Here is a 57,671-nt window from a genome sequence, read left to right on the forward strand (position 1 = left end):
CGCAACCAGCGTCAGAAAACCCCAACACAGCCCATTCAGACTACAATTGATCCACCGGATCAATTGCTTAACGTCTTCACCTCGTCAGGCTCATAACCTGAAGGTCAGAGGTTCAAATCCTACTCCCGCAACCAAACTTCTCGGCTAGATAACAAACACTTGGCGCCACAAGAGGCGCTTTCTGCGTTCCAGGCCTTTTTATCGTGTCGCGACCTTGAAAACTCCTGCAACCAAGCAATCTGAGGTGAAGCAAAACCCACCGTCATCAGGACGTTTCTTCCGGCGAAAACTCAATCATGGGCTCCAACGCATTTTCCAGAGCGACCTGCAAATTAATCGCCAACCTGTTGAAACTGGTATTTTCAATCAACGAAATTGTGGTTGGCAAATATTAGAAGCCGGCATTCCCACAAGCACAGGGTAGTTTCGCCAACTCCGCATGCCGGACCAGGCGGATGTGTCAATACGTCCGAAGGAATAGAAGAACCACAAAAGCGTCTAACTGATCAGGTTGGGCGCTTGCACCCTGCGCCGAGCCAAACCCTTTGATCAGGAAAAATTCTGGCTGACTTCTGTCAGCTCGAAAAGAGGTTCCATGAAACCAGCCTCAAGTCAGTGGCGGCGTATCAGAACGGCTGACGAAAAAGTTGCCTCAAACAGAGGTTTCGGCGATAGTTTCAGAATTAGTTGAAAATTGTTGGGGGCTTTCCGGTGTTAAAAAATCTCCATTCTGCGCTTGCAATTCTATGTGTTGGTTTTTCTGGGGCTGCGAATGCTCAGATCTATGGCCATGAGTTTGAGGGCACTCAGTCTCCTATTCGAGAGGGGGAACAACCCGTTATTCCTCTGGATACTGAGGATCCAACTTACAATGCTTGGCGCACGCCTCTGCCAAGTTTTGAAGGAGAGCGTGAAGGACGAGAGCCAGGACTTGTTGATCCTCAGCGTTTCTATGGTCAGGGCTACATGCAACTTCCGACGTTCCTGCACCAACCATTGGCTTTCACGCCCGGCGATCTTGCTGCCGCTGAAGTCGACGTTGCCATCATGGGTGCATTTACCGATATGGGCGGTGGCGCACGCGGTGCCTCACGCGGGCCAAACGCCGTGCGCAACTCGTCGATTTATCTAGGTTATGGGGCACGGCAACCGCACATGCATGTCATGGTCGACCCGCTGCAGGACATGACTGTTGTCGACTACGGAAATGCCCCGAACGATATGATGAGTACAGAGCGCACGATTCATGCCGTTCGGTCGTTCGTCGGTCAGGCCGCGTCGGTGCAACACGCCGACGGTAGCCATGTGATCCCCTTTATCGTCGGTGGCGATCATTCATTGATGTACCCGAACGTCGCTGCGATGACAGACGTTTACGGAAAGGGCAATGTGGGTGTTGTTCATTTTGATGCGCATTACGATGCCGGAAAATATGGTCTAGGTCACCTGATAAACCATGGCATGCCTGTTTACAGATTGATCGAAGAAGACTTGGTCGAAGGCAAGAACTTCATTCAAGTCGCTTTGCGGGGATACTACCCGGACGAAAAAGCGTTTGAATGGATGCGGATGAACGGATTTCGTTATCATACCATGGCTGAAATCGAACATCGCGGCTGGGATGCCGTTATGGAAGACGTCATTGCCGAGGCGAATGAAGGGCCGGAATACATGTATATTTCGTTCGACATCGATACGTTTGACCCGGCGTTTGTTCCCGGAACGGGGACGCCCGAACCCGGTGGGCTGATGCCGCGCGAGATTTTTCCAATTATTCGCCGTCTCTGCGCTGAATCAAATGTGATCGGGTTTGAAATCGTCGAGCTTGCTCCGTTAATGGACCCAACTTACGTTTCCGCGTTGAATGCCAATCGGACAATAAGAGAATGCTTGACGGGCATCGCGATGCGCAAACAGGGGCTAACTGAACCGGATTACAAGAGCCCGCTTACTGTTTCGCACGGTCAAAATGAAAACTAGACTTCTGGGCTGCTCAGTTGTTCTGGTGTCTTTGATCGGATTGGCGGCACATTCTGAGCCACAGAAAATCTCTTGGTCGGATCTAAAAATAGGTCGCCTTGCCGAGTGCTCTGAGTTCTTAGACGACTACCTGTCCAATCCAAGTTGCCAACCGCGGGACTTGAATGATCGCATGTTGTCGATGCAGATCGCCGAGTGCGTCCCAGGAAACTCAAGTTTGGAGGGTAATCTTGTCCTCATTGCTGGTTATGCTCATCCTGTTGAATTCGAGTTCAAAGATGTAGAAAACTTTCTGTTGGTTCCTCCGTTGTCTCAGACGTGCCGACATCCAACGGCTCCACTTCCGGATCAAGTTATTTCCGTTAAGTATCCGGACGGCATCGACATAACGGCGGATCCGGTTTGGGTTACGGGACAAATATTTATTCGCCAAAACCAAAGCGAACTCGCACCTTCGATCTACAGGATTGAAGCTTTGGATATCGTCGCGGCAACAATTCCTGACGTCTCGCCTGCCGAGTGAATCGGTCTACCTAGAGATAAGTTGCCGTAGTGGGGGCAAGTGCTAAGGTTGCTGCAAAACGGATCGAATTTTCACAAGTGAGTTGGAAGGATAAGATGAGACCAACATTGATAGCGGTGTTTGCGATCCTGTTTTCAAGCTCGGGACTACTGGCCCAAGAGGAGAGAAAAGCACAATACAGCGAAGCTGCGAAGTGCCTAATCGAGGCGGAATGGCCCTTGATTGAAGAACTGAGCATCAAAACAAGGTTGTCACAATCGTATCTGTTGGAAGTGGTCGGCGTCATTCTGCGAGATGTCGAGAACCCGGAAGAAATGATCAAAGCATATACAAAAATTGCAGAAGACTTTGGTGATGACCCTTCAGGCCTGAGCGCGTCCCGAAGGATAAAATGTCTGGAACCATTGTTGGCAGAGTGACAATTCCTCGGTCGGGTCAGTTCTGCCGTGCGTTCATTGAAAGAATACGCAAAGACAGAGACGCGCCCGAAATCAGAACGGCTCATTGATGTCTGAACTTATTCTGTCGACGGTACGAACACCTGGCGGCCGATCTCCGAAATCACAATCAGGACTTCTACCCGGGCAAATTTTGAATTTAGACTTTTGTTCAGCGACGTTGACAGTTTGTCCATGCCGCTTCCTGAAATCTGCTTTTTGGGATCCACGAAGACAACCACGGACAGTGTCCGACCTGCTTTCAGGACAACGACGTCGACCAGATCCAGGTCTTCGTTGGCAAGATGCTCTTCTGCGGCAACTCTCACGTCTTTGACGATTTCTTTTCCCGCTGAGATACCGACCAACTCGCCCAGGCTGTTTTTAAAATCAGACCAATAGGTGCCGGACGCGACGCAGCACAGACAAACGACGATAATCGAGTCTCCGATCGGAGCAATTATCGCGAGAGGACCATTTTGAAACAAATACACCAAGCCAAAACCGATGCCGGCCGTGCCGGTAATAACCCCATCAAAGGCTGCGGCCCGAGATTCCAACTTCAAAATATCGCTCTGTTTTCCCGTTTTTCGCCAGCACCGTAAGTGGTTTGCCCAAAGCGCTGCGCATATGAGGCAAATCGCGATGGTGTAGATGCCAATGACTTCAAACTTCACCGGCGCGGGCGTTGTGCCGCCAATATACGACGCAATTTTGGCGATGGCGTTGGTAAAAGCAAACGCGACCAAACCCAAAAGTGACAGGGCACGAAACGTGGTGAAAACGGCTTCATCGGCGGCGTAGCCAAACGGTCTGACATCATCAGGTCGGGCCGATGACTGTTTTCCGACGCGAACAGCTATAATTGCAGCAAAAAACCCCACAAGAGAGAATAGACCATCAACAAGAAGGGCTTGAGAGTTCGATAGAATAGAAGCCAAGACACCGGCAAACCCCATAGCAAGGTTGCCTATCATTCCAACCCTCAGGGCTGAGCTTTCGACGTTCTGCGCCGTAGCCGACATACTACCTTGCTTCCACTCGCTTTGGTTGCCTTGCGTCTTCCTGTTTTTACAAAGACTTGCTTTTTCATACAGTCTCTGAGGGTCCGGCAGGATTTATTCTGTCATCCCCCAACGCAGTTATACTGATTGAACCAATCGTTGGATAGATGTTCGTTCACAGCCTGTTCCCACGATGTGTAAAGCCTCAGTTCAGACCAGCAGCGCATCCGTACCGGTGAAGGGGCACCTTTGACCCCGGATAAAAACCCTCTGGGTCTGCCCGGTAGTTGAAACTGTTGTCGCCGGTGCAGGATCTTCTTTACGGTTCGCCAGAGATGCGCGGGTGGATATAGTCCGGTTCGATCCCGTCCTTTTTCATCGCGATACCAGTTAGAAACTGAAACATCGTTCGCCGAACAAGTCGCGCGGTCTGCTGGCCACGGTTATCGTAGAAGGGGTTGAACTCTACAAAATCAACGCCAACGATTGTCTTGGTAGCCGCAAACTGGCGCAGCATCGGGAAAAGGTCTTCTGGGTGTGAACCAATGGGCGACGAGGAGCCAGTGCCCGGAGCGTAGCTCATGTCAAAAGTGTCGATGTCAAAACTCACATAGACCAAATCGATGTCCGCGAGGTCTTCGTAGATTTTGTTGAATGTTTCCTCGACCCCGTCGCGGCGGATTTCGTGGATGTGATAAACTTTGCCACCTTCCGAGGCCACCTGATCCCATTCTTCGGGGCCAAAGACTGGTGTGGACATACCGTATTGAATGACATGTCGTCCTTCGACCATTCCTTCCTGAACCGCACGATTCATAAAGCTGCCTGAATGGTAATAGGCACCAAATTTACCCATGCCGGCGTCTCGGTCGAGGTGGACATCGAAATGTACGAAAGCAACGTTGTTCTTTCCGTAGACGTCGACGATACCGCGGAAAGTACCGTTTGGAACCGAGTGGTCCCCACCAACGATGAAGGGAATTGCGCCGACGGAGGCAACCTCCCGTGTCATACGACGGATTTCCTCTAGCGTGGCCGACTGATTATAGGCGTTCAGGCCAGCATCGCCGTAGTCAACGGCGTTCAAGATTGTGAATGGAGCGAGAAGGGTTTCGTATTCTACCCAGCTTAGTGGGAACTTGGGGTCGCCGTAGCCGCCATAGTCACGGGTTGTCCGTACCTCCGCCGGTGCCCACATATTGCCGGCCGAATGCGGCAAGGCACCGGTAGGAGCGCCAAATATCGCGACATCAATTTCACCGGCTTGCAGGTCTTCGGGGGTAAGAGCGACGGGCAGCTTAAAGAACGTCTGAATTCCCACGGGTTCCATCTGGAGTTGGTATCGCTGTACGTCCATCGGTCCGGCTGGACGTCCAGACGGCTCACGTTCTGCCCGCCAGATATCCGTGGACTTGTCTTGTTTGATATTCATCTTTGTCGGGTCGTCAGGGACCTCGTGGGGCATCGGCCCGATGTTTTCATTTGGCGAGGACGTGGCGATATCCTTCAACATTTGCGCCGAAGTTTCTAAAGGAATGGCACCAAGTGCGGCGGTGAACACAGCGGTGGACAACAACTTGCAGTAATTCATCGTCTGTCCTTTCAAATTCAAGGCAATCCGGTTTTGTCATTAGATTGCGTGTGATTTTGTCGGACAGGTAGCAAGGGTGCTACGTAATAAGTGCATTTGGAACCTATCTTTGCAGAATTAATTCTTGCCGAATGCCGTGCCGCGCATACAGACTAAGGGCATGGGTACACAGCGTATTCTTCTGCACGAAGCCGAAGATATTTCGGAGTTTCTGTTCCGGGCCACTGGGATGATGCCCGGCTATACCCAATTTTCAGCGGGCCCGGCCAAACTTGAATACAAGGTTGTGGATCTAGATGGCGTTACGTTGTTGTGGGCTTCGGGAATTGCTCATTGCAGGTGGCAAGACCAGATGTCTGATGACGGTCGCGTGCATTTCGGGATTGTCCTGAACGCACGGAACGGCGTCAGATCGCTTGGCCACGAACTTGGTCCTGAAGATGCGATGTTGTTTCGCCCGGGTCAGGAGATGGACTATGTTTTTCTGGGGCCGGTTGAAACGCTGGAAATCGGCGTATCCAAGGAAATTGCAGACAGTCTTGGGTGGACCTTTTCAGGAGCGCCTTTGGCACGCATCCACGGAACGCCGTTGAAGCGGCTTGAATCTGCGTGCCGCCAAGCAAGTAAAATCGCTGGGTTCAAAGGCAAAGGGACAGGGGTTGCATCAACGGCGGCGGCGCAGGGGATGGTTCTGGACGCCTTGGAATGTGCGTTAGCTCCATGGTTGCCCCACGGTGCCGGATCGCATCCGGAACTTAGCGAATGCACGAGCCGGTATTCAGTGCTTAAAAACTTTGATCACCTCCTTTCCGAACTGGGCGACGCTATGCCTGATCTCGGGTCCATTTCCAAAGAACTCGGAGTGGGGCGTCGCACGCTGTTTTATTCACTGCGCCAGTCGCTTGGAATTACACCGAGGCGGTATGTAGAAATCCGTCGCCTTGCAGAACTGCGAAACCGGCTGAAAAACACTAGCCCTGATGAAACTACAGTAACGGAATTGGCAATCGAATTCGGGTTTGGTGATCTCGGTCGGATGGCCGGAAAGTACCGTCAACAGTTTGGAGAGTACCCCAGCCAAACGCTACGCCATTAGTTCAACAGCCTCTGCCTTGGACGTCTGAGAGTTTCGCTTGGAAGTTCTCCGAACAGAGACCGGTACTTTCCGGCCATGCGTCCCAGCTCTGAGAAACCGTGGTCATTCGCCAGCAAAGTTACTGACGAGGCATCCGGTTCGCTACGATAGAGGCTAGCGCGAAGCGCGTTCAAACGCACGATTTCTCGAAATCTTCGGGGGCCAATCCCATATTCTCTTTTGAAGGCTTGAAAGATGCTGCGCTTTGAGACGCCAACTTCCTGAGCCAAATCCTCAACACTGAAACACAAGTTATTGTCGTTGTCCTGTAGCAGTCTGCGGGCCTTGCGCAGCAAATCGACCTGTGCCTCACGCGAAAGAACATTGCCGCGATGGTTTTCGGGCGGAGCCCAAGGTTGCAGAGCAATATCAAGCGCATCGATCAGTTCAGACCGAATATCTGAGAGAGCGGCCGAGTTGCAATCGCCGGAACCGGACTTGAAAGCCGCGCAAAAACCGGCCTTCGCTATTGCGGTCAAGGTTCTAACGGTGCCTTCAAAAACATCCGCAGTTTGGCCGCCACGACAACCCCACCCCAGTTTTTCGGCAAGTTCTTCCGAGAAGGTAAATTCGAGGGTCGTGTAACTGCCGCTGGTAAACAGTTCGGCCGTTTCACCCGGTCTCAGAAGATGCGCGGTGGTGCGAGAAATGCCAGACCGTCCAATTCGCGGGCTGCCATTGGCTGAAACCATGATCGCAAAACGCCATTCACGTGCGAGCATGGTGTCTGTCCACAGATGCCTGCCTTCACCGGACACCTGCAAAAGCCTGATGTCGCCAAAATCGATACTGTGGGCGCTTAGGATTGCGGGGCCAGAAGTGAATTGCATGAAGTTGGTGTCAGTATTGGTTTGCTCAAGATAAAAATTTTCGAGCGTGTCTTCATCTGCAAGATCAATGGAAAAACGATCGAAAGCCAAAGCCGTTCCCTCACCATCACTACAGTCTCGGGGACTTGGTATCCCGTTCGAGTGCCGACACCGGATCAGGCAATGTATGTCGGCTGATTGCAAAGATGCGTGCCAATTGCACTTTTTGCACAGTCATAGATAGCCTGAGAAATTATCCTCTCCGTAGTCAAGTTAAATTTAGTCTTAAAATGAGAGGATTAGAAAGTGGCGCGTCGCTTATCTCTATTGTCCAAATGGTCCGCTCTGTTCGTAGCTACCGTAGCTGGAGCGGTCTATGCAGAGGACAATCCAGCACCGGATTTTTCATCTGATCCGGTGGTCGATGGGTTCCCGTCTTCCATGCAGCCGTGGAGGGATCCAAGCAACCCGAATGTTCAGATCCTCGATCCCGGTTGGAACAAATACTATCTGCGCAAGGATATGGTGGGTGACAACCCTCCGCGGGAACCAGGCCCAATTGACTTGCAGCGCTATTATGTTGTGCCTACCAAGCACGCTTTCCCAACGTATTTTGGTCTTCCGGTCGCGCTGACAACAGAAGACCTGATTGCCGGAGAGGTCGACGTGGCCATCGTTGGCGCGCCAAGTCAGTTTAACCCCGCAGACGGCAATGGCTGGGCCGCGAACTATATGCGCGTCAACCACAACTACGATTTTGCCCAGTCGGGGCATGATATGTGGTTCAACAACCAGTATTTCGACATTTTAAACGTTGTGGACTATGGAAACGCCAACGCCCACCCGTCTTTGATGATGCAGAACTTTGCTGACCAGGCTGGCGTGTTCAAGGAAATCCTGGATGGCGGTGCGATACCCTTCGTCATAGGGGGCGACCACGGTACTCAGGTCGCTTCGCTCATGGCGCTGATTGACCACTACGGTCCGCAGAGTTTCACAACAGTTCACTTTGATGCCCACACCGACCTTGCACCGCCAGACGGACGCCTTGGCATGTTTACCCACGGCGGAGCGGCGCTCCGCTTTGCGCATGAACAGGGGTGGACGACAGGAGATCAGATTTTTCACATCGGCCTGCGCGGTGCGTATGAAAGCGTCGAGAGAATGGATTGGATGTTCAACAATCAGACCAACTACTACTTTATGCCGAAGTTTGAAAAAAACGGATTTGACGCAACGGTTGACGAGCTGATCGCGGAACTTGAAGGTCGCCGACTGTATATCTCAATCGATATGGACGTTTTGGACGGCTCTTTGGCTCCGGGTGTGTCGAACCCTGAAATTGGTGGTTTCACTACGCTACAGTTCATGCAGATCCTCCGAAAGCTGGCGCTGCAGAATGAGATACTGCTGATCGATTGGGTCGAATACTCTCCGCTTCTGGATGACCGCCGTCGTTCTACAGGTAACGTCATCAGCCGTTTGCAGAGACATACCCTCGCCGCTATGGCCGCTCGGAAAGAGGGCATAACTGACCCGAATTATGTTCACCCTGCAATGCTTCAGGATAACAGTAAGTAGTATTGCAAGCCGCGTAATCGGTGCGTTGCACTCCTTACGCTTGCCTTTGTCGGGAAAGGCGCCTTGAATTGAGGCGTCTTTTTCGGGTGACGTAAAACAGGTTCAAGAATGTCCATTAGCACTTCAAGCAATCGAACGGAAAATCCAGCCGGTACCGACAGAGGTGACCCGAACTCATTCCTTTCCAATATCGTCAGAGAACCCTTGTTTCAGTTTCTCGTCCTCGCGGGGCTTCTGTTTATCGGACAGGCGTTGTTTGCAAAGGACGACCGAGATCTGATCGTGGTGGACGCAGCGACACAGGAATATCTATTTGATCGAGAGGCGGAGTTGCTTTTGCGCCCCCTGAGTGAAGATGAAAAACAAGAGCTGGTCAGAAACTTCGTTGAGGAGGAGATTCTGGTCCGCGAAGCAGTGAAGCGAGGTTTTTCTGACGGTTCTCGTATTCGCGCGTTACTTCTTCAGAATATGCGGTTTTTCATAGCTGGAGATTTGGCAGAGCCGACCGAGGCGGAACTCAAAGAATACTTTGACAGCAACCCGGAAAATTTTCGGAGTCCGCCCAGCTATGACCTTGATCATGTGATGTTTAACTCGGTCAACGAAGTTTCTCCCAAAATTCTGGACGCGTTGAATGAAGGCGCTGATCCCAAGACGCTTGGCGATGCTGACATCACCTTTGGAAGCACCTTGAGATACATGGATCAAAAGCGCCTGGTGCAGGCGTTCGGCGGTGAAACGGCAAATGAAGTTTTGACAGCCATTGCCCAAAACGACGAATGGCACGGGCCGTTTCAATCTCAGACAGGGTCAATCCACTTTCTGAGGGTTATCAGGGAAAACCCTGCTCAGTTGCCTGAGTTTGCGCAGGCCAAGGATTGGGTGGCGACCCGGTGGATGACAGACAAGTCACGTGAGTTGCTAGAGCAAGAACTGCGATCCGTTGAAATTGACTACAAGGTCGAAATTGCGCCGCTGCAAGGGGACAGGGAAGGTGAGTAAGCTATTCCCGATCGTTTTGTGGGCGGCGGCATTGATTGCAATTCAGGGGATTTGTGCCCACGCGCATACGCTTGGCTTGGATCGCGCGGAACTGAATGAAACGGCACCTGGCCAGTATCGGCTGATTTCTAAAGTGCCCAGTCGCATATCCGCAGCGATATTGTCTCCGCATTTGCCTGATCATTGTGAGTTTGTGGGAAACCCGAATGGTGAAAGGGGTTCCTATTCCGTAACTTTCAACTTTGCATGTTCGGCCTCTCTTACATCCGATGATCGGCTGTCGCTTCCCTGGAATCGCGAAGGCGCTTTGCTGACAGTTCGTTGGTATGGGCAAGAACCGGTTACGCGATTGGTAAAACGAGAAGGGACGACCATCGAAGTCAATCTGGAGGAATGGCTGGCTGGTTCGGGGTCGGCGGTGCGCGCCGCCCAACGTTACACGGTTCTGGGCGTAGAACACATTCTTGAGGGATTGGATCACCTGCTGTTCGTTTTGGCCTTGCTCTTTCTTGTGGAAGGCTGGTGGATGCTGGTTAAGACAATAACTGCGTTTACGGTTGCCCACTCGATCACTTTGGGTTTGGCAACGTTAGGGTTTGTTTCGCTACCTTCAGCGCCGGTAGAGGCGGCAATCGCTTTGTCGATCGTGTTTCTTGCGTCCGAGATTGTCTGGAAATCACGTGGTCGTTTGTCTCTGGCAATAAGGGCACCGTGGGTCGTCGCGTTTGCTTTCGGGCTCTTGCACGGGCTTGGATTTGCCGGTGCGTTGGCTGAAATCGGACTACCCCCGTCTGAAATCCCGATCGCGCTTTTGTTTTTCAACATCGGTGTGGAGCTTGGGCAGCTGCTTTTTGTCGGGGCGGCCCTCATTGTCGGGTGGTTGTTTTTGCGTATTCCTGCCGCAAGACGTTTGGAGAACTACGCTCAAATGATGCTCGTCTACGGAATTGGAACTGTTGCAACCTACTGGATGATCGAGCGGACATACTCAATTTTTGCTTAGAAACTCTGCAAGTGGCCTTGAAGGATACAAACGCAGCGCGAGGTTATTGTCTCGGGGCGGTTAACCCAAGTAACCACCAAAGAATGCCAGGAACGCCAGCAGCACGCCGACTAGGATTGCGACCACCATCAAAGCTCCGTTGCCCTTGGCGAAGTACCCGAGCATGAGAAGGCCAACGACGAAGATACCGACCAGAAAGAAAAGAACCGTATTGTCCAACGTAGCCCCCGTTTATTGGTTTAGCAGTTTATGTGTTTCCGCCTGTGCCTTGTTTTATGATCGGCGTCCTTTTTGAAAGACGTACTACACATTGGGCGCAGTGGCTTTGATGCCGTTCAGGGTTGCGAACAATACTGGAACCAGAATCATTGTCAGCATCGTGCCGACCGTCAATCCGCCCATGATTGTGATGGCCAAGCCCACCCAGAACACGTCCGGCAGAAGTGGAATAACACCCAAGACAGTTGTTGCAGCGGCCAACACGACCGGCCGAAGCCTTGAGGCACCGGCATTCAATATAGCGTCATAGCCCGGTTGACCCTCGGCCAGATTGTCGTTGATCTGATCAATAAGAACGATTGCGTTCTTTATCATCATTCCCGCCAAGCTCATCCCTCCAAGCAGTGCGACGAACCCGAACGGAGTGTTCGTAAGTAGCAAGCTGGGGACGATCCCAATGATAACGAACGGCACAGTCAGGAAAATGACCAGCGGCCTGCGGTATGAATTGAATAGCCCGACCACTATAAGCGCCATGATCGAAAAAGCGGGTATCATGCCAGGGATCAGGGACGCTTGTGCAGATACCGTATCCTCATATTCTCCGCCCCATTCCAAGCTGTAGCCGGGCGGAAACTCGGCTGCCAAAGCGTCATAGTCGGCAAGAACGGCTGCCCGGTAGCTTGGCAGGGTCACGCTGTCGATCGGGTTCGCCTGAACGGTCAGCACCCGCCGCCTGTCGCGGCGATTGATTGTGGGATCCTCGGGTTGGACATTGACGCCCCGAACGACCTGGGCCAGGGGCACAGGTTCGACTGAAAACGGAGATTGCAGTTGCAGCAGCTCAAAATTGTCAACGGCAGCGACATCATCAGCGCCGGGGCGAACGATGATCGGCAGAAGTTCGTCGCCCTCGCGATAGAGGCCAACTGATCGCCCATCAAATGCGCGTTTCGTTGTATTCCCGAGATCCTCGTAGGTAATGCCTGTCCACCGGGCGCGATCCTGATCGTAGTCGGGCACGGTTTTCAGAACGCGGTTGCGCCAATCGGTGCGCGCAACCTTGGTCCATTGATGATTGTCCAAAATTGCGACGGCCCTGTCGCCAAGGTCTCGCAGAGTTTCCGGATCCGCATCCGCAGGTCCGATAATCCGCGTTTCAAAGGCCCAGGTGTTGCTGGGTCCAACGCCGAACTGACGTGTGAACGCGGTCGCTTCGGGCATATTGGCCGAAATCCAAAGCGAGATATTCTTGGTCATTTCAGGGATATCGCGATAGTCATCGACGTTTACGATGATTTGCGCATAGGACGGGTTGGTGCCTTCCGGGTCGACTGGAAGATAGAAGCGAGGAGGCCCGGCTCCGATGAAACTGGCGATTCCGGTGACACGTTCGTCCTGCTCCACCTGTTCTTCAATGCGCGTGATGGCTTCGGATACGGCTTCGATCCGCGTTCCTTCGGGGGCATAATAGTCAATCATGAACTTCGTCATGGATGAGGTTGGGAAGAACAACTGAGTGACAGACCCAAAGCCGACCCCCGCCACAACCAAAGCGGCCAAAGCGACGCCGATTGTCAGGAACCGAACCCGGATCGCAGCGGCCAGGAAACGACGGTAAACGGCATAAAGACCGGTGTCGAAATTCTCACTGTTTTCTCCTTTGGGCTCTGGCAGCATGGCGACGCATTGCAGGGGTGTTACCGTCATTGACAGAAGCCAGCTAACCAAGAGTGCAATGCCGACGACCGAAAAGAGGGTCCGGCAGTATTCTCCAGCACTCTCGACCGATGCGAAAATCGGGTAGAAGGCCATAACCGCAACGAAAGTAGCGCCAAGCAGCGACATTGCGGGTCGCGTGGCTGCATCAATTGCGGCCTTTGCGCGGTCCATTCCCTGAGACATCCGAACCATCGCGCCATCCGCGACCACGATTGAGTTGTCGACCATCATGCCAAGGGCAATGATCAGCGCGCCCAGAGACATGCGCTGTAGATCAATGCCCAACATCGCCAAGGGAATAAAGGTTGCAAGGATCGTCAGGATCAGCCCGCTGCCGATGATGATACCCATCCGAACGCCCATCGCCAAAGTCAGAACGACCAGAACGATTGCCACGGCCTGGCCAAGACTCACCAGAAAACTGCTGACAGCAAGATTTACGTCATCAGATTGCCAATGCACACGCTCGACTTCGATACCCACGGGGAGGCGTTCGATAAGCTCGGATACCTTGGCGTCCACGGCCTGCCCCACGCTTACAACGTTGACCCCGGACTGGAAGGATATCGCCAACCCAATCGAGGGAAGCCCATTGAACCGCATCAGTGTTGTCGGTGGATCGGCATACCCTTCAACAACGTCAACAACTTCGCCCAGCCGCAATAACTCTGGACCCCGTCCTTGGCCGCTTTGAGCCTGATCTAAACCACTGGGCCGTACGACCAGGTCCGCGATGTCATCGGGGCTGCCGAACGTGCCGCTGGGCGCAATACGCATGCGGTAATCGCCGATGTTGACCCGACCGGCATCCACGATTGAATTTTGCGTTTGCAGTGTGCTGAGGAGGGTCTGTGCGGACACACCGAGTGCAGCCAGAACTTCCTCTCGGGTCTCAAGGTAAATGACCCTGTCGCGTTCACCCCAAAGATCAACCCTTCCGACACCGTCGATCAACGAAAGCTCGCGTTTGAAGTCATCTGCGAACGCGTCAAGCTCTTGATACGAAAACCCATCGGATGTCATCGCAAGCAGCAGACCGAACACGTCGCCGAAGTCATCGTTTATCGCGGGCCGACCTGCGCCGGGCGGGAGCTGGGTCTCAACGTCCCTGACCTTTCGCCGCAGCGTATCCCATATCTGGGGCAACTCCTCGGACCAATAGTTCGGCCGGATTTCTACCTTGATTGTCGACACCCCGGCCCGGCTTTCGCTTGAGATGTAGTCGATCTCCTTGATTTCCTGCAGCTTGATTTCGATCCGTTCGGTGACCTCTTGCTCAACTTCTTCCGGGCTTGCGCCGGGATAGAGTGTTGTCACCACCGCCGTCTTGATGGTGAATTCCGGGTCTTCCAATTGTCCGAGACTGAAAAAGGCGGATATGCCGCCCAATGTCAGCATCACGACGGCAAACCATACGAATTTGGAGTTACGAATCGAAAACGCAGCGAGCCCCATTACTCAGCGTCCTCAGACAAAAGCGAGACTTTCTGGCCTTCTCTCAGGGAATTCGCTCCGGCGGTGACGATCACGTCGCCGAAATCCAAGCCCTCGCTGACGGCAACGCCCTGCGATCGGGGCGTTCCCAATGTGATCTTTCGTGCGCCCACCGTTTCGGAACTGGTATCGAACACCCAGACATGCGGATCGGTCTCACCTTCGGGCACAAAAACTGCGCTGGCGGGAACCATTATGGAGTCAAACGGCTCGTACCCTTCTTTCGGCTTGCCGCGAACCCGCCCTGACATACCCGGAAGTACCGGCGAGCCTTCCGGTTGCTTCATTTTCAAGGTGACGGGAAAGGTCCGGGTCGTGGCCGAAGCCTCCGAGCCGATCTCGCTGATTTCGGCGGGCAGGGTGACGTCTCCCAGGGCGTCAAATGATACCGTGATATCCTCGATATGTGGGATCAGGGCGATATACCGCTCGGGGATGTCGATCACCACTTCGATATGCTCGGCATCCAGTATCCGAAGAACCGGAGTCTGCGCTGCCACTTCTTCAAAATCCTCAATGTACTTTGCGACCACCCGGCCATCGAAGGGTGCGACCAGGCTAGTATAGGTCAGGTCCAAGGTCGCACGGTCCAGCGCACCCTGCACAGAATTGATCGCGGCCCTAGCCGACGTCTCGCCCGCGACGAACCGGTCAAGCGTTGCCTGCGCCGCTACGTCCTTTTCCACCAAAGAGCGCTGCCGGTCAGTTTGCAGCTTCGCATTGTCAAACGTTGCCTGCGCGCTTTCCAATTCCGCGGTCAGCCTGTCCACCTCTGCTTGAAACGGGGCGGGATCCAAAGCTGCCACGACATCTCCGTTCGCGACCGGATCGCCAACCTGAACGTTCACGCCGACCACATTGCCCGGCACACGAAACGCCAGCGACACCTCGCGCGCGGCCCTTGCTGTGCCTACGAAATAACGATCATGGATGCTGGAGAGATCGGCAATCTCGGTTGTCCGGACGGGTCGGATGACTGTTTCGGCGGTTTCTTCTTCTTTTTCCCAGCACGCGGCCAGCACCAAAAAGACCGACAACCCGATAGAAAATCTCTTCACATTCCCCTCCCGTTTTGGCTGTTGCCCTTTCTCTGAACCCAAAGTGGCCAACCAAAATCGTGCTTAAGCGCTTGAACTTAGTCGCAAGTGTACGCCCTTACAGAACAAAGTCAAACATATGAATTCGTTTGAAATTCTCCGTCTATTGAACATCGGAAAGTTGCCAGTTGGCACAGACGCCGATCTGTTTGTGCGACCACATTAGTATGGGCGGAACATTTGCAAAAAAGACCGCCGAAGGCGCAAAACCAAAAGCCTTTTGTCGTCACATAGGGTGACGGGCTGCACTGAAATTTGGTCAAGACAATTGCGACTGGAAGCCCTTCCACTTGGATTTGGCGACTTTGCACATGATTGATCTTTTTGATTTCATTCGTCTATCCTTGGAGGGGTTCGTCAAGAAACAGGAGGTTCTTGTGAACAGCTCTATCTCTGACGAAGCGATGTCACGGCTTCCATTTTGGGTGACTGCGCCCGGCGAGACAGATGGGTTCCTGATCGTGGTAGGATTGTGTCTTGTTGTCGTTCTGCTGGGTTTTGGCGCGCTCTATTTCACTGTGCAGGCTATTCCGGATCGTATGGCGGCGGGTGCCCACAAGGTGCAAATGCAGCTTGTTGGGGTGCTTGGGTTGATCTCTCTTTTCACTTTGAACAACGCTTTTTGGATCGCGGCAATCTTGATAGCCGCCGTGCCCTTGCATGAAATCTTTCCCCTAAAGCCAGAGGTGAACGGCCCGGAGCGCACCGATGCTTGAACTGATATTTTCCGCCCTGATCACTATTGTTCCTGACTTTCTCTATCGCAGATACAAACAGGGTAAGCGGTGGGGTCATGAAATTACGCTTTTCAATGTCTGGTACGAGCTGCGCTGGGGGTTGACCGCCTGCGCAATTTTGGCCGTTACCTTAATCACCGTCATATTTTACTTTCATCCGTCGACGCGCAACGTTTCCGCAATTTTTCGCACCGTCACGATCCTGTCGGACAGGGGCGGCCGGGTCGCCGAAGTTTACGTCGCCAACAACGAAGCCGTGAAAGCGGGCGATGCTATTTTCAGGCTGGATACCACGCGGCAAGAAGCTGCTGTGGAAACCGCGCAGAGCCGCATCAACGAAATCGACGCCGCGCTGGGTCTGATCGTGACGGAAATTGCCGCCGCAGAAGCGAGGGTCGAGGCGGCCGAGGCCGATCTGAGTCAGGCTGCGAACGATCTGCAGAGACGACTGTCCCTTGCCGAGCGAAACGACACAGTCGTAAGCGAGCAGGAACTGGAGCGTCTGCAGACTGACGTATCCAGTGCAGAAAGCCAGCGTACTGCCGCGATTGCGGCCCTTGATGGTGCCAAGCTGCGGCAGACCACTCTGCTTCCCGCTCAGAAAGAAAGTGCCCTCGCCGTCGTGAGGGAGGCAGAGAATGAAATCGCGAAGTCTACAGTGTTCGCCGAAGTGGACGGAACAGTAACGCAATTTCTTTTGAAACCTGGCGACATCGTAAATCCGATCCTGCGCCCTGCGGGAATTCTGGTTCCCGACGTCACGGGGCAGGGACGGTTTGTTGCGGCTTTCGGGCAGATTTCGGTGAATGTTCTTAAACCCGGAATGCTTGTGGAAATCACCTGCGCGTCCAAGCCGCTGACTGTTGTGCCAATGTTCGTTGACGAGGTGCAGGACGCCATTGCCGCGGGCCAATTCCGGCCGGGGGATGCGCTTTTGGATCAGCAGGACCGTGCCCGACCGGGAACGGTGACTGTTTTCCTTGCGCCGATCTTCCCAAAGCACCTGGAAGGTATTCCGCCGGGCAGTGCGTGCGTTGGCGTCGCCTACACAAGTCGCGCCAAGGAAATCGATGCCGGTGAGATCACCGGGTTTTCAGCATTTATCGCACGGATTGTGGACGGCATGGGGATTGCCAACGCCATCGTGCTCCGAGCGCAAGCGATCTTGTTGCCAGTAAAGGTGCTGGTCTTTTCCTGATGTCTGTCTCTGGCGGAGAAGCACATGCTGACTGCGTTTATCAAAGCAATGCCAATCGCGGTGGGTATACTGCTTGCTTCGTTGCCACTGGTCAGCGTCTCTTTGTTATTAAGCCGACGGCCCGAGCAAAAAGCTTATACCGCGTTTCTTTGCGGTTGGATCGTCGGTGCACTCACCATCGGGATTGCCGCCATTGCAATGTCGGACCTGAGCACACCGGGTCAGCAGGCACCATCTGTTTGGGTCGTGTGGGTTCGTCTGTTTCTGGGGCTGGGTTTGGTTGCTTTGGCCCTGCGCAAACTGAGCCTAAAATATAATTCGGACGAAAACGCGCCTCCAAAATGGATGCGTGTTCTAGAGCGGATGCAACCAATCAGGACGTTTGGGCTTGGCGTTGCTCTGGCGGCCCTCAACCCCAAGAACGCAGCCTTGTTCATATCTGGTGCGCTGACCATAGCCGCAGCAACATACGCTCCGGTCGAGCAGATCGGGGCAGTGCTGGGATTTGTTGTCGTGTCCAGCATGGGTTTGGCTAGCCCTTGGATTTTGTCGCTATTTTTCGGCGTGCGGGCGGAACCTGCCCTGATCCGGTTAAACGACGCCATGGCAAAGTATAGCGGCTGGATTGTCATTGCGGTGCTGGTTGTCCTCGGCGGCGTCGTGTTCGCAAACGCGGTCGCGGACTTGCAGGCAGAATATTAAGTGACGCGTGTTTCAGTCTTTTGCCGGAGCGATACGGAACCATGCGGACAAAAGCGCCTTTAGGACGCACGCATTACAGCACAGGGGCAGGGCGGACCTGTCTTGTTGCGAACGGCGCGCCCGTACAAGCACGCTGTTTTGCACGAAAACAGGCCGCTTCCAGCCCTTTTATTAAGCACCGGTACAAAAAAACGGTGCATTTTTGGCTAAAGCGATGTGAGGACGGAAATGAAGCTGGCCTTAACTTGCCCTGTCACAACGCCTTGAGCTTTGCTGAAGGCGCAGGACGCTTAGGGTTCCGCCGCCATTTCAGCGGGTCAGGTCCGAGAAGCGTCACCTAGCCGGCAAACTCCGGCGAGGCACACGGCGGGGCAAAATCCCGGGAGATTACTGCGCAGGTTTGTTCGCGCCCGATCTCTTTGTTCCGCCAGCGGACCCAAAACCGAAGACCTCGGCGGGACGCAACAACGGGGAAAGACATGAATATCTCAAAACTAATGTCCGCAACCGCCCTTGCGCTGGGTGTATTGGCAGGAGCGTCCGCACCTGTGGCTGCTGCAGAAAAGACCGAATTCAAACTCGCCTGGTCGATCTACGTCGGCTGGATGCCGTGGGGTTATCTTGAAGACAGCGGGATCATGGACAAGTGGGCGGACAAATACGGCATTGATGTCGAGATCGTGCAGTTCAATGACTATTTCGAGTCCATCAACCAATACACTGCCGGGGCGTTTGACGGTGTATCCGCCACGAACATGGACACGCTTTCCATTCCCTCCGGCGGCGGTGTCGATACCACAGCATTGATCGTCGGTGATTATTCAAACGGCAACGATGCGGTCATTGGCAAAGGGGTCACTAGCCTGTCAGAGCTGAAGGGCAAGCCGGTCAACCTCGTTGAGTTGTCGGTGTCGCATTACCTGCTTGCGCGTGGCCTCGATAGCGTCGGGTTGGAGGAGTACGATCTGGATGCCGTGATCAACACCTCTGACGCCGACATGATCGCGGCCTATGCAACACCGGATGTTGAGGCAGTGGTCACGGAACCCGCTGGTGTCGGAAATCCTCGATACCAGTTCCGACGCTGTGAACCTTTTTGACAGTTCGATGATCCCCGGAGAAATCCTGGATCTGATGGTCGTGAACACTGAAACCCTGGCCGACAATCCGAATTTCGGCAAAGCGGTCGCCGGTGCCTGGTATGAGGTCATGGCGCTTATGGCCGCTGGCGACGAGGAAGCGCTGACCGCGATGGCCGAGGCGTCCGGTACGGATCTTGCTGGCTACAAGGCGCAGATGGCGTCAACCGAGTTGTTCTTTGACCCTGCTGACGCTGTAGCTCAGGCAAGCGCGGGCGATCTTCCGAAAACCATGACGAATGTGGCCGAGTTCCTTTTTGAGAAAGGCATTCTTGGCGAGGGCGCGCCAAGCGCTGATTTCGTCGGCATCGAGTATCCGGACGGCTCCGTCTCCGGCAGTTCGGAAAACGTCAAATTCCGGTTCGACACGACGTATATGCAGATGGCTGCGGATGGCGCCCTGTAAATGAACGGACAGGGTGAAGCCAGCGGGCTTCACCCCATGTTTTGGCAGTCAAGGAGCGGCACGCATGCGACTGATAAACACGATTCCCGGAAAGCCTGCGGGCATTTTCATCGCCGCCCTTCCTTTTGTCGCGGTTATCCTGAGCTACTACATCGCTTCGGACATTCGGTTGCAGGCCAACCCGCAGGATAAACTTCTTCCGGCCCTGACGACGATTGCGGAAACCGCGGAGCGACTCTTTACCGAACCGGATCGCCGGTCGCGAGAAATACTCTTGTGGAGCGACACGGCCGCAAGCCTTGCCCGTCTGCTTGGCGGCGTAGTCATCGCGGCCATGCTGTCCTTGGTTCTTGGTTTGGCCATTGGGCTTTTGCCGTATGCGCGGTCGTTTCTCTCAGGCTTCATTGCTGTGCTGTCCATGGTGCCGCCGCTTGCTCTTTTGCCGATTTTGTTCATCGTGTTCGGGTTGGGTGAAGTTTCCAAGGTCGCGTTGATCGTCATTGGCATTACGCCCTTTATGACCCGCGACCTGGCGCAGCGGGTCATGGAAATCCCGAAAGAGCAAATCGTCAAGGCGCAGACGCTGGGTGCCTCCAGCGGGGTGATTGCCCTGCGTGTGGCCTTGCCGCAAATACTGCCGAGGCTCATCTCAAACGTTCGGCTGTCGCTTGGGTCGGCATGGCTGTTCTTAATCGCGGCCGAGGCGGTTGCGTCCAATGTGGGCCTTGGCTACCGGATTTTCCTCGTCCGCCGGTACCTCGCGATGGATGTCATTCTGACCTACGTGATCTGGATCACGGTGCTGGCATTTACGATAGACTGGTTGCTCAAAACCCTGTCCCGCCGCGCATTTCCGTGGATGGAGGCAGGTCTGTGAGCTTTGTAAGTGTAAGAAATGTCTGGCAGAAATACGGTAGTCGCTCGATCTTGGAGCGTGTGAACGTCACGGTCGATGAAGGCGAATTCATCTCTATCGTCGGCGCGTCTGGCTGTGGGAAATCCACGTTTCTGCGCATGCTACTTGCAGAAGAACGCCCCTATCGTGGCGAGATAAGCATCGATGGCGGCCCAACCGCCAGAGAACCCAACCTTGAGCGCGGTGTGGTCTTTCAACGCTATTCCGTTTTTCCACATTTGTCGGTTCGCGAAAACCTGATCGCCGGTGAAGGGTTTCGTACCCGGTTTGGTCGTTTGGTCGGATCACACCGCAAGGAAGCCGAAAATCGCGCTGACGAGATGCTGGAGCGGATTGGGTTAAATCACGTGTCCCATCAATACCCGTCCTCTTTGTCGGGCGGTATGCAGCAACGGTTGGCGATTGGGCAGGCGATGGCCGCAAAACCACGCATTCTGTTGCTGGACGAACCATTCGGAGCGCTCGATCCGGGAACGCGGCTTCAAATGCATGAGTTCCTTTTGGAGCTGCGTGAGGAAACCAACATGACCGTTTTCATGGTCACCCACGATCTGGACGAAGGGTTCAAGCTGGGTGACCGCGTTCTGGTGTTCGATAAACCGCGCTGGGATCCACAGGACCCGGGTCTTTTCGGGGCAACGCTCACCTATGATTTCGATGCGCGCAACGGCGGAATGCCGTTTCAGGATCTGCTTGACCAATATCCGTCTTTGGCTGCCGCATGACCCCTTGCACGGCATGCGCTCCCGGGCTCCGCATGTTGTGTTCACCAAAGCTCGGAAGCGTCCCGGCCAAATTCGACGGGACATTGATTAGGAGACAACTACGTGTTTTCGGATCTCAAGCGCAGCCGGTCGCACCACCCGCGTGACCAGCGCGACCGCATTGCACTGCGTGAGCAGCGTCATCACCATCCAGACCTCAGCAAATTGGCGGGCTGGAAAGCGATGCATTTGGAGGCTGACCTGCCGGAAGGCCGAATGGAGGAAGAACGCCAATGGGCGCTGCGTATGGGTCTTACCGGAGCAGACAGCATCGAAGACAAGTCGATCCCGACATTTGCACGAGGTGAACTGCCTCACTTTGCAGGGATCAACACTTTTCTGAAAGCTCCGTATGCCGAGGATGTTCTGGAGGTCGCGGACTATGATGCCACGGTCCTTGGGATTCCGTTTGACGGCGGCACCACCTACCGCCCAGGAACCCGGTTCGGTCCTCAGGGGGTTCGCAAGATTTCCGCGCTGTACACGCCCTACAACTACGAAATTGGCGTCGACCTTCGCGAACAGATGACTCTCTGTGATGCCGGTGATGTTTTCACGATCCCTGCCAATATTGAAAAGAGTTTCGATCAGATAAGCCGGGCGGTCAGCCACGTGTTCAGCTCGGGCTCACTTCCGATCATGATCGGCGGCGACCATTCCATCGGCTTTCCTTGTGTGCGCGGCATCGCGGAATGCACGTCAAAAAAGATCGGAATCGTTCATTTTGACCGACATGCCGACATACAGGAAAAAGACCTGGATGAGCGGATGCACACAACGCCGTGGTTTCATTCGACCAACCTTCCCAACGTTCCGGCGACCAACCTCGTACAAATCGGGATCGGAGGCTGGCAAGTTCCACGCGAAGCCGTGAAGGTCGCGCGAGAGCGCAACACCAACATCATCACCATGGGCGATATGGAAAAAATGGGCGTCGACAAGACCATCGAAATGGCGCTTGAGATGGCCTGGAAAGACGTGGACATGGTTTATATGTCATTTGACATCGACAGCATCGACTGTGGTTTTGTCCCCGGAACAGGCTGGCCCGAACCTGGCGGTTTCCTACCGCGTGAAGCATTGGCGCTGGCTTCGGGTATTGCGGCCGAAGGAATCTGCGGTCTTGAGCTGGTTGAAGTGTCACCGCCCTATGACACGTCCGACATAACGGCACTGATGGGTACGCGGGTGATTGTCGACGTGCTTGGCGCGTTGGTGTCAAACGGCAAGTTGGGTGCCCACAAAAAGTTCATCGATAAACCTGTGAAAACGCCTCATGGCGAATTTGAAGGCAAACGATGGTCAAATGGCAAACCGCACAAGGTAGGTTCGTAATGCCGCACGATCATTCGCACCATCACCACCACGATCACGACCATGCCCACCACGGGCATGGTCATAACCACGCGCATGGGGACCACCTGCACAGCCATATGCATCACGAAGACGAAGCGGCCGACCTGCAGGTTCTGGCAACCCAGTTTATTGACGGGTTTTTGCAGGCCGCTGACAAGACAAGTTATCTGAAGCTGGCGGGCGTGCCGTTTGAGAGGCCGGGGGCAGGCGGGGCAACGGCGTTGAAGCTGATTGACGTCGAGCTGAAAACCGATTGGCAGGTGGGCACGGCCTCACCGTCATTTGGTTCCCGTGAACTCAGCTATCTGCCTTTCCCGGGTCAGATGGTTCAGGAACGCACCAATATGTCGCTTGTCTATGTCTCGATGGATGAAAAATCCGTTCTGGATATCCGCGACTTTCTTCATCAGCGAAAGCAGGAAATTGAAAGATGAAAGTGAAACTCTTGACGCTTGCGGTTTGGGGTGCAGCAACCCCGGCTTTTGCACATACTGACACGTCGTTTCACACACACGGCGCAGAATTTTTCGTAGCGGTTGCAGCAATCGGAGCCGCTGTTTTGCTCGCCGTTGGGTTCAAAAAATAGACCTGAGCCGTGGCGCAGAGTTTTGATGCTGCGCCACGGATCGAACTTCCGGCGTCCTGGCATTATTCGGTATCAGGCTGTAATCCTTTGCATTTTGGCGGCTTTTCGGTCATTATGATTGTTCATATGTAAGCCCAGTCAACGTGTTTGGATCTCAGTGCCGTCTTTGGTCGAGCAGAGCCATCCTTGGGTGGAAACAGGCAGATGTCACAGGGCGCTGCGTGTAATTGCGCAACGTCGTAGAAAGCCGAGCCTGGTCTTTTGAACAACGCCTCGCCTCCTGTGACTCGAGAAAATTTGGGATAAATGAACCTTAAATCGTTGATTTAAGGCATAAAATTGACACTGACAGCACGCAAGCAAGGCGTCGCGCCTTTCTAGTTCCGATCCATACCAATCTGGAACGGAGACATTGCGATGCTGAACCTGTGTGCGAAACCACCTGTTAATCCTGAGAGTAAACTCGGATCGTCTGTCCGGCGCGCAGTTCAAAATCTGGCGCTTCTTCCTGCTGTTTGTTTTCTTTTTCTTGGCTCAGCTTTTCAGGGGTTGGCCGATGTCCAGAAGCCCTATGTAGTCGGCAACGACCGAGGAGGGTACCTGCATGACCGGCTGATAGAATTGGAGAACCTGCAGCGAAACAGGGTATCGGTCGAAATTCGCGGACGCGTTTGCTTTTCTACGTGTACAATGTTTCTTGGTTTGCCCGACACATGTGTCGATCCTGAAACCACGTTTGGTTTCCACGGGCCATCGCAAAGCGGTCGCCGACTGTCGCAAGAGGATTTCGACTATTTCAGCAAGGTGATGGCTGACTTTTACCCCGAGCCGTTGAAGTCCTGGTTCATGAACAAAGGGCGCAATCGCATTTCGGGCGTGTATAAAATCAAGGGGGCCGAAATAATTCGTATGGGGATTGCGCCTTGCAGAACTGCGTGATTGGCGTTGACTTGCCCAGGCTGACGGACAGTTTTATCAAACTCCAATCCACATGCGATTGAACTGACCTTCAGTGTTTGCCCAAACTGTTCGAGACGGAGCTGTCCTATCATCTTTTCTTCCCTGATCCAGAGGTTCAGCCGGTCCGCGACCTTTTCAAACCCCGAACCCGAAAGTCCAATTTGTGTCATCGGAGACGTTCACGGCTGCGTTGTGCAGTTGGAAAAACTGCTGGACAAAATCCCGCAGGATCATCGGGTCGTTCTGGTCGGGGACTATGTCGATCGCGGAGAGAACAGTGCCGAAGTGCTGCAACTGATTAAGGGACGTCCTGATTTCACCTGCCTGATGGGAAATCACGAAGAAATGCTGCTGAAATTTCTGAAAGACCCTGAAAGTCACGGACCGCGCTGGCTGCGGTATGGTGGGTTGCAGACTTTGGCGTCATTCGGCGTGCGTGGCGTGCGAGCGGAAATGAACAAGGACGAACTGCAAGACTGTCGCGACAAGTTGCAGGATGTCATGGGCCAAGGCCTGTGTTCGTGGTTGAAAGGTCTGGTTAACTATAAACTGTCTGGCAATGTGCTTGTAACTCATGCAGGGGCCGACCCAAAGGAACTGCCCGATCAGCAATCTGCAGACACTTTGATTTGGGGGCATCCGTCATTCCCAACCACCGACCGAAATGACGGAGTATGGGTCGTTCATGGCCATACGATCGTGAAAGAACCAAGCGCTGTTCGTGGTCGTATTGCCATCGACACCGGCGCTTTCGCGACAGGTGTTCTGACTGCTGTATGCCTTGATGGGACAGAACCCAAGTTCATGTCTGCGCGTCCCTGAGCTCTGACATGGTCGCGCCGCGCGTTCGCAGGTCGTTTGGGAGGCCTTACCGGACTGCGCCATTGTACAAATCAGATTTTGCGCAAAAAAGGGGGTGTTCGACTTTGCTATGCGCAGCCTATAATTCTTTCTCGGAGCTGCCGGTCCAAACTCTTGTCAGCGTGAGGCTCCTTTTATAGGACCACGCTAAGTAGATCAGATTTCGGGCTTTTTATGTTGATATCACCTGTCCTTCTCTGTGGTGGTTCCGGTACGCGCCTCTGGCCCTTGTCCCGGAAAAGCTATCCAAAACAATTCGTTCCTCTTGTTGGTGAGGAAACCCTTTTTCAGGCGTCGGCGCGGCGTCTGTCCGGGAAAACCGCAAAATTGCAGTTTGCGGCGCCTGTTGTGCTTACCAATTCGGACTATCGATTCATCATTGCGGAACAACTGCAATCTATTGGCATAGATCCGGGAAAAATCCTGATCGAACCGGAAGGTCGCAATACTGCGCCTGCAGTTCTGGCCGCTGCGATTCAGGCATTTGGCGAAGACGAGAATGCGATCCTTCTGGTTGCTCCGTCCGATCATGTTGTGCCAGATTCCGACGCGTTTCAGGCCGCGGTTGCCCGTGGATTGGACGCGGTGGCAAACGGTCAGCTGGTGACGTTTGGCATTACTCCGACACACGCGGAGACTGCCTATGGGTATCTGGAACTGGCCTCGGCGCCGGATAGCGACGGATCACCGGTTCCGCTGAAACAGTTTGTGGAAAAACCGGACTTGGCCTGCGCGACCGAGATGCTTGCCGCCGGGAATTTCAAATGGAACGCCGGTATCTTCCTGTTCCGCGCCGCCGACATCATCGCGGCATTCCGACAGCATGCCCCTGAGTTGATTGAGCCTGTCCAGGCTTCGGTCGACACCGCAACGCCCGATCTGGGCTTTCTGCGTTTGAACCCGGATCATTGGCAAAAGGCCAAGGACATTTCGATCGACTACGCGGTGATGGAAAAAGCCGATAACCTATCCGTGGTTCCGTTTGACTCGGCCTGGTCCGACTTGGGCGGCTGGGACGCGGTCTGGCGCGAGAGCGGACCAGACGAGCAGGGCGTCGTCACAAGTGACGGTGCCACAGCGATTGATTGCCAGAATACGCTTTTGCGGTCGGACAGCGAACAGCTTGAAATCGTGGGTATCGGTCTGGACAATATCATTGCGGTTGCGATGAACGATGCGGTTCTGGTTGCGGACGCGTCGCGGGCTCAGGACGTTAAACAAGCCGTGTCTGCGCTGAAGAAGAAAGACGTTCCTCAGGCCACCGCATTTCCGAAAGATCACCGGCCTTGGGGATGGTTCGAGAGCCTTGTTGTTGGCGATCGCTTTCAGGTAAAGCGGATTTGCGTGCATCCGGGGGCGTCCCTCAGCCTGCAAAGCCATTTTCACCGGTCCGAACATTGGATCGTGGTCGAAGGCACGGCGCGCGTCATCATCGACGACACCGATCAGTTGGTGACGGAAAATCAGTCTGTCTATATCCCGTTAGGTGCCGTCCACCGCATGGAGAACCCGGGCAAAGTGCCGATGGTCCTGATCGAAGTGCAAACAGGCGTGTATGTAGGCGAGGACGACATCGTTCGGTACGAAGACAAATACGCGCGCGGCCAGGGCGCAAAGGGCTGAACCATGTGAAAATAGCGATTGTTCATTATTGGCTTGTCGGTGTGCGCCGCGATGAAAAGGTGCTTGAGGCGTTTTGGACATGCAGGAGTTCGATTTGACCGCGTCCAGAGACTCCGAACCTGCAAAGGGGATTATCCCGCGTCCTGATCTTCCCCGCTGAGGGGGCTTCAGGGATCATCCCCTGCGAAGCATTGAATGCCGCAATCGACAGGTTTGAAGCAGACCCGTCGCTGATTGGTTTGCCGCAGGACGTGCGCGTGCTTATGCAGGGCTTCGATACGCCCGCTTTCGAGGAAAAGATGTCGGGCTTGGCCGCCCCAACGCTACATTATGTCTGAACTAGCAACGCACGCAGTGCTTTAAGGTCGTTAATCGGTTTTTCCTAGTGTCCCGCTGATTGAATAGAACAGCGAGATCTGAACCATGACGAACCCCTTCTCCAGCCACGTATCCAGCCTGTCCGGTCCCGCGCGCGACATTGTACCGGTCACGCCATCCGACACCACAGACCTGCCGGACGCGGCCATCGGGCTGTATGTCGAAACGGGCGGCACCGTTGTGTTGACTAGCGTTCGCGGGCAGACGCGCACAGTCGATGTGGCGGATTTCTCGATCCTGCCCGTTGGTGTACTGCGCGTGCACACTACTGGCACGACAGCGGCAGGCATCCACGCAATGGTGCTCGCGCAAAGCTGATCGGGATGTTTCCATGACATCGCATCCTTCCCGTAGGAGACCCGCTGCGGCCCCTGTCGCTTGATTTCGAGCGGCAGGTCTACCGGTGGTCCGGCGCGTCTGTCGGGCTTGGTTCGCCCCTGAGCTTTGCGCGGCGATTTTCGGCGCTACGGATGAATGCGTCGCGAGCATTGGAGACCGTTGCCGCAGAATGCTGAGGTGCGACCACGCGTTTGGCACCGGTCTCGATGCGTTTTGGGCACGCAGACGAGACGACTAAGCCCAACACTACCACGATACTCAAGCGAAGGCTGCCGCCGCCGACTTAAACGGCGACAGCGTCAAAGCCAGCGGCAATGACAAAAACTAAATCAGCCTTCCACATATTTAGTGCCATTCTTCTATTCATTCCGTCCGTTCAAAATAGCCAACCGGTTGCGATCTGCTTGGGTCACCACGAAAGGGCCGCGCCAGAAGGAAGTGCGACAGGCGTAGAAACCGTTGGGTATGGGCGGCGTTGCGCCGCTTAGTTTATCGCTGCGACCAGAGGTGTGGTGATCAGCGAAGGCGTAATCTGGCTGATGGTACGGCCCCAACGCGTGACAGGGTTTTCTGCGATGAAGATGATGTCGTTGTTGCGCAGCTCAAACTGTGCCGCCATCGTCAGTTGCGCGGCGTTGCGGATATCAAGGTGCCAGGCGGTTACAGCGCCGAATTCGCGGGCATTCTGCGAGGCACGCAGGACATAGACCTCGGATGCGTCGCCGGTTTCTTTTGCGATCCCGCCGCCGGTATCAAACAAAGCATCCGCCAGTGTCGCGGTGTGGCCGAACGGCAGCGCGTACCGGCCCTGACTTCTCACCTCGCCGCTGAGATAGACATAGTCGCGATCCACGGCGTCCAGCTCAATCGATTGGATGAAGTTGTCACGGCGTTCGTCCAGATCGTCCCGGCGCAGATTGACGGCGGTCGACAGTTCCTGCAACGCGGTTTGACGCCCTTCCAAAACGGTTTCACGCAGTTGGATTTGCTGGGCAAAGTAGCGCTCGGCGCGGTCCAGGTCATAGTCGGTATCCACAAAAACCGAGTCATCTGCGATCAGGTTCAGGTTCTGCAGATCGGTGCGGGTGTACAGGTCCTCCATCGGGATCTGATACATGCGGCCATCGCGGTAAATCCGCACCGAGCTGTTGTCGATATCGCTGACCGAGACCGATCCGGCCGCAGACAGAGCCTCGTTCAGCGTCAGTTGCGTAAGGGTGATCGGTTGCACGCCCGGCTGACCGACCGCACCCCCGACCGAGACGCGGCGGGAATTGAACTCGGCAATCTCAAGGCTGAAAGTCGGGTCGATCTGGTTTTCGACCAGACGCTGGAACAGCAGCGCCTCTGCCTCATCCACGGTCAGGCCAACCAGCCTGACGCGGCCGACGTCGGGGATGTTGATCGACCCGTCGTCTTGCACGGTGTAACCGTTGCGGCTGTTCTGGGCGGCCAGCAGGTTCCAGATTTGCGGAAGCTCGTCGAGGCTGGTTTTCCTGAGCACGTCACCAAGGCGGTTGATGCGGGGATCATTTGTCAGCTTGTGGTCACGCGCCCACTCATCCGCGGCATCTGGATTGGCGTCGAGATAGGCTTGCAGTTTGTCCTCTGCATCGACAACCATGCTGCGAATCTTCCAACATTTGAAAGGTTTGCCATCTTTCCCGATACGAGTATGCCCAAAAAAGCCAGGGCCGCCGTCTCTGCGGACCAGGCACCACAATACAAAAATGACTGGCATGAGAACCGGCAGCAGAAGAAGGGCAAAACCCACGTCAAAAAGTCTTTTGCCTACGCCGGCATAGATACCTGTTGGGGTTGTGACAGTCTGAGAAGATGTTGTCGTGTGGACACGGGGGCGGAATGCATATGAAAAATCTAGCATACTGGAAAAACCTAAAACCCTTGGCTGCCGGTAATGCAGCATTAAGCAGAATGACTAGAGTCCTGTTAAACTTTGAATTTTAAAAATTTAAGATCAAAAGTGAATTTTCGGTGAATTTTTTTGGCACCTGTTCAATTGTTGGGCGAGGACCGTGAATTAGCGGCAAGAGGAAATGTTTACGCAAGGTAATATTACACTTTTAAGGAGATTCTCCGTTTATACAGATCGATATGACGCGACTTGCCGCTAGGTAAACTCAAAGCGGTTTGGCTTTCTGGCATGTGGGCTACGATTCCTGCGCAAAAAATGACCACAGTGCTGTCTTGTCCATCGCCGGATGGTCGAAAAAATTGACTGAACAGTAAAAAAATGCTGCCATCCCTCAAAACAGGAGAGTGTGATGGCCCAAAATAACATGACAAGAAGACTGTTGCTTGCCGCTGTTGCGGCGGCGTCAACGATATACTCTGTCGGCGTGGCTGCGGCTGAAACGGTCAAGGTTGCTGCGATTTATACGCTGCCCGTGGAACAGCAATGGATCAGCCGTATCCACAAGGCGCTCAATACGGCGGCTGAGAGGGGCGACATCGAATACGTCTTTTCCGAGAATGTGGCGAACACCGACTATGAGCGCGTGATGCGTGAATATGCCGAACAGGGATCGCAGTTGATCGTGGGCGAAGTGTTTGGGCTGGAGCGCGCCGCGCGCAAGGTGGCCAAGGATTACCCGGATACGGCGTTCCTGATGGGCTCGTCCTTTGGACCGGTTGGTCCGAACTTCTCGGTCTTTGACAACTGGATTCACGAACCGTCCTACCTGACCGGTATGGTCGCTGGTGCGGCGACGGAATCGAATGTCATTGGTATGGTCGGCGGCTACGCCATCCCCGAGGTGAACCGGTTGATGAATGCCTTCATGGATGGCGCGCGCGAGGTGAACCCGGATGTCAAATTCCTCGTGACCTTCATCGACAGCTGGTATGACCCGCCCAAGGCCAAGGAAAGCGCGATTGCAATGATGGATGCAGGTGCGGACATCATGTATGCTGAACGCTTTGGTGTATCGGACGCGGCAGTGGAGCGTGGCGTCAAAGCCGTGGGTAACGTGATCGACACGTCGGGTGACTATCCGGGTACGATCATGGCGTCGGCCCTGTGGCACATGGAGCCCACCATCGACAAGGCCATTGCCAATGTCGCCGGCGGGTCGTTCGAGGCCGCGGATTACGGCCAGTACAGCTTTATGGGATATGGCGGCGGTTCCATGGTTCTGGATGAAGAACTGGTGCCCGCCGAGGTGGTCGAAGCGGTAAACGCACGACAAGCCGAGATTATGGACGGGCTGTTCCGCGTCAACGTGAATGACGACCGGCCGGTTTCGGACAACTGATCGCGTTCGGGCCGGCCTCAAAACCGGCCCGTATCTCCAATGACGGATTCCACGGTTCTGAAACTCAACGGGTTGAGCAAGCATTTCGGCCCGGTCATCGCCAATGACAATGTCAGCCTGACCCTGAACAAAGGCGAGGTTCTGGCGTTGCTGGGCGAAAACGGCGCGGGCAAGACCACGCTGATGAATATGCTGTTCGGGCATTACCTGCCCGATTCAGGCTCGATCGAAGTCGCAGACGAAGGCGGGGTGTTGCATCCTCTGCCGCTGGGCCACCCGCAGGTGGCGCTGGCCTCGGGCGTGGGTATGGTGCACCAGCATTTTACACTGGCCGAGAATATCTCGGCCCTCGACAACATAACCTTGGGATCGGAACCCCTGCTTTCCCTGCGCCGCAACCGACGCGCAGCACGGCGAAGGATCGAAGGCATCATGGCGCAAAGCGGCCTGTCTGCCCCCCTTGATACGCCGGTTGGCCGTTTGTCGGTGGGCGAGAGGCAAAGGGTGGAAATCCTCAAGGCGCTGTACCGCAATGCCCGTATTCTGGTGCTGGATGAACCAACCGCCGTTCTGACCCCGCAAGAAGCAGACACATTGTTTGAAAACATCCGCCTGATGACCGCTGAAGGGTTGTCGGTCATCTTTATCAGTCACAAGTTGCGCGAAGTTCTGGCCTTTTCGGATCGCATTGCCGTTCTGCGGCATGGGCGGAAGGTCGGAGAGATGGCCACATCCGAAGCGGATGAAAAGTCGATCGCGCAGATGATGGTCGGTGCCGAAACGCCCGAGCTTGCCGGATCACACCTAACGCCCGGTGATCCGGTCCTGACCATGTCGGGCGTATCGGTCGCGGGGCGGTCCAAACGCGATACGCTGACAGAGGTGGACCTGACGGTACACGCGCATGAAATTCTGGGGATCGCCGGGGTTTCCGGCAACGGGCAGAGCGGACTGGCCAATGTCATCGCAGGTCTTGCGCGCCCGGAACAGGGTCTAATCAAGGTGGACGGGGTCGAAATCACCTCTCCCACTCCGGTCAAAATGGTGCGTGCAGGGGTTGGCCGTATCCCCGAAGACCGCCACCACGAGGGCATTGTCGGCGCCATGAGTGTGGCCGAAAACATGGTCATAGAACGGTTGAACGACCCCGAGGTTCAGTCATACGGTTTGTTGCGCCGCGAAGGCATCCAAGATAACGCCAAGCGTTTGTCCCAAGCCTATGACGTGCGCGGGCCGGGCGTGGATGCGCCTGCGCGCCTGCTGTCCGGGGGCAATATCCAGAAACTTATTCTGGCGCGTGTCTTCGACCTTTCCCCCCGCCTCATCCTGGCCAACCAGCCGACACGCGGTCTGGACATGGGTGCCGCAGCCGAAGTGGGCAAGCGCCTGCTGAACGCAAGGGCGCGCGGCGCGGGCGTGGTGCTGATTTCCGAGGATCTCGACGAATTGCTGAGCCTTGCGGACCGCATCGTCGTGATCCGCGACGGAGAACTGCACGAGGCACCGGGGCGCGACCGTGAACAGATCGGGCTGATGATGGCAGGAGAACCGGCATGATCCGCATTGAACCACGTCAGACTCAATCGCGGGCTTTTACGTTGGGCGTTCCCATCCTGTCGGCCGTGATCGCACTGGGCTTTGCCGCAATTCCGCTGCTGGCGGCCGGTGCGAACCCGATCGCCGCTTATGCCGAGATGTTCCGGGGCGTCTTCGGTTCGGTCTTTGCCTTTTCCGAGGTGCTGACACGCGCCACGCCGCTGATATTCACCGGCCTCGCCGCGGCTTTGGCCTTTCGCGCCAAGCTGTGGAATATCGGGGCCGAGGGTCAGTTGTATCTGGGCGCGATGGCTGCGGTGGCCATCGGGTCGGGGGTGCTGGATATCTCGGGCATCCTGCTGTTACCGCTGATCGTCGTGATGGGCGCAGCGGCAGGGGCGGCGGGGATGGTTGCACCGACCTATCTGAAAACCCGCTTTGGCGCGGATGAGGTGGTGACGACGCTATTGTTGAACTTCATCATCCTGATCTTCGTCCAGATGATGTTGGAAGGGCCGTTGCAGGATCCGATGGGGCTGGGCTGGCCGCAATCGGCACCGGTTCTGGATCAGGGAATGCTGCCACCTTTAATGGAGCGGATGCGGGTTCATTCGGGGCTTGTTCTGGCTCTAATACTGGCGGGTTTGGCCCAATTCATGCTGGCGCGTTCTGTCTGGGGCTTCAAACTGCGCGCTGTAGGAGAGAACGCCGCCGCCGCGCGTCATGCGGGGATCAACGTGAACCGGTCGCTGTTCGGCGTGGCCATCCTGTCGGGTGGACTGGCAGGGCTTGCAGGTGTGAGCGAGGTCGCGGGTCTGAAAGGATACCTGACCGCCGATCTGTCGCCCGGCTTTGGCTATACCGGCATTGTCGTGGCGATGCTGGCGGGGCTTTCGCCGATGGGCGTGGTGATTGCCGCGCTGTTCATCGCTTCGGTCTTTGTGGGCGCTGACAGCATGAGCCGCGCCATGGGCGTGTCGTCTTTTCTAGCTGATCTGGTTGTCTCGGTCTCGTTGCTCTGTGTGTTGGTCGGCGGGTTTGTCGCCCGCTATCGCATTGTCCGGGCCAGCACTGCGAGGGCCGCGTCATGATGGATATCCTCAACATTCTGCTGTCCGAAAGCTTCTGGGCCGCGTCCCTGCGCATCGCGACACCGCTGATCTTTGGCGTACTGGGCGCGCTGATCTGTGAGCGCGCGGGTGTGCTGAACCTCGGGATCGAGGGGATTTTCGTTGTCGGTGCCATGTGCGGCTGGATGGCCGTCTGGCTGGGCGCGGGTCTGTGGGGCGGCGTGTTGGTCGCGGCGCTGGCAGGGGCGTTCTTTGGCTTGCTCCATGCGATCCTCACAGTGCCGCTGGGATTGTCACAACACGTCTCGGGGCTGGGGATCACGTTGTTTGCGACCTCGGTCAGCTACTATACCTATCGCACGGCGCTGCCGAACGTGTCGTCACCGCCAAGGATAGAGCCATTTCAGCCGCTGGACCTTCCAGTTCTGTACGATTTGCCCTTTTTAGGCTCTGTTTTGTTTCAGCAAACGGCGCTGACATGGCTGGCGCTGCTGCTGGTTGCGGTGGTCTGGTATGCGCTGAACCGCACCGCGCTGGGCGTGGCGATCAAGGCCGTGGGCGACAATCCCGACAGCGTCGATGCGCAGGGTCTGTCGGTTTATGGGCTGAGGATCGGGGCCATTGTCGTTGGGTCTGCTCTGATGGCGCTGGGCGGAGCCTTCCTGACCATGAGCGCCTTTGACGCCTTTTTCTTTGGCATGGTCAATGGGCGCGGCTGGGTCTGTATCGCACTGGTCATTTTCGCCAGTTGGCGTCCGGGCAAGGCGCTGCTGGGCGCGCTGCTGTTCGGCGCGTTCGATGCGCTACAGGTTCGCTTGCAGACCGAGGTTGGCGCGCTGGTGCCCGGTCAGGTCTTCCTGATGGTGCCCTATGTCCTGTCGATCATCGCCCTTGTGATCGCCGCACGCTCGGCGGATTATCCAAGGGCATTGCTTACCCCATGGTTCAAAGGTCAACGCTGAAAATGGTCGATCTGCTTATCAAAAACGCCACACTGACCGACGGTCAGACCGGGATGGACATCGCCTGCACGGACGGCAAGATCACAGCGGTCGAGGCCGGGATCACCGCCGATGCCGCCGAGGTCATAGATGCCGAAGGCCAGTTGATCTCACCCCCCTTTGTCGATCCGCATTTTCACATGGATGCGACCCTATCACTGGGCAATCCGCGCATGAATGTCTCGGGCACTCTGCTTGAGGGGATCGCGCTGTGGGGAGAGTTGAAGCCGCTGCAATCGGTCGACGACATCGTCGCACGCGCCCTGCGGTATTGCGAATTGGCGGTGGCCAAGGGGATCGGTGCGATCCGCAGCCATGTGGACACCTGCGATGATGAGCTGAAGGGCGTGCAGGCGCTGTTGCAGGTGCGCGAACAGGTGAAGGATTACCTTGACCTGCAACTGGTGGCCTTCCCGCAGGACGGTGTGCTGCGCGACCCGACCGCGATGCAGAACACCATCCGCGCACTGGATATGGGCGTGGATGTGGTGGGCGGCATCCCGCATTTTGAACGCACCATGGCGGACGGGGCCGAATCCGTGCGTCTGCTGTGTGAAATCGCGGCCGAGCGCGGCTTGATGGTCGATATGCATTGCGACGAAAGCGACGATCCACACAGCCGCCATATCGAAACGCTGGCCTATGAAACCCAGCGTTTGGGTCTGAATGGCCGGGTTGCGGGCTCGCATCTGACCTCGATGCATTCGATGGACAATTACTATGTCTCGAAGCTGATCCCGCTGATGGTCGAGGCCGGGGTACATGCGATCCCGAACCCCTTGATCAACATCATGCTGCAAGGCCGCCACGACACCTATCCCAAGCGCCGGGGACAGACCCGAGTGCGTGAGTTGCGCGATGCGGGGATCACTGTGGGCTTTGGGTCGGATTGCGTGATGGACCCGTGGTATTCGCTGGGCAAGGCAGACATGTTGGATGTGGCCTTTATGGGCCTGCATGTTGGGCAACTGTCCAGTCGTGCCGATATGACATGGTGCTTTGACGCGGTGACACAGAACTCGGCCCGGATCATGGGGCTTGAGGGGTACGGCGTCGCCAAGGGCTGTGACGCGAACTTCGTGCTGTTGCAGGCCGCCGACCCGATCGAGGCGATCCGCCTGCGCGCCCATCGTCTGGCCGTGGTGCGCAAGGGGCGGGTGATCTCGCGCTCGGCCCCGGTCACGCACACGTTGAACCTGCCGTCCGTTCAAAGGACTTTGGACGAGGCACGTGTGCCGTTTGAAGAGTAAACGTCAGACCTTGGGCAACGGCAGGCAACCGGGCAGGCCCGCCGGCAGAACCAACCGCGCGCCGCTGGAATAGAGCGCCTTGGCAAAGCCGGGCGCATCGGAGGCGACTGTCACACTCAGCCTGGAGGCCGCCAGAACCGCCGTATCCTCGGGCAACCCGTCCAGCAACCTGTCCTGCGGTAACAGGACCACATAGGCTGGCGCTTCGTCCGTTAGCAAAGCCACGACCACGAGTGTCGATAGCCAGCCCAGCACCAAAAGGGGCAGGGCGATCAGAACGGACCTAATAGTCATGAATATGTTCCAGCGTCAGGCCAGAGCCGTCCAACTGACGCAGCTGTTCGGCAAGCTGTGGGACTTTGACCACGATCAGGTGGCGATAGTCGTCAAATCCCTGGCGCGGCGCACTGAAAACCGCGCCACTTTCGGCCGGCTTTTGGGATAGGGCGGTGAACATGATGTCATCATTCCCCGCGATTTCGACCAGATCAACGCCATCGCGCGCCATGTCGACCAGAAGGTTGGTTAATTCGCGATACCGGGGCGTCTCGATCTCGATCCCGTCGGGGCCAGAGCCGACGATCTGCACGTCCGGGTAAGCCAGCAGGTTTTCTGGCCCGGTGACGATCATGCGCAGGGTCAGCTCATCCGCGCCAACCTGACCGACCGCCTGTTCGATAAGGCCAGCGTAGCCGTCCTTGACTGTGTATTCGAGCCCCAAGGCGATTGCGCGTTCGCTGTCGCGCAATGATCCGCTGGACTGGTTCAACAGGTCCTGAGCATCCTCGGCAAAGGGCCATTTGTACCAAGGCACCTGTTGCAGAAACTGGGCGTACTCTGCGGCCTGTTGCGCCGACAGATCATCCAGCGGTGCACGCTGTGGTCCGCGCAATGCTGTGAACAAACGCCCCAACGTCTCTTCATACGCAGCTTTCAGAGCAAGCTCGGCCGTGAAACTGGTGCCGATGACATAGATCATCTGCTTGGTCGCAGCATCCACCTCGCCATGCGCCGATGCGCTTTGCGACAGCGCGCAGAGCGAGCTCCAGAACCCCGTGATCCCCTGCCAGAATCCATAGTCATGCGGATCACCCTGCCGCAGAACCTCGGCGTAATCTTCATACGCGTGTACGATGTGCCATTCCGGATAGGTCATCAGCGTCCGGGTTTCGGGGCGGTGGTGTTCGGGCGGTAGCAGGGCGTCATAGGGCTGAAACTGCGCGGTTCCCTTGCAGCTTGTCTCGACATAGATGATCGGGGCAACCAAGCATAGCGCGACGACCACAATCAGCAGAACCAGTCGGCGCATCCAGCGCAGAAGAAATCTCATGTCGTTCTCCTGATATCGCGCAGACCGGCCCAAGCCGCGATACCGCCCAGAGCCAGATGGGGAAGGTTTGCAAAGATACGTCCCATCGACAGGTCAAGTCCCGCCGACGCGTTGGTGAAGATACCCAGATCCAGATAGCCATAGCCGGTGAAGAACCCGAAAACGCCATCCCCCAGATAGGCCAGCCCGAACAGGATCAGAAAGGTGCGCGCGGCCCGGTGCGACCACAGCCCGGCCACCAACGCCCAGACCGCCGAGGCGACGTGCAGCGCATCGTCATAGATATCCAGCGCAAAGATCCCGAACGCCAGCCCGTTTTCGTCCGTCAGGCCGGGGACATAGTTCAGCGATGCCGCGATCATCAGCGCGACGAAATACACAAGGCACAGTTTTTGCAGATTGGTCATAGTTGCCCCAGATAGCTGTCCCAAAGGTTGTTCCGAAGCACAAGCTGGGGGTCCAGCCGGCGTTTGGCCTGCGCGAATTCCGGTGCCCGCGCATAGGCCGAGGTTAATTGATCCAGCCGTGCATGCGGGCGGTAGGGCAGGTAATATGCCCCTCCGATCTCGACGATCCGGTCTATCAGAGCCTGCGTCATCCGGGTCATGTCCGCCTCGGCGCGTTGGGTCATCTCTTGACTGAACGACATTACAGCGGCGATCCGGGGCTCGGACGCGAAAGATAGAACCGCCTGATCATCCTGCGCAACATAGCGCAGGGTGACGTTCAGAAACTCTTGATACGAAGCGGGGATCACCTCGCGGCAGGCGGTCAGGAAATCATCGAACGCATCGAAACCCACGAAGTATTCGTGCAGGATATCGGTGCGGTCCGGGTTGCGGTCATCCAGCGTGACGACCGGTTCGTTGATCAGGGAATTGCGGGTTGCGTCGCCGCCGCCCAGTGCGGGTCCAAGCGTTGTTTCGTTCCACCAGCGGAAGCTTTTGAACGCTTCGCTTCCCAGTTGCGCCCGATACAGGCGGCTGGCCGCGTGCGACATCCACCCCGAGCCCACCGCCGGTGGCAAATCGGTTTGGTCAGCGGTTTCGCGATAGGTGATCAGCAGCGCTTTTTCAAAAAACGTCTCGCGCTCTACGTTGAGCCGGCCATAGGCCATCGTGACCGCCGGGTCGTCGATCGCGGATTGAAAGGCCGCCGCGAAGTCCCGCGCCTCCATCACATCAAAGGACGGAGACAGGCGGGTGTTGGGAACCATTTCAACGTCCATATCGACGATGATCCCAATCAGGCCGTACCCGCCCATACCAAGATTGAACAGGTCGGTGTTTTCGGTGGGCGAGCATGTCACCAGCTCTCCGGATGGCAGGAGCATCCGCAGCGACCGAACGGTTGAGCCCATCGGACCAAACGGTACGGGCCAGCCGTGGGCATTGACCGAATACGTGGCCGCAACGCCGAAATCATGGTTCGACTGCATCACCTTGGGCGACCACCCCGCCGGATCCAGCGCGGCAATCACCTGCGACCAGCGCGCACCGGCATGCGCGCGGTAGGATTGGGCTGCTCTGTCGATCTGCACCGCACCATTGTCAAAGGTAATTGCCGTCCCGTCGCGCGGAATGGCCTGCCCACCCATCGAATGGCGAGCTGCACCCACATTGACAGGGCGACCCTCGGCGCGAGCTTCGGCAAGTTCGTTGCGAAGCGCTGCGATCAGCTTGTCCCCAGCGTCCTCGGTCAGAACCAGATGTTTGTTGACCGGCGTCGGAGACAGCCCGCTGGCGTCATTCATGATGGTTTCTGACGTTGAGGCAATAGTTCGGTTTGTCCCGTCATATACCGGCAGATCAGAGCCTAACCAACGCGAAAGCCCCCATCCGGCAAGCCCTCCGGCGGCAAACAGGGCGGCCCTTCTGGTGAAATTCGTCATGGGCAGGGTTCTCCCGACAGTAAATACGACACGAACTGAATGTCCCCAATCCAAGAAGCCGAAATGCTCCAAGGATAGTTGGCCGCTTGTAAATTTAATGCAACCGCAGGAAATCCTTACCGGTTCTTGGTCGTGCAACTTGGCCACGCTGCCGGATTGCCCTGACGCCCTCAGCGTGGATCACGATATTGATTTGAGCAAAACACGCATTGACGGCCCAACAATTCGGTTCGCGCACAATCTGTTGTTGCAACTGTCAAAATGATCTGGATGATCAGGTTCACCAAGACCAAAGAAAAGGTCGGCCGTTGAAACGACGGCGTTAACGAAAACTGGGGAGAAAACAATGATCCTAAGAAACCTGATGATTGCCGCCAGCGCGACTGCAATGATGGCGGCAGGCGCATCGGCAGAAACCCTGCGCTGGGCGCGTGCCGGTGATGCACTGACGCTGGACCCGCATGCGCAGAACGAAGGCCCGACCTCTGCTCTGGCGCACCAGATCATGGAACCGCTGGTCATGCGCGACATGACGGGCGCGATGGTGCCCGCTCTGGCGACCGAATGGGGCCCGTCCGAAGAAAACCCGAACATCTGGGTGTTCAAACTGCGTGAAGGCGTCACCTTCCACGACGGTGCCGAGTTCGACAGCGACGACGTCGTGTTCTCGCTGAACCGCGCGATGACGCCGGATTCGGACTACAAGGAACTGCTGGCCTCGGTGAAAGAGGTGCGCGCGACCGACAAATACACCGTCGAGATCGAGACCGATGGTCCGAACCCGATCATGCCCAACAACCTGACCAACATGTTCATGATGGACAAGGACTGGGCCGAGGCGAACAACGCCGTCAAGGTGCAGGATTATGAAGGCGGCGAAGACACCTATGCAGCCAAGAACGCAAACGGCACCGGCCCCTACAAGCTGATCAGCCGCGAGCCAGACGTTAAGACGGTTCTGTCGATCAACGAAGACTATTGGGGCAAAGACGAATTCCCCATGCAGGTGACCGAGATCATCTACACCCCGATTCAGAACGCAGCTACACGCGTTGCGGCCATGCTGTCGGGTGAGGTTGATTTCATTCAGGACGTTCCGGTGCAAGACCTCGAGCGTGTTGCGGGCACTGACGGTCTGGACGTGCGTACCGCGCCGCAGAACCGGGTTATCTTCTTCGGCATGAATATGGGCGATGCGGATCTGACCTCGGACAACGTGGACGGCAAGAACCCCCTGTCCGACGTGCGTGTGCGTCAGGCGATGTCGATGGCGATCAACCGCGATGCGATCAAGCAAGTTGTGATGCGGGGCCAGTCGGCTCCTGCCGGGATGATCTCGCCCCCGTTCGTGAACGGCTGGGATGAGGGCATGGACAGCTCGTCGACCACTGACATCGAGAAAGCCAAGGCGTTGATGGCCGAGGCCGGATACCCGAGCGGTTTCTCTCTGACGTTGAACTGCCCGAATGACCGCTACATCAACGATGAGGCGATCTGTCAGGCGGCTGTCGGCATGTTGGCCCAGATCGGTGTGACGGTGAATTTGGATGCCAAGCCGAAGGCACAGCACTTCCCGCTGATCAACAACCTGGAAACCGATTTCTACATGCTGGGCTGGGGTGTTCCGACCTACGATTCCGAATACATCTTCAACTTCCTGGTTCATACCAAGGGCGAGAAGTACGGTTCGTGGAACGGCACGCGCTATTCCAACCCGGATCTGGACGCCAAAATCGTCTCGTTGGCATCGGAAACCAACCTGCCCGAGCGTGACAAGCAGATTGCTGAAATCTGGCAGGTCGTTCAGGACGAACAGCTTTACATCCCGATCCACCATCAGGTTCTGAACTGGGGTATGAAGTCAAATGTCGGCACGGGTGTTGCACCGGATGACACCGCTAAGTTCAAGTATTTCACGCTGAACTAAATCACTCTGATACGTGATCAGGCAGGGCGCGATTTTTCGCGCCCTGTTTTGTTTTGAAGCCGGTCTGAGAATTCCTTGCGCCAACGCGAAAAACCAAGAACACTCAGCCGCAGAAAACAGGGAGACATCACAATGATCCTCAGAAACAGCGCCATTGGCCTGGCTCTGCTGGCTGCGACCAGCGTTCAGGCCGCCGAGTTTAAATGGGCCTCGACCACCGATCCGCAGACAATGGACCCGCACGCCGTCAACTCGGCTCCGGTTCTGGGCTTTCTCAACAATGTCTACGAAGGGCTGGTGCGGCGCGGCAAGGACATGACGGTCGAGCCTGCGTTGGCCGTTAGCTGGGAGCCGATCGGTGAAGGCGACGGCTGGCGGTTCAAGCTGCGTGAGGGTGTGACCTTTCATGACGGCAGCAGTTTTGATGCGCAGGATGTGCTGTTCAGCTATCAGCGCGCCTCGGGCGAGGCCGCCGATACCCGCAGTTGGTTCGCGCCGGTCAGCGAGGTGATTGTGGTTGACGATTACACCGTCGACATCATGACCACTGCACCCAATCCGTTGTTTCCGTCCTCAATCGCCAACTGGATGATCATGGATCAGGGCTGGACCGAAGCGAATGACGCGGCCGTGCCCGACAAGGAGTCCGGCAACTATGCCACGATCAACGCCAATGGCACCGGCGCGTTCAAGGTGACCGCGCGGGAGCCGGGGCTAAAGACCGTGTTAGAGCCGCATGGCGATTGGTGGGGCGAGGTTGAGCACAACATCACCCGCGCCGAGTTCAATCCGATCCAAAACCCCGCGACCGCTGTGGCGGCGCTGCTGTCGGGCGATGTGGACATGATCAATCCCGTCCCCATTCAGGACGTGGCGCGCCTGAAGGAAAATGGCGATGTCGACGTCATTCAGGGGATCGAGGCGCGCGTGATCATGCTGGGCTTTGATCACGAAGCCGAGGCATTGAAATACACTGATGATGCGGGCAACCCAAACCCGTTTCGTGACGTGCGTGTGCGTCAGGCCATTGCACAGGCCGTAAATGTCGACGCCATTCTCGCCACGATCATGCGCGGCAATGCCGAGGCCGCCTCGCAACTGGTCAGCCCGGCCATGAGCGGATATTCCGCCGCCAATGCTGATCGCCCGGCCTTTGATGTCGAGGGCGCAAAGGCACTGTTGGCCGAGGCGGGTTATGCCGACGGGTTCTCGTTTGGCCTGAAATGCCCCAATGACCGCTATCTGAATGACGAAGCCGTCTGTCAGGCGATTGTCAGCATGTTGGCGCAAATCGGGATCACGGCGGAACTGGATGCCATGCCCGTCCGCAACTATTGGCCGGAACTGCGCGAGGACAATTATGACATGTACCTGCTGGGCTGGAGCCCGGGCACCTTTGACGCCGAGCACCCCGTTCGTTTCCTCGTGGCCACGCCGAACGAAGAAAAGAAGCTGGGTAGCTGGAATTTTGGTGGATACTCGAACGCGCGCGTGGATGAGCTGTTGCCGATGATTCAATCGGAGCTGGACGAAACCAAACGCCAGGCCATGTTGGACGAAGTTACCCAGATCTATCAGGACGAACAGGTCTATGTTCCGATGTACGTGCAGCCATTGGTCTGGGGCACGCGCAGCAATGTTGAGCTGACGCAGCGCCCGGACAACTTCTTTATCCTGCGCTGGGTGACGGTGAACTGACCACATGGGTGTGATGATCGACGGGGTCTACCACACGGAAGACCCCGCCCCGGATACAAGGCTTGACGGCGCATACCGCCGTCAGGCGTCGACCATTCGCAACGCGCTGCCGGACGGCCCGTTTGAGCGGGGTCGGTTCCACCTTTATGCCGCGTGGAACTGCCCTTGGGCGCATCGGGTTTTGCTGACCCGAGCGGTCAAGGGTCTGGAGGATGTAATCTCGGTTGCCTATGCGCGTCCGCGTCGAACGCCCGATGGTTGGGTCTATGACGCCGATGGTGAGTATTCCGACCCTCTGTTCAACGTCACCGCGCTGCATCAGGTCTACGCCAAGGTTGATCCTGCCTATACCGGGCGGATTACGGTGCCCCTGCTGTGGGATCGCGCCGAAAACCGCGCTGTGTCCAATGAATCCGCCGATCTGGTGAGGATGCTGGGCACGCTTGAAGGCTATGGGCCGAACCTTGCCCCGCGGGACAAGCTGGACCAGATCGACGACTGGAACGCAAAGATTTACCCGCGCCTGAACAATGGCGTCTATCGCGCCGGGTTTGCGCGCACGCAAGAGGCGTATGAAGCCGGGTTTCAGGACGTCTTTGCCATGTTGGACGAGATCGAATCGCATCTGGAAACCAACCGCTATCTTTGCGGTGACGTTCTGACCGAAGCCGACCTGCGCCTGTTTCCGACGCTTGCGCGCTTTGATGTGGCGTATCACTATGCATTCCGCTGCAATTTGCGGCGACTGGTTGACTACCCAAACCTGTGGGGATACGCGCGAGATCTCTATGCACGACCCGAGATCGGGCGGACAGCCAAGCCAGACATCTATAAGGCAGGGTATTTCTCACCATCCGAGCTGAGAAATCCTCTGGGTATTGTCCCGCTGGGGCCAGAGGTCGACTGGACGGCCCAGCAGGATAGACGGTCGCTGTTACCCGCGACATCTTGACCATCTGGTCAAGGCGTGCGTAGACAAAAAGATCAATGGGGAAAGTGAATGTTCGCATATATCGTCCGAAGGATGTTCCAATCCGTGATCGTGTTGCTGGTCGTGGGTCTGGTCGCGTTTTCGATGTTCCGTTTTGTCGGCGATCCGATCGACAACATGCTGGGACAGGAACGCACGCAGGCTGACATTGATCGCCTGCGCACCGAGCTTGGTCTGGATCAGCCGTTTCCGGTTCAATACTTCAAGTTTCTGAAGGGGGCTGTGCAAGGGAACTTTGGTGTCTCGTACCGTCAGGGCCGCCCTGTTTCGACCATCATCGCAGAACGCGCACCCGCGACGCTGGAACTGGCCTTCGTGTCGGGTTTTCTGGCGATTACGTTGGGCATTGCCTTGGGCGTCTTCACCGCGATCCGACGACAAGGGGTGGCCGCGAATGTCATCATGACCGTCAGTCTGATCGGGGTGTCCCTGCCAACCTTCCTGATCGGGATATTGCTGATCTATATCTTCTCGGTCGAACTTGACCTTCTTCCCAGCTTTGGGAGGGGCGAGACCGTTATGATTGGCAACTGGTCAACCGGGTTCCTGACGACCTCGGGGCTCAAGGCGCTGATCCTTCCGGCGATCACACTGGGCCTGTATCAGATGACGCTGATCATGCGGCTGGTGCGGTCCGAGATGCTTGAGGTGATGCGTGCCGATTACGTTCGCTTTGCCCGTGCACGCGGATTGTCGGACCGGGTGATCAACTTCCGCCATGCGCTGAAAAACACGCTGGTGCCGGTGATCACCATCACCGGTCTGCAACTGGGCTCGATCATCGCGTTTGCCATCATCACCGAGACGGTGTTCCAGTGGCCGGGCGTTGGTCTGTTGTTCATCAACGCGATCCAGTTCGTCGATATTCCCGTCATGGCCGCTTATCTGATGCTGATCTCGGTCATGTTCGTGACGATCAACCTGATTGTCGATCTTCTTTACTATGCCATTGACCCGCGCCTGCGTGTCGACGCGAGGGCCACATGACCGATACTCTCGATACCCCCAAAGCCCCTGAAAAAACGCGGTTTGCCAAGTTCTGGGACAGTGATTTCGCGTGGTCCTTCCGGCATTCTCCCGTGGCGATCATCGCGACTTTGGTTGTGATTGTTCTGGTGCTGGCTGCGGTCTTTGCACCGCTGATTGCGCCCTATAACCCGTTCGATCCGGCCTCGCTGAACCTGATGAACGGGTTTACGCCGCCCGGCACGCCCAACGCGTTCACGCAAGAGACATTCCTGTTGGGAACGGATGATCAGGGGCGCGACGTCTTCTCGACCATCCTGTACGGGATGCGGATTTCCCTGTTCGTTGGCGCGGCTGCGGTGCTGTTGGCAATGATCATTGGTGTCGTGCTGGGGCTGGTCGCGGCCTATTTCGGTGGCTGGATCGAGACGCTGATCATGCGGATTGCCGATGTGCAGCTTACCTTCCCGGCTATTCTGGTCGCAATGCTGATCTTCGGCATCGCCAAGGGTGTTACCCCGCCGGAATACCGCGACGAGATGGCGATCTATGTCCTGATCATCGCGATTGCGCTTTCCGACTGGGTGCAATTCGCGCGCGTGGTGCGCGGCGCGGCGCTGGTTGAGAAAAACAAGGAATACGTTCAGGCCGCGCGCCTGATCGGGCGCGGGTCTGTCCCAATCATGTTCCGCCATATCCTGCCCAATGTCCTCAGCCCTGTTCTGGTGATTGCCACGATCTCATTGGCGCTGGCGATCATTGCCGAGGCGACGCTGAGCTTCCTCGGTGTCGGTGCGCCTCCGACCCAGCCCTCGCTGGGGACACTGATCCGCATCGGGCAGGGCTTCCTGTTCTCGGGTGAGTGGTGGATTCTGTTCTTCCCGGCCTGCACCCTTCTGGCGCTGGCCTTGTCCGTAAACCTGCTGGGCGACTGGCTGCGCGACGCGTTGAACCCCAAGCTGCGGTGATTTCATGAGCCTTCTGACGATCAATGACCTGACGGTCGAATTCCCGACCCGCCGCAAACTGTTCACCGCTGTGGATCATGTGGACCTGTCGGTGGAACCCGGCGAAATCCACGGGCTTGTGGGCGAATCCGGTGCCGGTAAATCCACCATCGGCGCTGCCATCATGGGCCTGCTGGACCGCCCCGGCCGTATCGCAAGCGGTACGATCAAGCTGAGCGGCGACCAGATCAGCGGTTTGGACGCCGAGGCGATGCGTGGGCTGCGCGGCAAGAAAATCTCGATGATCTTTCAGGACCCGCTGACCTCGCTGAATCCTTTGTTTACCGTGCGTGAGCAACTGGTCGAGACGATTCAGGCCCATCTGGGTGGTTCGGACGCCGAGGCGAACAAACGCGCCCGTGACCTGATCGACCGGGTGGGTATTCCCGACCCAGATACACGGTTGGACCAGTACCCGCACCAGTTCTCGGGCGGGATGCGGCAGCGGGTGGTGATCGCGCTGGCGCTGTGCACGGAACCGGATGTGATCATCGCGGATGAGCCGACCACAGCGCTGGATGTGTCCGTGCAGGCGCAGATTCTGGACCTGATCAAGGAGCTGGCGACCGAGCGTCAGGTGGGCGTCATCCTGATCACCCACGACATGGGTGTGATTGCCGACACCACCGACAAGGTGACGGTGATGTATGCGGGTAAAGTGGTCGAAAGCGGCCCGACCGCGCAGGTCATGGGCCAGCCCAGCCACGAATACACCAAGTCGCTGATCGCCGCCGTGCCGCGCCCGACGCTGAAGCTGCACCGCTTTCCGCAGATCAGCTATGGCGGGCGCGAGACCCGCTTTGCGATCGAGGATATGGCCCGCCATTGGCCCAAGGTGGACAATGACACCAGCAAACCGGTCTTTGAAATTCGCAACCTGACCAAGAAGTTCCTGCAAAAGCGCGGGCTGCTTCCGTGGGATCGCACCTATTTCACCGCCGTTGACGATGTCAGCTTTGACATTCGCGCCGGTGAAGTGTTCGGCGTCGTGGGCGAGTCCGGCTCGGGCAAGTCCACGGTCGCGCGGATGATTGCGGGGCTGTATCCCGTCGATGGCGGGTCGATCACGTTTCAGGGGCAGGTGGTCAGCGACCTGACCAACAAGACCGCGCTGGATGCCTATCGCAAAAACATCCAGATGATCTTTCAGGATCCGTATTCCTCGCTGAACCCTCGGATGCGCGTGGATGAGATCGTGGCCGAACCGATCCGTCATCACAAGCTGATGGAAGGGTCCGACATCAAGCGCCGCGTGGATGAGTTGTTGGATCAGGTGGGTCTGGGTCATGAAGCGGGCACGAAATACCCGCATGAGTTCTCGGGCGGTCAGCGCCAGAGGATTTCGATTGCACGGGCTTTGGCCACTCAGCCTCGGTTCCTGATCTGCGATGAACCCACAAGTGCGCTGGACGTGTCGATTCAGGCTCAAATCCTGAACATCCTGAAGGATTTGCAGGAACATCTGGGCCTGACCCTGCTGTTCATCAGTCATGACCTTCCGGTGGTGCGTCAGATGTGTGACCGGGTGGCGGTGATGAAACAGGGCAAGGTGGTCGAGCTGCAAGAGACCAACGATCTGTTTGCCAATCCGCAAACCGAATACGCAGGCGAGTTGCTGCGCCTGATGCCCAAACTCGACGATCTGTCGACCGAGGGGCTGGAAGCAGAGACCTGACCCCAACGCCCGGTTTACGGGCCTTGGGCGGCGCCTAAAAATTAAATTCGTTAACGATTGCAGACTCGGACGGGTCTGCTGTGCTACGCCTGTGTCTGAAGTTGGGGGCTTCAGAGGGGCGATATGTCTCAGGACCTTAGGGACTGGCTAAGCGCACTTGGTTTGTCTGACTATGCGCAAGCCTTTTTGGATAACAAAATTGATTTCGCGATTTTGCCCGATCTGACGGGCGAAGACCTGATCGAAATCGGAGTGACCGCCGTCGGTGACCGCCGGCGTCTTTTGCGCGCGATTTCCGAACTTGAGCGGGTCGATCTTGTTCAGCCCTATGAACCGCAAACCCCGCTTGAGCCTGCCAAGCGACAAGTCACGGTCATGTTTGCGGACCTGACCGGGTTTACGCGGCTGTCCAGCGAGTTGGATGCCGAGGACATGCACGCGCTGCTGAACGAATTCTTTCACAAGGTGGATCACGTCGTCGAGAAATACGGCGGCCGGATCGACAAGCATATCGGTGACGCGGTGATGGCCGTGTTCGGCGCGCCGATCTCGCACACCAACGATACCGAACGCGCGGCGCGGGCCGCGCTAGAGATTCATGCGGTTCTGCCCACACTGACCCGGCCCCTGTCCTGCCACATCGGGATCGCGTCGGGGCAGGTCATCGCCAGTACGACCGGCAGCGAGGCCCATACCGAATACACCGTCACCGGCGACGGGGTGAACCTTGCCTCGCGGGTGACGGATATGGCTGCGCCGGGTGAAACGCTTGTGTCACACGACATTCAACGCGCGTTGGGGCCGCTTTTCGTGGGCGAGTCGATGGGCGCCAAGGCCATCAAGGGGCTGAACGAGCCTATCGAGCTTTGGCGGTTGGACCGGTTGGCCCGGAACATCCGCTCGCGCCGTCATCGGTTTGTGGGCCGCGAGCGCGAGATGTCTTTGTTCTCGGCCACGTTCGACCGATGCCAGCGACACGGCAAGGGCGAGGTCCATATCGTTCTGGGTGAACCGGGTATCGGCAAGACGCATCTGTCCGAACAGGTTGCCGAGGTTGCCGGCAGCTTGTCTTACGCCGTGCATACCGGCGTCCTTATGGATTTCGGCGCGCGCGAGGGGCATTCAGCCATTCAATCCGTGGCCCGCAGCATGTTGGGGCTTGAGGCAACCGACAACGCCGAGACCTGCGCAGAAGTGGCCAAAAGCGCGATTGGCAAGGGTTGGGTGTCACCATCCAATGCCACGCATCTAAACGCGCTGCTGGAGCTGGAGCAAGATCCCGGACTGGCCGAAGTTTATGCGGTCATGGACAACGCCACGCGCCTGCGTGGGCGGCGTCAGGTGATTGACGAATTGATTGCCGCCTGTAGTCAGGACAGCCCGCTCTTGATCCAGATCGAGGATATTCACTGGGCGACGCCCGACATCCTGACGGCCTGCGCCCATATCGCGGCCGCAACGCGCGATCTGCCTTGCGTGCTGCTGATGACCAGCCGTGTCGAAGGCGACCCGATTGATCGCGATTGGCAGCTTGGCACCGAAGGCGCGCTGGTGTCCAAGCTGGAACTGGCACCGATGGGGGATGATCAGGCCCGCCAACTGGTCGAGGAATTCACCGGCATCGACCCTGAACTTCTGGACGCCTGCGTGCGCCGGGCAGGTGGCAACCCGCTGTTTCTGGAGCAGTTGTTGCGCAATATCGACGTGCTCAAGCGTGACTCGGTTCCCGGCAGTATCCAAGGCATCGTTCAGTCGCGGCTGGATGCGCTGGACCCGCCCAGCCGATCCGCGATTCAGGCGGCCTCGGTTCTGGGGCAACGCTTCTGGCCCGAGGTTCTGAACTTCATTCTGGGTAAAGGGCATCTGGATACCTCGACCCTGATCCGGTCGGCCTTGATCCGCGAAGCCGGGGCAGACCTGATGTTTGCGCATGCCCTGATCCGGGATGGGTCTTACGCCACGCTGGTAAAGTCTGAACGCGCGCGGCTGCACCGCGAGGCTGCCAAGTGGTTTGAAGACCGGGATGCGACCCTGCGCGCCCAGCATCTGGATCGTGCAGGCGCAAGCAACGCGGCACAAGCCTATCTTGAGGCTGCCGAAAACCTGATCCAGGGCTTTCAATATGATGAGGCCAGCCCCCTGATCGAGCGCGCCCTGGACCTACCGGCCCCGGCTGGGGTTCGGTTCGATCTGTTGTGTGCGCGGGGGGAAACGCACCGGTTGCAGGGATATTCAGAAGACGCGCTGCGAGAGTTCAAAGAGGCGGCCAACCTTGCCGAGACCGATGAACAGACATGCCGCGCCTATATCGGATTGGCGCAAACTGACCGGCAGGCGAGTCTTTACCAAGAGGCCTTGGATAGTCTCGAAATCGCCGAGACCGCTGCTGAACGCTGTGGATCGGAACGGGACATCGCGCAGATCAACTATGTGCGCGGCAATATCTATTTCCCGCTGGGTCAGGTTGAAAAGGCAATGGCCAGCAATGAAAGAGCTCTGACCCTGGCACGTAAACTGCAATCGGCGCGGCTGGAGGTTGGTGCGCTTAGCGGGTTTGGCGATGCCAATTTCATGAATGCGACCATGCAATCGGCGACCGGGTTTTACACGCAGGCCGTGGAACGTGCGCGCGAAGAAGGGTTGGTGCGGGACATGGCCGCAAACCTGCACAATCTCAGCGTTGCGCGCAGCTATTCCGGCGACGTGGCGCAAGGCAAGGTGGATGCGCAGGAAGCCATAGAGATATCGCAGAAGTATTTTGCCTTTGTGCCGGAATGTGTGGCTCAAACATGTCTTGGCGTGGCGCAGACCTTTTTGGGTGAACTGGACGGTGCGCTGGAGTCGTTTACCGTCTCGGCCGAAATCGCCGCCCGTGTGGGGGCCAAGCGGCTGGAGGCGCAGGCGCTGGAGCATCTGGCGCGGACGCAGGTCTATGCCGGGCAAATGGATCAGGCGCGCGAAACCGGTCAACGGGCCGTGGACATTGCGCTGGAACATGGGCGCAACTTCGTGGGGCCAAAGGCGCTGTCGGCACTGGCCTTGGCTGAGACAGACCCTGATAAACAGGATCAACACCTGAAACTGGGCGCACAGATCATTGCCGAAGGCTGCGTTGGACACAGCCATTTGCATTTCTATCCCGACGCAAGCGCCGTCATGCTGGCGCGGCAGGAATGGGACAGAGCCACCGAGTATGCCGACGCCCTGGCCCGGTTCACCGCCAATGAGCCTTTGCCGATGGTCGACCTTTCGATCCAGCACACCAAGGTTCTGGCCGCGTGTGGCGGCTGGGGCATCCCGCTAAGCGCGCACGAAGAGTTCGAGGCGCTGGGCGCGGGTTTCTCTGAAATGGGCATCACACAGTCCCTGGTCGGACGACTGGACCATGTTTGAGAGGGGCTGAATGAGCATCGAAAAGAAGGTTTGGTTTATCTCCGGTGCCCTGACGCTTGGACTGCTTATGTTGTTGTTCAGGCTATTGGTGGCGCTGAACCATTTCGAGGGCGACCCGACGCAACTGCCTGATCAGGCATCGGTCGACGACTACCTACAAGACTTGGAAAACGTGCCGGAGTATCAGGTCAGGACCGGTATTTTCATCAAGTCCTTTGTGTTCACCGATGCCAGCGATGTCCATGTCACCGGATATGTCTGGCAGCACTACCAAGACGGCGTGCATGACGCGATCAAACCGACAGGCGACGCGGTTGGGTTCGTGCTGCCCGATGCCTCGGACGCCGCCAGCGGGATGATCGAAGAAGCCTATCGCATGGATCAGGACGGCGAAGAACTGATCGGTTGGTATTTTGAACAAACCCTACGGCAGAATTTCGACTACACCAGTTATCCCTTCGACCATAAAACCGTGTGGGTCCGGTTCTGGCCTGCCAGTTTCGACACCTCTGTGGCCCTGATCCCCGATTTCGCGGCATATCCGGCCACCGGCCCCGACGACATATTCGGGATCGACAACCGCATCGTCTTGGGCACGTGGGAACGCGAGAATACCTATTTCGACTATCGCCTGTCCGATCTGGGCACCACGCTGGGCATCAGCGATACCGAGTTCCAGACCAATCTGCCCGAGCTGCACTATAACTTTGTCATCAAGCGCAACTTCGGCAATGCTTTCGTCGTGCACATGATCCCCCTGATCGTCGTTACCATGCTGCTGTTCGGGGCGGTCATGACCGTGACGCGCCGACCCGAGTTGATCGAGCGGCATGATTTCAGCACCTCCAGCGTGATCGGTACCTGCTCGGTTCTGTTCTTCGTGATCCTGCTGGCGCATGTGCAACTGCGCGAAGGCTTTGCCGGATCGCCGGTGATCTACATGGAGTCGTTCTTTTTCCTGATGTATTTCCTGCTGCTGGCCGTGTCAGTGAACACCTACCTGTTCGCGTCCGAGGCCGTGCCGTCCCTGCGGTTCATTCACTATCGGGACAACCTGATCCCAAAGGCTGCGTTCTGGCCCTTTGTATTGCTGTGCACGGTGGCGATCACGGCCTACAACCTCAGCGTCAAGGCTGACCCCGAGGATGCAGTCGTGATCGAGATGCTCAACTAGGGCGTTGGATGAAACCCCGGTTTCGGCGTGCCCGTGGCCATGTCCAGCGTGTATTCCGCTACGATGCCCGACGTGCCGTCGGCCCATTGGTCCAGATACTTGGTTGGATGTGCAATGACGTAGACATAGGCGGGCTTCTTGACCCCGTCCATCAGCACGTTGATCCGCTTGCGGACATAGACATTCTCGGGCGAGCCGGGGCCGTGATAGCCTTCGAGCTTGTCCAACTCTTTCAGGCCCGAGGAGGAGACGCGATAGACCTCACCCCGGATCGGTTCGCCGCGCCCTTTCTGATCGACCAGCGTGGCCATCCGGTGCAGGTAGCCGCAGTTGGGATTGTCGCAATGCGGCTCGTGCGGGACGATCAGGGGCATACGTTGCCGGGTCACGGCCTCTCCCACGAAATCGTCCAGCACCTCGGCGTGGGCATCGTGGTTGGGGAACCCTTTCTTGAGCGACCCGTAGGTGAAATACAGATAGGTCCGCTCGCGGTCGTCGATCAGATCATTGTCGTGGTCTTCCTCGGGCGCGATGACGGTATGGGCGTTGGCCCAGTCATCCAGCATGGCCCGTATCTTGGGTTTGACCTGTTTTACGTCCTTGGCGTTTTTCGGATCCCGCAGGAAGTTGATGCAGTTGCTGGCGTCGATACCCGGCGCGCCCAGCAGCACTTCGACCATTTTGGCCGAGTTGTTCATCACCGCCACATGCAGGCTGGTAAACCCGTGATCGTTGGTGGCGTTGACGTCGATGCCGCGATCTATCAACTCCTGCGCGGCCTCAAGATCGGGCTTGCCAAGGTCCTGCCCGTTTTCGTGCAGCTCGCCTTCGCCCCCTGCCGCATAGTGCAGCAGCGTATCGCCGTTGCTGTCATCCACGATGTCGATCCCGGCCATGCCCTTGTCGATTGCGTCGAAAACACGGGTCCACTGCGCGAACTCGTCCGAGGCCGCGGCCTCCTGCGCCCATTTGCAGATGTTGTGTTCCTGATCCGCCAGTTCCTCGAACGCTTCGTCCAGAACCTCCATGATCTGGTCGGGGGTGGCCATCATGCCGATTCCCATCATGCCGTTGGACAAACGGCCCTTGCGCGGCCCCACGATATCGACCCCCAGATCACGCAGCTTTTCGACGTTGTTCTGGGTGGTGACGTTGTTCCACATATTTGTGTTGCAGGCGGGGCAGAGGATCACCGGCTTGTTCCGGTATTGCCATGCCACAAAGACCGAGGTCAGCAGGTTATCGGCGATCCCGTTGGCAATCTTACCCATCGTGTTGCAGGTCACCGGCGCCACGATCACGCAGTCGGCCCAATCGCACAGCGCCAGGTGCGAGGCGCGCAGGGGCATGCCGAACTCGGTATAGCGGAAGTTCCACTCGTCATCGTCGCGGTAATAGTCGTGATGCGAGATATAATCCTCGATCGTTTTTGGCTTGGTTTTCCTGATATTGCCGGTTTCTTCTTCGACCTCGATATCGCGGAAAAACTTCTCGGCCGAGACCGAGGGGATCAGCTTGACGTTATGCCCCGCATCCTTGATCCGCTTGACCAGATCGGGAACCTTGTCCGCCGCCGATGACCCGCAGGCACACAGCAGCACGTTGCGCTTTTCGCTGGGCGCATCGGTCAACCCGCCCTTGGGGTAGCCAAAGATGTTCTTGTCCAGACTGGGCGATTCATGACGCAGCAACACCGGCAACCCGGCTTCCTTGACGCTTTTCTGAAAGCTGCCATCCAGCACCACATCGACAATGTCTTTTCTGCGACCCAGACATTCGCCCTTGAAGAACAGGTAGGGTGGGTTTTCCTTCCCGGTCATTATCGTCAACTGCCGCCGCATTTTCATCACGTTGGCCCCGTGACCTTCGACGTCGATCAGCCGGGCGCTGGTGATACCGATATTGGCCAGCATACTGCGCAGCATATAGGACCACGGGTCTTCGTCCGCATAGAACAACACGATCGGATGGGTGTTGACGATGCGTTCGACATCCGTGGGATCTTCGGGCGGTTCATGTTCCTCGATCACCAGCATTGCCGGGTTCCCGAGGTCCCGTAGACCACGGAAGATATGTCCGCGCGGAGCCTGCCAGACTTGCGAGGTTGCAGGGCTCATATCCACGACCGTTACCAGATCGGTCTTTTCGTCATAGGCGATGCAGAGGCACCAGAACTCCTCCAGCAGGGCCGTCTCGCGATAGACGTTCGCGGGGGGGCGGATGACCTCGAACCCCAGCACACGGTTGAAATCGATATTGATCATCAGATGGCGATCGTCGTGCTCATTCAGGCTGTGCAGCTGATCCCGGAACCAGTCCTCGGGCGTTTTGGCGTCTTTGTTCGGTCGTTCCGCATAGCTACGGAAGGTGCTGCCCAGATGCACGTGAGGTGTCTGGCTGAGATAGCGTTGCGCCAGCGCGTGCATTTCCTTGGCCGTGGACACCCGGCTGAGCGCGTCCGTCAGATTGGCCTGTGTCGCAATCAGCAGCTTGTCTTCGTCGACCTGCTGGTCGCCCAGAATGTTCAGGCTTTCAGCCAAAACCCCCATCGAGTTCATGTTCGGGCTGGCCCGCCGGAACAGGTTGCGGCGTTTCTTGGGGTCTTTCGCCAGATATTCGGTGCTGTCCACGTAATTGCAATCCTGTTGCAGCGTTTGCAGCGTGGTCTTCACCGCCTCCAATGCCGAGAACCGCAAAATCCCCCGCGACCGCATCGAGGTTCCGTCACGGTCCGACATCCCCGCCCAAAGCCGGTCAATCGTCGTGACCCACAGTTTGCCGTATTTCTCGGGGTGGACATCCATCATGTGCACCAAACCGGTGCTGGGGTTGCATTTGGCGATTATGGCAAAGTGACCGCCGGGCATGTTCAGTTTGCCATGCGCCACGCCGACCTGAAAATTCGCCACCAGAATGTCGTTGTCGCCGCCCACCCGGTTGGATTCGTCGATCGCCTCAAGCAGCAACCGGGTCGAGGTCGTGGCCTCATCCATGAAATAGGCCTGCACCTGTATCTTCTTGCGCAGACCCTGCGAGTGGATGAACGTGCAGGCGACGTCGTAAAGCTCGCCCAAGGAAATCCCGTCATTCACCACGAAAGATGTGGGCAGGGCACACTCGCGGAAGATGTCGTTGACCTCACAACTGAAGCCTAAGGCCGACATGCTGAGCGCGGCCGCCGTGACGCTGCAACAGTTGATCGGTTGCTGGAAATTCTGCAAGTGCACGCTGACCAGATCACCGAACAGGGTTGCATAACAGGCTTCGCGGATTTTGACCGGGATTTCAAACCACAGGTTGCTGGACAGGTAGGCCAGCCTGGTGCCGGGCGTTGCCACGGCCTCGAGGCTGACGGGAATGTCGAAAATCTCAAGGTGTTCTTCGTAGAAATAGTCGCCGGTATCGGCGGTGGCCAGAACGGACCCGTCCTGCTGCAACTGAACGATGCCGGACAGCACGACATACATACCTTGCGGGGGCAGTACCGTGTCCTGCGAAACTTCGATGAATTCAAAGTGCGAATTTATCGCAGACGTGTCATCCGAGGACAGCACAGCGTAGATGAGCTTCCAGTCATCATCCGTTGGATTGAACGTCTTTGAGTTATAAATTGGATCTTTTGGCACGCTTTTCCCCCCTGAACTCGTCTTGAAACGCATCAAAACCAACACCGGGTCTTTGCTGGCGACGGGCATCCTTCGGTCTGTCGCAAACAAGACCGGCCCAATCGGATCCCAGCGCTGGCCGGGCCGAGGTTTTGCAAGGAATTAGCGCGAAGGTTTCGGCCCAATAGAGCAAACCCTACCCTATTCACGGGTAAAAATCACTGATGTTGTTGATATGTCTGCGCGTCTTTGCTGTGCCGAACGTCCTCGGGTGAAGCTGCATGATCCAGTCGGATAGGCTGGGCAGATTCACGGACTTGTCATTGTGTCGGTATGTCCGCCGAAACGTCGGAAGTTTTTGTCTTTTCGTCAAGATTACCCCTGCGGATCGAACAAGCCGCCCGTCATACTTTCAGAAAACGAAAGAGGAGGCGCGTTTTGAGCTGGAATATCTGTGTCATCGGAGCAGGCAAGATCGGTCAGATGATCGCGACCCTGCTGAAGTCTTCGTCCAATTACTCGGTCACGGTTGCGGATCGTGATCTGTCGGCGCTGTCGGTGCTTAACCGGCAGGGTATAGCGACCCGGCAGATCGACGTCAGCGACGCGGCGCAACTGGCCAAGGCGCTGACGGGTTTCGATGCCGTCATCTCGGCCGCTCCGTTCTTTTTGACCCCGCAAATCGCAAAGGCAGCCAAGTCTGCGGGCGCGCATTGCTTTGACTTGACCGAGGATGTCGCGGCCACCAACGCGGTGCGCGAATTGGCCAAGGACAGCGCTACAGTATTCATGCCGCAATGTGGTCTGGCCCCCGGTTTTGTCGGTATTGCCGGGGCTGCGCTGGCGTCGGAGTTCGATGAGCTGGACAGTTTGCATATGCGGGTCGGCGCTCTGCCGCTCTATCCGACCAATGCGCTGAAATACAATCTGACATGGTCCACTGACGGGTTGATCAACGAATACTGCAACCCGTGCGATGCCATCGTGAATGGCGAACGGGTCAAGACCGCGCCGCTGGAAGATTACGAACTGCTGGGTCATGACGGGGTCGAGTATGAGTGTTTCAACACATCCGGCGGCTTGGGCACGCTGCCTGAAACGCTGGACGGCAAGGCGCGGGCGGTGTCGTACCGCTCGATCCGCTATCCCGGCCATTGCGATATCCTGAAGCTGCTGCTCAAGGATCTGGGGCTGGAACGTCGCCGTGATCTGATGAAGGACATCTTTGAGACCGCCCTGCCGCGCACTGATCAGGATGTGGTTTTGGTCTATTGCACGGCTAAAGGCATGATCGACGGGAGCTTGCGCGAGAAATCCCTGATCAACAAGAGCTTCGCGCGCGAGATCAACGGGCAGGTTTGGAGCGCCATTCAGGTCACCACCGCCGCAGGCGTTCTGGGCGTGGTCGATCTGATGCGCACGGGCGCGCTGCCTGCCAAGGGCTTTGTCCGGCAGGAACAGGTGACCCTGTCCGATTTCCTGAAAACCGAATTTGGCCAGCTTTACCGCGCTGGCGATGCAACCCAACAGAACAAGGCGGCCTGAGATATGAAAGACATCGTTATGACTGCGCAAACCACCCTCGCCAATCTGGACCTGACGGCGGCTGAACTGACCGGCGGCACGTTGCCAGTGCATTCCCCCATCGACGGCAGCCTGCTGGCCGAGGTGCATGAAACCCAAGCTGGCGACATAAACGCGGTCTTTGCCAACGCCAAAACAGCGTTCAAAGCCTGGCGTACCGTACCCGCCCCACGCCGGGGTGAATTGATCCGCCTGCTGGGTGAAGAACTGCGCGCTGCCAAGGACGATTTGGGCGCGCTGGTCAGTTGGGAGGCCGGCAAGATCACCTCCGAAGGTCTGGGCGAAGTGCAAGAGATGATCGACATCTGCGACTTTGCCGTGGGCCTGTCGCGTCAGTTGTATGGTCTGACCATCGCCTCCGAACGCCCCGGCCACCGGATGATGGAGACATGGCACCCGGCGGGTCCGGTCGGTGTGATCTCGGCCTTCAACTTCCCGGTTGCGGTCTGGTCGTGGAATGCGGCGATCGCGTTGGTCTGTGGCGATACGGTGATCTGGAAGCCGTCCGAGAAGACGCCCCTGACCGCGATGGCCTGCCAGAAGATTTTTGAACGCGCGCTGGCGCGGTTTGGCGATGCGCCCGACCACCTGCTGCAAACCCTGATCGGCGGTGCCGCGCTGGGCGAGGCGCTGGTGGCCAGCGAAGACGTGCCAGTAATTTCCGCCACCGGTTCCACCCGCATGGGCCGCGCGGTGGCCCCGGTTGTGGCGCAGCGGTTTGGCAAGTGCATTCTGG

48 protein-coding genes and 1 riboswitch (1 of these 49 running past the window's edge) are annotated in these 57,671 nt (G+C 56.8%); of the genes, 36 read left to right on the forward strand and 12 right to left on the reverse strand.

Translation table 11 applies throughout. The features are described from left to right. Positions 1 to 711: 711 nt before the first annotated feature. The 3 genes from ACR0B7_RS14245 (at position 712) to ACR0B7_RS14255 (ending at position 2,922) form a co-directional block, all read left to right on the forward strand. Complete coding sequence (locus ACR0B7_RS14245; RefSeq protein ID WP_480681780.1) at positions 712 to 1,980, forward strand: agmatinase family protein; 1,269 nt, start codon at positions 712 to 714, stop codon at positions 1,978 to 1,980. After that, positions 1,970 to 2,503, forward strand: coding sequence for a DUF3299 domain-containing protein (locus ACR0B7_RS14250; protein ID WP_170486566.1), 534 nt, complete (start codon positions 1,970 to 1,972; stop codon positions 2,501 to 2,503). The genes ACR0B7_RS14245 and ACR0B7_RS14250 overlap by 11 nt, the downstream gene beginning before the upstream one ends. A 95-nt stretch (positions 2,504 to 2,598) precedes the next feature. Next, on the forward strand, positions 2,599 to 2,922 hold the full coding sequence (locus ACR0B7_RS14255; RefSeq protein ID WP_170486565.1) for a hypothetical protein: 324 nt from the start codon (positions 2,599 to 2,601) through the stop codon (positions 2,920 to 2,922). A 98-nt stretch (positions 2,923 to 3,020) separates the two neighbouring features. On the opposite strand, the gene ACR0B7_RS14260 is transcribed toward ACR0B7_RS14255, so the two are convergent. Then, positions 3,021 to 3,917 (reverse strand): cation efflux transmembrane domain-containing protein, encoded by an 897-nt coding sequence (locus ACR0B7_RS14260; protein WP_170486564.1) that lies wholly within the window; start codon positions 3,915 to 3,917, stop codon positions 3,021 to 3,023. A gap of 346 nt (positions 3,918 to 4,263) precedes the next feature. Next, positions 4,264 to 5,535 carry an arginase family protein gene (locus ACR0B7_RS14265; RefSeq protein WP_170418861.1) on the reverse strand — a complete coding sequence of 424 codons (1,272 nt, stop codon included), beginning with the start codon at positions 5,533 to 5,535 and terminating at the stop codon, positions 4,264 to 4,266. 160 nt (positions 5,536 to 5,695) lie between these two features. Between ACR0B7_RS14265 and ACR0B7_RS14270 the strand changes: the two genes are divergently transcribed. After that, on the forward strand, positions 5,696 to 6,631 hold the full coding sequence (locus ACR0B7_RS14270; RefSeq protein WP_170486563.1) for an AraC family transcriptional regulator: 936 nt from the start codon (positions 5,696 to 5,698) through the stop codon (positions 6,629 to 6,631). Here ACR0B7_RS14270 and ACR0B7_RS14275 read toward each other — a convergent pair. Then, entirely contained in the window at positions 6,628 to 7,590 is a 963-nt protein-coding gene (locus ACR0B7_RS14275) for an AraC family transcriptional regulator (protein WP_170571222.1), read from the reverse strand. The two genes, ACR0B7_RS14270 and ACR0B7_RS14275, sit on opposite strands and share 4 nt — an antisense overlap. A 195-nt stretch (positions 7,591 to 7,785) precedes the next feature. On the opposite strand from ACR0B7_RS14275, the gene ACR0B7_RS14280 reads away from it, so the two are divergent. From ACR0B7_RS14280 to ACR0B7_RS14290, 3 genes are all read left to right on the forward strand, one after another. Beyond that, positions 7,786 to 9,060 (forward strand): arginase family protein, encoded by a 1,275-nt coding sequence (locus ACR0B7_RS14280; protein WP_170486561.1) that lies wholly within the window; start codon positions 7,786 to 7,788, stop codon positions 9,058 to 9,060. 204 nt (positions 9,061 to 9,264) lie between these two features. After that, the gene (locus tag ACR0B7_RS14285) at positions 9,265 to 10,062 is read left to right on the forward strand and encodes a peptidyl-prolyl cis-trans isomerase (protein ID WP_170486560.1); all 798 of its coding nucleotides are present in this window, start codon (positions 9,265 to 9,267) and stop codon (positions 10,060 to 10,062) included. Then, on the forward strand, positions 10,055 to 11,065 hold the full coding sequence (locus tag ACR0B7_RS14290; RefSeq protein WP_480681784.1) for a HupE/UreJ family protein: 1,011 nt from the start codon (positions 10,055 to 10,057) through the stop codon (positions 11,063 to 11,065). Before ACR0B7_RS14285 ends, ACR0B7_RS14290 begins: the two co-directional genes overlap by 8 nt. Before the next feature lie 60 nt (positions 11,066 to 11,125). Here the strand turns inward: ACR0B7_RS14290 and ACR0B7_RS14295 are convergent, their stop codons facing one another. The 3 genes from ACR0B7_RS14295 to ACR0B7_RS14305 form a co-directional block, all read right to left on the reverse strand. Continuing rightward, positions 11,126 to 11,284 (reverse strand): hypothetical protein, encoded by a 159-nt coding sequence (locus tag ACR0B7_RS14295; protein ID WP_170486559.1) that lies wholly within the window; start codon positions 11,282 to 11,284, stop codon positions 11,126 to 11,128. A gap of 84 nt (positions 11,285 to 11,368) precedes the next feature. Further along, positions 11,369 to 14,461: an efflux RND transporter permease subunit gene (locus ACR0B7_RS14300; protein WP_170567422.1), complete on the reverse strand. Its 3,093-nt coding sequence runs from the start codon at positions 14,459 to 14,461 to the stop codon at positions 11,369 to 11,371. After that, positions 14,461 to 15,558 carry an efflux RND transporter periplasmic adaptor subunit gene (locus tag ACR0B7_RS14305; protein WP_480681786.1) on the reverse strand — a complete coding sequence of 366 codons (1,098 nt, stop codon included), beginning with the start codon at positions 15,556 to 15,558 and terminating at the stop codon, positions 14,461 to 14,463. Before ACR0B7_RS14305 ends, ACR0B7_RS14300 begins: the two co-directional genes overlap by 1 nt. Before the next feature lie 350 nt (positions 15,559 to 15,908). Between ACR0B7_RS14305 and ACR0B7_RS14310 the strand changes: the two genes are divergently transcribed. The 14 genes from ACR0B7_RS14310 to ACR0B7_RS14375 all read left to right on the forward strand — a co-directional run bounded on the left by ACR0B7_RS14310 (position 15,909) and on the right by ACR0B7_RS14375 (position 27,541). Continuing rightward, positions 15,909 to 16,313: a hypothetical protein gene (locus ACR0B7_RS14310; RefSeq protein WP_170486556.1), complete on the forward strand. Its 405-nt coding sequence runs from the start codon at positions 15,909 to 15,911 to the stop codon at positions 16,311 to 16,313. Beyond that, positions 16,306 to 17,532, forward strand: coding sequence for an HlyD family secretion protein (locus tag ACR0B7_RS14315; RefSeq protein WP_170486555.1), 1,227 nt, complete (start codon positions 16,306 to 16,308; stop codon positions 17,530 to 17,532). The genes ACR0B7_RS14310 and ACR0B7_RS14315 overlap by 8 nt, the downstream gene beginning before the upstream one ends. A 24-nt stretch (positions 17,533 to 17,556) precedes the next feature. Then, on the forward strand, positions 17,557 to 18,234 hold the full coding sequence (locus ACR0B7_RS14320; RefSeq protein WP_170486554.1) for a GAP family protein: 678 nt from the start codon (positions 17,557 to 17,559) through the stop codon (positions 18,232 to 18,234). Positions 18,235 to 18,513: 279 nt separating this feature from the next. Further along, a riboswitch (guanidine-I (ykkC/yxkD leader) is annotated at positions 18,514 to 18,622 on the forward strand. A gap of 91 nt (positions 18,623 to 18,713) precedes the next feature. Beyond that, positions 18,714 to 19,334: a type 2 periplasmic-binding domain-containing protein gene (locus ACR0B7_RS14325; protein WP_480681788.1), complete on the forward strand. Its 621-nt coding sequence runs from the start codon at positions 18,714 to 18,716 to the stop codon at positions 19,332 to 19,334. Further along, positions 19,288 to 19,779 carry a type 2 periplasmic-binding domain-containing protein gene (locus ACR0B7_RS14330; RefSeq protein ID WP_480681790.1) on the forward strand — a complete coding sequence of 164 codons (492 nt, stop codon included), beginning with the start codon at positions 19,288 to 19,290 and terminating at the stop codon, positions 19,777 to 19,779. The genes ACR0B7_RS14325 and ACR0B7_RS14330 overlap by 47 nt, the downstream gene beginning before the upstream one ends. Positions 19,780 to 19,843: 64 nt before the next feature. Further along, positions 19,844 to 20,656: an ABC transporter permease gene (locus tag ACR0B7_RS14335; protein ID WP_170571212.1), complete on the forward strand. Its 813-nt coding sequence runs from the start codon at positions 19,844 to 19,846 to the stop codon at positions 20,654 to 20,656. Continuing rightward, on the forward strand, positions 20,653 to 21,420 hold the full coding sequence (locus ACR0B7_RS14340) for an ABC transporter ATP-binding protein (RefSeq protein ID WP_170486551.1): 768 nt from the start codon (positions 20,653 to 20,655) through the stop codon (positions 21,418 to 21,420). Before ACR0B7_RS14335 ends, ACR0B7_RS14340 begins: the two co-directional genes overlap by 4 nt. Positions 21,421 to 21,522: 102 nt before the next feature. Beyond that, positions 21,523 to 22,794: an agmatinase family protein gene (locus tag ACR0B7_RS14345; protein ID WP_480681793.1), complete on the forward strand. Its 1,272-nt coding sequence runs from the start codon at positions 21,523 to 21,525 to the stop codon at positions 22,792 to 22,794. Continuing rightward, a complete protein-coding gene (locus ACR0B7_RS14350) occupies positions 22,794 to 23,249 on the forward strand; it encodes a hypothetical protein (protein WP_170571205.1) in 456 nt (151 codons plus the stop codon). Before ACR0B7_RS14345 ends, ACR0B7_RS14350 begins: the two co-directional genes overlap by 1 nt. Before the next feature lie 569 nt (positions 23,250 to 23,818). Next, positions 23,819 to 24,340 (forward strand): hypothetical protein, encoded by a 522-nt coding sequence (locus ACR0B7_RS14355; protein WP_480681796.1) that lies wholly within the window; start codon positions 23,819 to 23,821, stop codon positions 24,338 to 24,340. A gap of 189 nt (positions 24,341 to 24,529) precedes the next feature. Beyond that, positions 24,530 to 25,183: a metallophosphoesterase family protein gene (locus ACR0B7_RS14360; protein WP_480681933.1), complete on the forward strand. Its 654-nt coding sequence runs from the start codon at positions 24,530 to 24,532 to the stop codon at positions 25,181 to 25,183. 213 nt (positions 25,184 to 25,396) lie between these two features. Then, positions 25,397 to 26,845, forward strand: coding sequence for a mannose-1-phosphate guanylyltransferase/mannose-6-phosphate isomerase (locus ACR0B7_RS14365; RefSeq protein ID WP_170576866.1), 1,449 nt, complete (start codon positions 25,397 to 25,399; stop codon positions 26,843 to 26,845). 191 nt (positions 26,846 to 27,036) lie between these two features. After that, positions 27,037 to 27,183, forward strand: a complete 147-nt coding sequence (locus ACR0B7_RS14370; protein ID WP_170571199.1) for a hypothetical protein — start codon at positions 27,037 to 27,039, stop codon at positions 27,181 to 27,183. 85 nt (positions 27,184 to 27,268) lie between these two features. After that, positions 27,269 to 27,541, forward strand: a complete 273-nt coding sequence (locus tag ACR0B7_RS14375; protein ID WP_170486547.1) for a spike base protein, RCAP_Rcc01079 family — start codon at positions 27,269 to 27,271, stop codon at positions 27,539 to 27,541. Between the two features lie 505 nt (positions 27,542 to 28,046). Here the strand turns inward: ACR0B7_RS14375 and ACR0B7_RS14380 are convergent. Then, entirely contained in the window at positions 28,047 to 29,489 is a 1,443-nt protein-coding gene (locus ACR0B7_RS14380) for a sugar transferase (protein ID WP_480681799.1), read from the reverse strand. 358 nt (positions 29,490 to 29,847) lie between these two features. Between ACR0B7_RS14380 and ACR0B7_RS14385 the strand changes: the two genes are divergently transcribed. From ACR0B7_RS14385 to ACR0B7_RS14405, 5 genes are read left to right on the forward strand one after another with little or no spacing between them, the layout of a single operon-like run. Then, positions 29,848 to 30,837, forward strand: a complete 990-nt coding sequence (locus tag ACR0B7_RS14385; RefSeq protein ID WP_170486175.1) for a BMP family protein — start codon at positions 29,848 to 29,850, stop codon at positions 30,835 to 30,837. Positions 30,838 to 30,876: 39 nt separating this feature from the next. Next, positions 30,877 to 32,394 (forward strand): ABC transporter ATP-binding protein, encoded by a 1,518-nt coding sequence (locus ACR0B7_RS14390; protein ID WP_170486174.1) that lies wholly within the window; start codon positions 30,877 to 30,879, stop codon positions 32,392 to 32,394. Next, a complete protein-coding gene (locus ACR0B7_RS14395; RefSeq protein WP_480681935.1) occupies positions 32,394 to 33,464 on the forward strand; it encodes an ABC transporter permease in 1,071 nt (356 codons plus the stop codon). The genes ACR0B7_RS14390 and ACR0B7_RS14395 overlap by 1 nt, the downstream gene beginning before the upstream one ends. Beyond that, the gene (locus tag ACR0B7_RS14400) at positions 33,464 to 34,405 is read left to right on the forward strand and encodes an ABC transporter permease (protein WP_170576869.1); all 942 of its coding nucleotides are present in this window, start codon (positions 33,464 to 33,466) and stop codon (positions 34,403 to 34,405) included. The genes ACR0B7_RS14395 and ACR0B7_RS14400 overlap by 1 nt, the downstream gene beginning before the upstream one ends. A 2-nt stretch (positions 34,406 to 34,407) precedes the next feature. Beyond that, a complete protein-coding gene (locus ACR0B7_RS14405) occupies positions 34,408 to 35,694 on the forward strand; it encodes an amidohydrolase family protein (RefSeq protein WP_170486172.1) in 1,287 nt (428 codons plus the stop codon). Between the two features lie 3 nt (positions 35,695 to 35,697). Here the strand turns inward: ACR0B7_RS14405 and ACR0B7_RS14410 are convergent, their stop codons facing one another. Genes ACR0B7_RS14410 through ACR0B7_RS14425 form a run of 4 tightly spaced genes read right to left on the reverse strand, consistent with a single transcriptional unit; the run spans position 35,698 to position 38,915 of the window. Further along, the gene (locus ACR0B7_RS14410) at positions 35,698 to 35,988 is read right to left on the reverse strand and encodes a hypothetical protein (protein ID WP_170571187.1); all 291 of its coding nucleotides are present in this window, start codon (positions 35,986 to 35,988) and stop codon (positions 35,698 to 35,700) included. After that, the gene (locus ACR0B7_RS14415; RefSeq protein ID WP_170486170.1) at positions 35,978 to 37,024 is read right to left on the reverse strand and encodes a hypothetical protein; all 1,047 of its coding nucleotides are present in this window, start codon (positions 37,022 to 37,024) and stop codon (positions 35,978 to 35,980) included. Before ACR0B7_RS14415 ends, ACR0B7_RS14410 begins: the two co-directional genes overlap by 11 nt. Then, on the reverse strand, positions 37,021 to 37,431 hold the full coding sequence (locus tag ACR0B7_RS14420; protein WP_170486169.1) for a DUF4383 domain-containing protein: 411 nt from the start codon (positions 37,429 to 37,431) through the stop codon (positions 37,021 to 37,023). Before ACR0B7_RS14420 ends, ACR0B7_RS14415 begins: the two co-directional genes overlap by 4 nt. Further along, positions 37,428 to 38,915 (reverse strand): FAD-binding oxidoreductase, encoded by a 1,488-nt coding sequence (locus tag ACR0B7_RS14425; protein WP_170571184.1) that lies wholly within the window; start codon positions 38,913 to 38,915, stop codon positions 37,428 to 37,430. The genes ACR0B7_RS14420 and ACR0B7_RS14425 overlap by 4 nt, the downstream gene beginning before the upstream one ends. A 346-nt stretch (positions 38,916 to 39,261) precedes the next feature. On the opposite strand from ACR0B7_RS14425, the gene ACR0B7_RS14430 reads away from it, so the two are divergent. From ACR0B7_RS14430 to ACR0B7_RS14465, 8 genes are all read left to right on the forward strand, one after another. Further along, on the forward strand, positions 39,262 to 40,842 hold the full coding sequence (locus tag ACR0B7_RS14430; RefSeq protein ID WP_170486167.1) for an ABC transporter substrate-binding protein: 1,581 nt from the start codon (positions 39,262 to 39,264) through the stop codon (positions 40,840 to 40,842). Between the two features lie 132 nt (positions 40,843 to 40,974). Then, positions 40,975 to 42,540, forward strand: coding sequence for an ABC transporter substrate-binding protein (locus ACR0B7_RS14435; protein WP_170486166.1), 1,566 nt, complete (start codon positions 40,975 to 40,977; stop codon positions 42,538 to 42,540). Between the two features lie 4 nt (positions 42,541 to 42,544). Beyond that, on the forward strand, positions 42,545 to 43,492 hold the full coding sequence (locus tag ACR0B7_RS14440) for a glutathione S-transferase C-terminal domain-containing protein (protein ID WP_170486165.1): 948 nt from the start codon (positions 42,545 to 42,547) through the stop codon (positions 43,490 to 43,492). Positions 43,493 to 43,540: 48 nt separating this feature from the next. Continuing rightward, positions 43,541 to 44,518, forward strand: coding sequence for an ABC transporter permease (locus tag ACR0B7_RS14445; RefSeq protein WP_170388651.1), 978 nt, complete (start codon positions 43,541 to 43,543; stop codon positions 44,516 to 44,518). Continuing rightward, positions 44,515 to 45,465, forward strand: coding sequence for an ABC transporter permease (locus ACR0B7_RS14450; protein ID WP_170486164.1), 951 nt, complete (start codon positions 44,515 to 44,517; stop codon positions 45,463 to 45,465). The genes ACR0B7_RS14445 and ACR0B7_RS14450 overlap by 4 nt, the downstream gene beginning before the upstream one ends. Positions 45,466 to 45,469: 4 nt before the next feature. Next, entirely contained in the window at positions 45,470 to 47,179 is a 1,710-nt protein-coding gene (locus tag ACR0B7_RS14455) for an ABC transporter ATP-binding protein (protein WP_170486163.1), read from the forward strand. Positions 47,180 to 47,302: 123 nt separating this feature from the next. Then, positions 47,303 to 50,572 (forward strand): adenylate/guanylate cyclase domain-containing protein, encoded by a 3,270-nt coding sequence (locus ACR0B7_RS14460; RefSeq protein ID WP_170576863.1) that lies wholly within the window; start codon positions 47,303 to 47,305, stop codon positions 50,570 to 50,572. A 10-nt stretch (positions 50,573 to 50,582) separates the two neighbouring features. After that, positions 50,583 to 51,746 carry a hypothetical protein gene (locus ACR0B7_RS14465; protein WP_170486161.1) on the forward strand — a complete coding sequence of 388 codons (1,164 nt, stop codon included), beginning with the start codon at positions 50,583 to 50,585 and terminating at the stop codon, positions 51,744 to 51,746. Here ACR0B7_RS14465 and ACR0B7_RS14470 read toward each other — a convergent pair. After that, positions 51,743 to 55,372, reverse strand: a complete 3,630-nt coding sequence (locus ACR0B7_RS14470; protein ID WP_170576862.1) for a flavoprotein — start codon at positions 55,370 to 55,372, stop codon at positions 51,743 to 51,745. The genes ACR0B7_RS14465 and ACR0B7_RS14470 overlap by 4 nt on opposite strands. A 417-nt stretch (positions 55,373 to 55,789) precedes the next feature. Here ACR0B7_RS14470 and ACR0B7_RS14475 point away from each other — a divergent pair, with 417 nt between their 5' ends. Together ACR0B7_RS14475 and amaB are read left to right on the forward strand one after the other, a co-directional pair. After that, a complete protein-coding gene (locus ACR0B7_RS14475) occupies positions 55,790 to 56,896 on the forward strand; it encodes a saccharopine dehydrogenase NADP-binding domain-containing protein (protein WP_170576861.1) in 1,107 nt (368 codons plus the stop codon). A gap of 18 nt (positions 56,897 to 56,914) precedes the next feature. Continuing rightward, positions 56,915 to 57,671: the 5' portion of an L-piperidine-6-carboxylate dehydrogenase gene (gene amaB / locus ACR0B7_RS14480; protein WP_170486182.1), read on the forward strand. 740 nt of this gene lie beyond the right edge of the window; the window shows 757 of its 1,497 coding nt (coding positions 1–757); its start codon is at positions 56,915 to 56,917; its stop codon lies beyond the right edge, outside the window.

The organism is Ruegeria sp. BB6 (assembly GCF_056539385.1).

Coding starts and splice junctions, on each gene's coding strand:
- ACR0B7_RS14255 (WP_170486565.1), top strand. CDS start 2,599: ATGAGACCAACATTGATAGCGGTGTTTGCGATCCTGTTTTCAAGCTCG.
- ACR0B7_RS14455 (WP_170486163.1), top strand. CDS start 45,470: ATGAGCCTTCTGACGATCAATGACCTGACGGTCGAATTCCCGACCCGC.
- ACR0B7_RS14365 (WP_170576866.1), top strand. CDS start 25,397: ATGTTGATATCACCTGTCCTTCTCTGTGGTGGTTCCGGTACGCGCCTC.
- ACR0B7_RS14320 (WP_170486554.1), top strand. CDS start 17,557: ATGCTGACTGCGTTTATCAAAGCAATGCCAATCGCGGTGGGTATACTG.
- ACR0B7_RS14355 (WP_480681796.1), top strand. CDS start 23,819: ATGCTGAACCTGTGTGCGAAACCACCTGTTAATCCTGAGAGTAAACTC.
- ACR0B7_RS14380 (WP_480681799.1), bottom strand. CDS start 29,489: ATGCTGCATTACCGGCAGCCAAGGGTTTTAGGTTTTTCCAGTATGCTA.
- ACR0B7_RS14405 (WP_170486172.1), top strand. CDS start 34,408: ATGGTCGATCTGCTTATCAAAAACGCCACACTGACCGACGGTCAGACC.
- ACR0B7_RS14270 (WP_170486563.1), top strand. CDS start 5,696: ATGGGTACACAGCGTATTCTTCTGCACGAAGCCGAAGATATTTCGGAG.
- ACR0B7_RS14315 (WP_170486555.1), top strand. CDS start 16,306: ATGCTTGAACTGATATTTTCCGCCCTGATCACTATTGTTCCTGACTTT.
- ACR0B7_RS14440 (WP_170486165.1), top strand. CDS start 42,545: ATGGGTGTGATGATCGACGGGGTCTACCACACGGAAGACCCCGCCCCG.
- ACR0B7_RS14250 (WP_170486566.1), top strand. CDS start 1,970: ATGAAAACTAGACTTCTGGGCTGCTCAGTTGTTCTGGTGTCTTTGATC.
- ACR0B7_RS14385 (WP_170486175.1), top strand. CDS start 29,848: ATGGCCCAAAATAACATGACAAGAAGACTGTTGCTTGCCGCTGTTGCG.
- ACR0B7_RS14325 (WP_480681788.1), top strand. CDS start 18,714: ATGAATATCTCAAAACTAATGTCCGCAACCGCCCTTGCGCTGGGTGTA.
- ACR0B7_RS14410 (WP_170571187.1), bottom strand. CDS start 35,988: ATGACTATTAGGTCCGTTCTGATCGCCCTGCCCCTTTTGGTGCTGGGC.
- ACR0B7_RS14260 (WP_170486564.1), bottom strand. CDS start 3,917: ATGATAGGCAACCTTGCTATGGGGTTTGCCGGTGTCTTGGCTTCTATT.
- ACR0B7_RS14375 (WP_170486547.1), top strand. CDS start 27,269: ATGACGAACCCCTTCTCCAGCCACGTATCCAGCCTGTCCGGTCCCGCG.
- ACR0B7_RS14265 (WP_170418861.1), bottom strand. CDS start 5,535: ATGAATTACTGCAAGTTGTTGTCCACCGCTGTGTTCACCGCCGCACTT.
- ACR0B7_RS14400 (WP_170576869.1), top strand. CDS start 33,464: ATGGATATCCTCAACATTCTGCTGTCCGAAAGCTTCTGGGCCGCGTCC.
- ACR0B7_RS14350 (WP_170571205.1), top strand. CDS start 22,794: ATGCCGCACGATCATTCGCACCATCACCACCACGATCACGACCATGCC.
- ACR0B7_RS14310 (WP_170486556.1), top strand. CDS start 15,909: ATGATTGATCTTTTTGATTTCATTCGTCTATCCTTGGAGGGGTTCGTC.
- ACR0B7_RS14415 (WP_170486170.1), bottom strand. CDS start 37,024: ATGAGATTTCTTCTGCGCTGGATGCGCCGACTGGTTCTGCTGATTGTG.
- ACR0B7_RS14390 (WP_170486174.1), top strand. CDS start 30,877: ATGACGGATTCCACGGTTCTGAAACTCAACGGGTTGAGCAAGCATTTC.
- ACR0B7_RS14300 (WP_170567422.1), bottom strand. CDS start 14,461: ATGGGGCTCGCTGCGTTTTCGATTCGTAACTCCAAATTCGTATGGTTT.
- ACR0B7_RS14465 (WP_170486161.1), top strand. CDS start 50,583: ATGAGCATCGAAAAGAAGGTTTGGTTTATCTCCGGTGCCCTGACGCTT.
- ACR0B7_RS14460 (WP_170576863.1), top strand. CDS start 47,303: ATGTCTCAGGACCTTAGGGACTGGCTAAGCGCACTTGGTTTGTCTGAC.
- ACR0B7_RS14445 (WP_170388651.1), top strand. CDS start 43,541: ATGTTCGCATATATCGTCCGAAGGATGTTCCAATCCGTGATCGTGTTG.
- ACR0B7_RS14450 (WP_170486164.1), top strand. CDS start 44,515: ATGACCGATACTCTCGATACCCCCAAAGCCCCTGAAAAAACGCGGTTT.
- ACR0B7_RS14425 (WP_170571184.1), bottom strand. CDS start 38,915: ATGACGAATTTCACCAGAAGGGCCGCCCTGTTTGCCGCCGGAGGGCTT.
- ACR0B7_RS14430 (WP_170486167.1), top strand. CDS start 39,262: ATGATCCTAAGAAACCTGATGATTGCCGCCAGCGCGACTGCAATGATG.
- ACR0B7_RS14435 (WP_170486166.1), top strand. CDS start 40,975: ATGATCCTCAGAAACAGCGCCATTGGCCTGGCTCTGCTGGCTGCGACC.
- ACR0B7_RS14335 (WP_170571212.1), top strand. CDS start 19,844: ATGCGACTGATAAACACGATTCCCGGAAAGCCTGCGGGCATTTTCATC.
- ACR0B7_RS14420 (WP_170486169.1), bottom strand. CDS start 37,431: ATGACCAATCTGCAAAAACTGTGCCTTGTGTATTTCGTCGCGCTGATG.